The organism is Pseudomonas sp. MF6396, from assembly GCF_002018915.1.
Taxonomy (GTDB): Bacteria; Pseudomonadota; Gammaproteobacteria; order Pseudomonadales; family Pseudomonadaceae; genus Aquipseudomonas; species Aquipseudomonas palmensis.
Map to the genome: position 1 here is coordinate 1 of NZ_MVOK01000035.1, position 46,369 is coordinate 46,369.

At 66.1% G+C, this 46,369-nt stretch carries 38 protein-coding genes and 1 rRNA gene; 18 read left to right on the forward strand and 21 right to left on the reverse strand.

Annotation, left to right across the window (positions count from 1 at the left end):
- Nucleotides 1–505: GNAT family N-acetyltransferase (locus MF6396_RS25120; protein ID WP_238596475.1), on the reverse strand; the 505-nt coding region annotated here is incomplete at its 3' end.
- A 159-nt stretch (nt 506–664) separates the two neighbouring features.
- Between MF6396_RS25120 and MF6396_RS25125 the strand changes: the two genes are divergently transcribed.
- The gene (locus MF6396_RS25125; RefSeq protein WP_043860685.1) at nt 665–1,960 is read left to right on the forward strand and encodes an NCS2 family permease; all 1,296 of its coding nucleotides are present in this window, start codon (nt 665–667) and stop codon (nt 1,958–1,960) included.
- Nucleotides 1,957–3,042 carry a tRNA (uridine(54)-C5)-methyltransferase TrmA gene (trmA, locus tag MF6396_RS25130; protein WP_043860686.1) on the forward strand — a complete coding sequence of 362 codons (1,086 nt, stop codon included), beginning with the start codon at nt 1,957–1,959 and terminating at the stop codon, nt 3,040–3,042. Before MF6396_RS25125 ends, trmA begins: the two co-directional genes overlap by 4 nt.
- Nucleotides 3,043–3,150: 108 nt before the next feature.
- Here the strand turns inward: trmA and MF6396_RS25135 are convergent, their stop codons facing one another.
- Nucleotides 3,151–4,317, reverse strand: a complete 1,167-nt coding sequence (locus tag MF6396_RS25135; protein ID WP_078481784.1) for an alkaline phosphatase family protein — start codon at nt 4,315–4,317, stop codon at nt 3,151–3,153.
- A gap of 168 nt (nt 4,318–4,485) precedes the next feature.
- Here MF6396_RS25135 and MF6396_RS25140 point away from each other — a divergent pair, with 168 nt between their 5' ends.
- Complete coding sequence (locus MF6396_RS25140) at nt 4,486–5,346, forward strand: shikimate dehydrogenase (RefSeq protein WP_078481785.1); 861 nt, start codon at nt 4,486–4,488, stop codon at nt 5,344–5,346.
- A gap of 75 nt (nt 5,347–5,421) precedes the next feature.
- On the opposite strand, the gene MF6396_RS25145 is transcribed toward MF6396_RS25140, so the two are convergent.
- Together MF6396_RS25145 and quiC are read right to left on the reverse strand one after the other, a co-directional pair.
- On the reverse strand, nt 5,422–6,090 hold the full coding sequence (locus MF6396_RS25145) for a TetR/AcrR family transcriptional regulator (RefSeq protein ID WP_043860689.1): 669 nt from the start codon (nt 6,088–6,090) through the stop codon (nt 5,422–5,424).
- Between the two features lie 81 nt (nt 6,091–6,171).
- The gene (quiC, locus tag MF6396_RS25150; RefSeq protein ID WP_054916558.1) at nt 6,172–8,079 is read right to left on the reverse strand and encodes a 3-dehydroshikimate dehydratase QuiC; all 1,908 of its coding nucleotides are present in this window, start codon (nt 8,077–8,079) and stop codon (nt 6,172–6,174) included.
- 279 nt (nt 8,080–8,358) lie between these two features.
- Here quiC and MF6396_RS25155 point away from each other — a divergent pair, with 279 nt between their 5' ends.
- Nucleotides 8,359–9,699: an MFS transporter gene (locus MF6396_RS25155; RefSeq protein ID WP_043860691.1), complete on the forward strand. Its 1,341-nt coding sequence runs from the start codon at nt 8,359–8,361 to the stop codon at nt 9,697–9,699.
- 41 nt (nt 9,700–9,740) lie between these two features.
- Here the strand turns inward: MF6396_RS25155 and MF6396_RS25160 are convergent, their stop codons facing one another.
- Together MF6396_RS25160 and MF6396_RS25165 are read right to left on the reverse strand one after the other, a co-directional pair.
- Nucleotides 9,741–10,562 carry a sugar phosphate isomerase/epimerase family protein gene (locus MF6396_RS25160; protein ID WP_078481786.1) on the reverse strand — a complete coding sequence of 274 codons (822 nt, stop codon included), beginning with the start codon at nt 10,560–10,562 and terminating at the stop codon, nt 9,741–9,743.
- Between the two features lie 145 nt (nt 10,563–10,707).
- Complete coding sequence (locus tag MF6396_RS25165) at nt 10,708–11,484, reverse strand: IclR family transcriptional regulator (protein ID WP_043860693.1); 777 nt, start codon at nt 11,482–11,484, stop codon at nt 10,708–10,710.
- Between the two features lie 170 nt (nt 11,485–11,654).
- Between MF6396_RS25165 and MF6396_RS25170 the strand changes: the two genes are divergently transcribed.
- The 3 genes from MF6396_RS25170 to MF6396_RS25180 all read left to right on the forward strand — a co-directional run bounded on the left by MF6396_RS25170 (nt 11,655) and on the right by MF6396_RS25180 (nt 14,912).
- Nucleotides 11,655–13,373 carry an FAD-dependent oxidoreductase gene (locus tag MF6396_RS25170; RefSeq protein WP_078481787.1) on the forward strand — a complete coding sequence of 573 codons (1,719 nt, stop codon included), beginning with the start codon at nt 11,655–11,657 and terminating at the stop codon, nt 13,371–13,373.
- A 56-nt stretch (nt 13,374–13,429) separates the two neighbouring features.
- A complete protein-coding gene (locus tag MF6396_RS25175; protein WP_078481788.1) occupies nt 13,430–14,341 on the forward strand; it encodes a LysR family transcriptional regulator in 912 nt (303 codons plus the stop codon).
- 100 nt (nt 14,342–14,441) lie between these two features.
- Nucleotides 14,442–14,912, forward strand: a complete 471-nt coding sequence (locus tag MF6396_RS25180) for a hypothetical protein (RefSeq protein ID WP_078481789.1) — start codon at nt 14,442–14,444, stop codon at nt 14,910–14,912.
- A gap of 6 nt (nt 14,913–14,918) precedes the next feature.
- Here the strand turns inward: MF6396_RS25180 and pcaG are convergent, their stop codons facing one another.
- Nucleotides 14,919–15,524, reverse strand: a complete 606-nt coding sequence (pcaG, locus tag MF6396_RS25185; RefSeq protein WP_078481790.1) for a protocatechuate 3,4-dioxygenase subunit alpha — start codon at nt 15,522–15,524, stop codon at nt 14,919–14,921.
- A gap of 11 nt (nt 15,525–15,535) precedes the next feature.
- Nucleotides 15,536–16,255 carry a protocatechuate 3,4-dioxygenase subunit beta gene (pcaH, locus tag MF6396_RS25190; protein WP_043860698.1) on the reverse strand — a complete coding sequence of 240 codons (720 nt, stop codon included), beginning with the start codon at nt 16,253–16,255 and terminating at the stop codon, nt 15,536–15,538.
- 193 nt (nt 16,256–16,448) lie between these two features.
- Here pcaH and ypfJ point away from each other — a divergent pair, with 193 nt between their 5' ends.
- Both ypfJ and MF6396_RS25200 read left to right on the forward strand, forming a co-directional pair.
- Nucleotides 16,449–17,333: a KPN_02809 family neutral zinc metallopeptidase gene (ypfJ, locus tag MF6396_RS25195; protein WP_043860699.1), complete on the forward strand. Its 885-nt coding sequence runs from the start codon at nt 16,449–16,451 to the stop codon at nt 17,331–17,333.
- Between the two features lie 195 nt (nt 17,334–17,528).
- Entirely contained in the window at nt 17,529–19,436 is a 1,908-nt protein-coding gene (locus tag MF6396_RS25200) for a methyl-accepting chemotaxis protein (RefSeq protein WP_043860700.1), read from the forward strand.
- A 97-nt stretch (nt 19,437–19,533) separates the two neighbouring features.
- On the opposite strand, the gene ggt is transcribed toward MF6396_RS25200, so the two are convergent.
- From ggt to MF6396_RS25215, 3 genes are all read right to left on the reverse strand, one after another.
- Entirely contained in the window at nt 19,534–21,201 is a 1,668-nt protein-coding gene (ggt, locus tag MF6396_RS25205) for a gamma-glutamyltransferase (protein WP_043860701.1), read from the reverse strand.
- Nucleotides 21,202–21,281: 80 nt separating this feature from the next.
- Nucleotides 21,282–22,178, reverse strand: a complete 897-nt coding sequence (locus tag MF6396_RS25210; protein ID WP_054916552.1) for a LysR family transcriptional regulator — start codon at nt 22,176–22,178, stop codon at nt 21,282–21,284.
- 67 nt (nt 22,179–22,245) lie between these two features.
- Nucleotides 22,246–22,836, reverse strand: coding sequence for an NAD(P)H-dependent oxidoreductase (locus MF6396_RS25215; protein WP_078481791.1), 591 nt, complete (start codon nt 22,834–22,836; stop codon nt 22,246–22,248).
- A 186-nt stretch (nt 22,837–23,022) separates the two neighbouring features.
- Here MF6396_RS25215 and MF6396_RS25220 point away from each other — a divergent pair, with 186 nt between their 5' ends.
- Nucleotides 23,023–23,337: a putative quinol monooxygenase gene (locus tag MF6396_RS25220; protein ID WP_043860704.1), complete on the forward strand. Its 315-nt coding sequence runs from the start codon at nt 23,023–23,025 to the stop codon at nt 23,335–23,337.
- Here MF6396_RS25220 and MF6396_RS25225 read toward each other — a convergent pair.
- Nucleotides 23,327–24,091, reverse strand: coding sequence for a sulfite exporter TauE/SafE family protein (locus tag MF6396_RS25225; protein ID WP_078481792.1), 765 nt, complete (start codon nt 24,089–24,091; stop codon nt 23,327–23,329). The genes MF6396_RS25220 and MF6396_RS25225 overlap by 11 nt on opposite strands.
- Nucleotides 24,092–24,168: 77 nt before the next feature.
- Here MF6396_RS25225 and MF6396_RS25230 point away from each other — a divergent pair, with 77 nt between their 5' ends.
- Genes MF6396_RS25230 through MF6396_RS25260 form a run of 7 tightly spaced genes read left to right on the forward strand, consistent with a single transcriptional unit; the run spans nt 24,169 to nt 30,878 of the window.
- The gene (locus MF6396_RS25230; protein WP_078481793.1) at nt 24,169–25,107 is read left to right on the forward strand and encodes a LysR family transcriptional regulator; all 939 of its coding nucleotides are present in this window, start codon (nt 24,169–24,171) and stop codon (nt 25,105–25,107) included.
- Nucleotides 25,108–25,148: 41 nt separating this feature from the next.
- Nucleotides 25,149–25,754, forward strand: coding sequence for a CDP-alcohol phosphatidyltransferase family protein (locus MF6396_RS25235; protein ID WP_054916548.1), 606 nt, complete (start codon nt 25,149–25,151; stop codon nt 25,752–25,754).
- Nucleotides 25,755–25,784: 30 nt separating this feature from the next.
- On the forward strand, nt 25,785–27,542 hold the full coding sequence (locus MF6396_RS25240; protein ID WP_078481794.1) for a bifunctional alpha/beta hydrolase/class I SAM-dependent methyltransferase: 1,758 nt from the start codon (nt 25,785–25,787) through the stop codon (nt 27,540–27,542).
- On the forward strand, nt 27,539–28,858 hold the full coding sequence (locus MF6396_RS25245) for a phosphatase PAP2/dual specificity phosphatase family protein (RefSeq protein ID WP_078481795.1): 1,320 nt from the start codon (nt 27,539–27,541) through the stop codon (nt 28,856–28,858). Before MF6396_RS25240 ends, MF6396_RS25245 begins: the two co-directional genes overlap by 4 nt.
- Nucleotides 28,855–29,310, forward strand: coding sequence for a hypothetical protein (locus tag MF6396_RS25250; protein WP_078481796.1), 456 nt, complete (start codon nt 28,855–28,857; stop codon nt 29,308–29,310). The genes MF6396_RS25245 and MF6396_RS25250 overlap by 4 nt, the downstream gene beginning before the upstream one ends.
- A gap of 10 nt (nt 29,311–29,320) precedes the next feature.
- On the forward strand, nt 29,321–29,944 hold the full coding sequence (locus MF6396_RS25255; RefSeq protein WP_078481797.1) for a lysophospholipid acyltransferase family protein: 624 nt from the start codon (nt 29,321–29,323) through the stop codon (nt 29,942–29,944).
- Between the two features lies 1 nt (nt 29,945).
- Nucleotides 29,946–30,878, forward strand: a complete 933-nt coding sequence (locus MF6396_RS25260; RefSeq protein ID WP_043860712.1) for a phosphatidate cytidylyltransferase — start codon at nt 29,946–29,948, stop codon at nt 30,876–30,878.
- 78 nt (nt 30,879–30,956) lie between these two features.
- Here the strand turns inward: MF6396_RS25260 and mmsB are convergent, their stop codons facing one another.
- Both mmsB and MF6396_RS25270 read right to left on the reverse strand, forming a co-directional pair.
- Nucleotides 30,957–31,844 carry a 3-hydroxyisobutyrate dehydrogenase gene (gene mmsB / locus MF6396_RS25265; RefSeq protein WP_078481798.1) on the reverse strand — a complete coding sequence of 296 codons (888 nt, stop codon included), beginning with the start codon at nt 31,842–31,844 and terminating at the stop codon, nt 30,957–30,959.
- A gap of 10 nt (nt 31,845–31,854) precedes the next feature.
- Nucleotides 31,855–33,381: a CoA-acylating methylmalonate-semialdehyde dehydrogenase gene (locus tag MF6396_RS25270; protein WP_043860714.1), complete on the reverse strand. Its 1,527-nt coding sequence runs from the start codon at nt 33,379–33,381 to the stop codon at nt 31,855–31,857.
- 134 nt (nt 33,382–33,515) lie between these two features.
- On the opposite strand from MF6396_RS25270, the gene MF6396_RS25275 reads away from it, so the two are divergent.
- Entirely contained in the window at nt 33,516–34,463 is a 948-nt protein-coding gene (locus tag MF6396_RS25275; RefSeq protein ID WP_043860715.1) for a LysR family transcriptional regulator, read from the forward strand.
- On the opposite strand, the gene MF6396_RS25280 is transcribed toward MF6396_RS25275, so the two are convergent.
- From MF6396_RS25280 to rrf, 7 genes are all read right to left on the reverse strand, one after another.
- A complete protein-coding gene (locus MF6396_RS25280) occupies nt 34,460–34,951 on the reverse strand; it encodes an OmpA family protein (RefSeq protein WP_238596476.1) in 492 nt (163 codons plus the stop codon). The two genes, MF6396_RS25275 and MF6396_RS25280, sit on opposite strands and share 4 nt — an antisense overlap.
- Nucleotides 34,952–34,956: 5 nt before the next feature.
- Nucleotides 34,957–36,234 carry a diguanylate cyclase domain-containing protein gene (locus tag MF6396_RS25285; protein ID WP_043860716.1) on the reverse strand — a complete coding sequence of 426 codons (1,278 nt, stop codon included), beginning with the start codon at nt 36,232–36,234 and terminating at the stop codon, nt 34,957–34,959.
- Nucleotides 36,231–36,806, reverse strand: coding sequence for a YfiR family protein (locus MF6396_RS25290; RefSeq protein WP_043860717.1), 576 nt, complete (start codon nt 36,804–36,806; stop codon nt 36,231–36,233). Before MF6396_RS25290 ends, MF6396_RS25285 begins: the two co-directional genes overlap by 4 nt.
- Before the next feature lie 115 nt (nt 36,807–36,921).
- The gene (gene recD, locus MF6396_RS25295) at nt 36,922–39,000 is read right to left on the reverse strand and encodes an exodeoxyribonuclease V subunit alpha (protein WP_078481800.1); all 2,079 of its coding nucleotides are present in this window, start codon (nt 38,998–39,000) and stop codon (nt 36,922–36,924) included.
- Nucleotides 38,997–42,680 carry an exodeoxyribonuclease V subunit beta gene (recB, locus tag MF6396_RS25300; RefSeq protein ID WP_078481801.1) on the reverse strand — a complete coding sequence of 1,228 codons (3,684 nt, stop codon included), beginning with the start codon at nt 42,678–42,680 and terminating at the stop codon, nt 38,997–38,999. Before recB ends, recD begins: the two co-directional genes overlap by 4 nt.
- On the reverse strand, nt 42,677–46,156 hold the full coding sequence (gene recC / locus MF6396_RS25305; RefSeq protein ID WP_078481802.1) for an exodeoxyribonuclease V subunit gamma: 3,480 nt from the start codon (nt 46,154–46,156) through the stop codon (nt 42,677–42,679). The genes recB and recC overlap by 4 nt, the downstream gene beginning before the upstream one ends.
- Nucleotides 46,157–46,291: 135 nt before the next feature.
- A 5S ribosomal RNA gene (gene rrf, locus MF6396_RS29640) occupies nt 46,292–46,369 on the reverse strand; the annotation flags it as partial.

Sequence of the window (46,369 nt, forward strand, 5' to 3'; positions counted from 1 at the left end):
TAGTGTGTTGTCGCGTGTGTTGCTGAGTGTGTCGCGTACGTCGCGTGTCTACGCTGGCAGCTTCGTCGGCAGCTTCGAGTGTGTAGAAGAGCCGGGCGCGGTACAGCCTCAACGCCGCCTGATTGTCGGTATCCACCGACAGTTGCAGGCAACGCACCTGCGGCCACACTTCGCGCACCCGCGCCGGCAGCGCCGCCAGGCACCAGCGGCCAAGCCCCTGCCCCTGCGCCCGCCAGTCCACCTGCAGGGCATGCAAGGTGGCCGCATCATGGCGGGCCCACGGCGGCAGGTGTGCACCACGCTTGAGCAGCAGGAAGCCCTGCGGCACGCCCCCCACCAGCAGCGCCAGCCCGCGCACATCGTCGCCGGGCCGGTTCAGCAGGGTATGCAGCGCGCCCTCGATGTCACCGCAAAACGCCCGCTGCGCCGCCAGCACCTCGATGCCGGGCAGGCCTGCGCGCTGGGCCGGGGTCAGCGCATCGTAGTGAATCAGCTGCACGGTCATGGTCCTGGTCCAAAAGTGGCGGTCTTGCTGATATGATGCGCGGCTTTTTTGCGGCCCATTCAAAAATCACTCAGTCCGGCACCCCGTGTCCGGTACAGTCTGTGCTTTGCTGATGGGGTCGAACATTCAAGGCGCCGCAGTGCGCCACGGGGAGCTGGCATGCTGGAAAGGCTGTTTCAACTGAAAGCGCACAATACCAACGTGCGCACCGAAATCCTGGCGGGGGTCACCACCTTCCTGGCCATGGCCTACATCCTGTTCGTCAACCCGAGCATCCTCGGCGAGACCGGCATGGACAAGGGCGCGATCTTCGTCGCCACGTGCCTGGCTGCCGCCATCGGCTCGGCGGTGATGGGGCTGATCGCCAACTACCCGATCGCGCTGGCGCCGGGCATGGGCCTGAACGCCTTCTTCACCTACACCGTGGTGCTGCACATGGGCCACACCTGGCAGGTGGCACTGGGGGCGGTATTCATTTCGGCGGTGCTGTTCTTCCTGCTGTCGATCTTTCGCATCCGCGAATGGATCGTCAACAGCATTCCGCTGCCGCTGCGTTCGGCAATTGCCGCCGGCATCGGCCTGTTCCTGGCGCTGATCGCCCTGCACAACGCCGGCATCGTGGTCGACAACCCGGCCACCCTGGTGGGCCTGGGCGACCTGCGCAACCCGGCACCGGTACTGGCCACCCTGGGCTTCTTCCTGATCGTCGCGCTCGAGGCGATGAAGGTACGCGGCGCCGTGCTGATCGGCATCCTGGCGGTCACCGTCGCCTCCATCGGCCTGGGCTACACCCCGTTCAACGGCATCGTGTCGATGCCGCCCTCGCTGGCCCCGACCTTCCTGCAGCTGGACATCAAGGGCGCACTGGATGTCGGCCTGATCAGCGTGATCTTCGCCTTCCTGTTCGTCGACTTGTTCGACAACTCTGGCACCCTGATCGGCGTGGCCAAGCGCGCCGGGCTGATGGGCAAAGACGGCCACATGCCGAAGATGGGCCGCGCCCTGATCGCCGACAGCACCGCGGCCATGGCCGGCTCGCTGCTGGGCACCTCGACCACCACCAGCTATATCGAATCGGCGGCCGGCGTGAGTGCTGGCGGACGCACCGGGCTGACCGCCATCGTGGTGGCTGGGCTGTTCCTGCTGGCACTGTTCTTCGCCCCGCTGGCCGGCAGCGTTCCGGCCTTCGCAACCGCGCCTGCACTGCTGTTCGTCGCCGTGCTGATGGCCTCGGGCCTGGCGGAAATCAACTGGGACGACGTGACCGAGGCCGCCCCGGTGGTGGTCACCGCGCTGGCCATGCCGCTGACCTATTCGATTGCCAACGGCATCGCCTTCGGCTTCATCTCCTGGACCGTGATCAAGCTGATCTCGGGACGCCGGCATGAACTGAACTCGGCGCTGGTGGTGCTCTCCATCCTGTTCGTGATCAAGCTGGGCTGGTACGCCGCATGAGTTCCGTCTACGACCCGACTACCTACACCGCGCAGCTTGAGGCCAAGGTCGAGCGCCTGCGCGCACTGCTGGCGCCATTCGGCGCACCGGAGCCGGCGGTGTTCGACTCGCCGCGCGAGCATTACCGCCTGCGTGCCGAGTTTCGCCTGTGGCGCGAGAACGAGCAGCGTCACTACGCGATGTTCGCCCCGGGTGAAAAGCACCAGGCGATCCTGATCGACGACTTCCCCATCGCCAGCCAGCGCATCAACCAGTTGATGCCGCAGCTCAAGGCGGCGTGGCAGGCCAGTTCGGCGCTGAGCTTCAAGCTGTTCCAGGTGGAGTTCCTGACCACCCTGGCGGGCGACGCGATGATCACCCTGTGCTACCACCGTCCACTGGACGAGCATTGGGAAGCCGCTGCCCGGCAACTGGCGACCGACCTGGGCGTGAGCATCATCGGGCGCTCCAAGGGCAAGCGCGTGGTGATCGGCCGTGACTATGCGGTTGAAGAGCTGGCCGTGGGCGGGCGCACTTTCCGCTATCGCCAGCCAGAAGGCGCGTTCACCCAGCCCAACGGCACGGTGAACCAGAAGATGCTCAACTGGGCCTACGAGGCCCTGGGCGAGCGCGAGGACGACCTGCTGGAGCTGTACTGCGGCAACGGCAACTTCACCCTGCCGCTGGCCACGCGGGTGCGCAAGGTGCTGGCCACCGAGATCAGCAAGACCTCGGTGAACGCCGCGCTGCACAACCTGGACGACAACGGCGTGGATAACGTGCGCCTGGTGCGCCTGTCGGCCGAAGAGCTGACCGAGGCCCTGAACGAGGTGCGGCCGTTCCGGCGCCTGGAAGGCATCGACCTGAAAAGCTATGCCTTTGGCAGCGTGTTCGTCGACCCGCCGCGCGCGGGCATGGACCCGGACACCTGCGAGCTGACCCGGCGCTTCGATAACATCCTGTACATCTCGTGCAACCCCGAGACACTGGCGGCGAACATCGAGCAGTTGAGCGATACGCACCGTATCGAGCGGTGTGCGCTGTTTGACCAGTTCCCGTATACGCACCATATGGAAAGCGGGGTGCTGCTGGTTCGGCGCTAGGCCCGGATCGGCGGTGTTCTATCGCGGGTCAAGCCCGCTCCCACAGGAATGTCACGGCTCTGAAGGGCAGTGGGGTACCTGTGGGAGCGGGCTTGACCCGCGATGGCCCTAATCTGAGTACATCAACAGCGGCACCACCTGGTCCGCGTCCGTCAACGCCCCATGGTGCCCGCGCCACTGGCTGGGGTGCTTCTCCTCCACGCTGCGAATGATCCCGCCGGCCCCGGTCGGAACCACGATCAGGTCCCCGATACGCCCTTCGGCCTGGCTCAGCATCACGTCCCCGAACAACCCCGCGCCAATCGCCTGCGCCTTGCTCAACACCCGGTATTCATCCCCCAGGCGGTTCTGCCAGCGCTCGTGCACGCGGTCCTGCTGATGCTCGTGGGTGTACAGGTAGCGCGCCCGGATGTCCCCGGCCATCGCCCGCACCCCGTCCTGCAAGGCACTGTCGGTATCGAAGTCATGCACCTGGGCGCGGTCCAGGTCGAGCATGCCGTGGTCGGCAATCACGAGCATGCGCGCCGAGCGCGGCAGGCGCCCGGCAATGTCGCGGGCCAGCTGATCGGCAATCTCCAGTTGCCTGCACCAGTCGGGCGAGCCCGGCCCATACAGGTGCCCGGCAAAGTCCAGGTCACCGAAATAGGCAAAGCAGAAGGCTGGCGCCTCCACCTCCAGTGCGCTACGCACCAGCTCGGGATAGGCATCGTAGGCCGGCGCGGCAAGGATGCCGCCGGCCTTGTAGATGGCACGGGTGAAGTCCGAGTCGGCAAAGCGCCCGAGCATGACCGTGCTGATCTGTACGCCCTGGGCGGCCGCGTCTTCCCAGGCGGTCTGCGGCACGATGAAGGAGGCCGCGACAGGCGCCGCGGTCGGCACGCTGCCCGTCTGCGCGGCCGCAGTGGTCCATGACAGCGGCGAGAACACCGAATGTGCATCCAGGGCGAAATCGCAGCCCACGATGCCATGCGCACCGCTGCCCATGCCGGAGGTCACCGTGGCCAGGCTGGCGGCAGTGGTGGCCGGGAAGCCGACCTTGAAGTGGCTGTCGGGCTGCATCAGCGCGGCCAGGAACGGTGCATGCTCGGCGTGCGCCTTGAGCAGGTTCCAGCCCAAGCCGTCGATCAACAGCAGGCAGGTGGCTGTAGAGCGCTCGAGCCGGAACGGATTCCTGAAGCCCCTGGCGCCCAACCCGGCGAAAACCGACTGGGTCAGGCTGGCCAGGCCCGGCCAGGTGTCGTGAACGTCCCGCATCTCTTCGAACTGCGCCGCCATGTCGCCCTCCGTGGTGCCGTGCAAAACAACAGGTTTAGCACAGCTTGTTCGATCAGCGAACAGAAACGATCAATGCACGGCCCGTCCCGATTGACCCTATTAACCAGTCAGTACATTTTAGTCGTGACGCTCCCTCCCCCTGCCAAGAACAACAATGGAGTTTTACCGATGAGTTTGGCCCCCCCTTCCGGCATTCTCGCCGGCCTGATCGGCGCCGGTATCCAGGCCTCGCGTACCCCGGCCCTGCACGAGCACGAAGGCGCCGCCCAGGGCATCAACTACCTGTACCGGCTGATCGACCTGGACCAGCTGAAGCTGGACAGCAGCGCCCTCGAAGAACTGCTGACCGCGGCCGAGTACATGGGCTTTACCGGGCTCAACATCACCTTCCCGTGCAAGCAGGCGATCGTGCCCCTGCTCGATGAGCTGTCGCCCGAGGCGCGTGGTATCGGCGCGGTGAACACCGTGGTGCTCAAGGACGGTCGACGCATCGGCCACAACACCGACTGCCTGGGGTTTGCCGAGGGCTTCAGGCGTGGCCTGGGTGATGTTTCACGCCGTCATGTGGTGCAGATGGGGGCAGGCGGTGCGGGTGCCGCGGTGGCCCATGCGCTGCTCAGCGAAGGGGTGGCCCAGCTGACGCTCTTCGATGTGGAGCCCGCCCGGGCCCAGGCACTGGCAGACAACCTCAACCAGCATTTCGAGGGCAGCCCGGCACGCTGCGGGCATGACCTGCAAGCGGCCATGGGCCAGGCCTGCGGGCTGGTCAACACCACCCCCATGGGCATGGCCAAGCTGCCGGGCATGCCGGTGCCCAGGGCGCTGCTGCGCGCCGAAATGTGGGTGGCCGAGATCGTGTACTTCCCGCTGGAGACCCAATTGCTGCGCGAGGCGCGGGCACTGGGATGCCGCACGCTCAACGGGGCCAACATGGCGGTGTTTCAGGCGGTGAAGGCCTTCGAGCTGTTCAGCGGCGTGGTGCCGGATGCACAGCGCATGATCGGGCACTTCAACAGCCTGGGGGATTGAACGCTTAGCCGGCACCTGTACAGGGTGGTCAACCCGCAGGTGCCGGCCCTGCCGGCGACTGGAGGCTCCCCGGCATCACGCCTGCAGGTAGCGCAGCACCGACTCGCAGATCATCTCGCGGTGCTTGTCCTTGAGCGCCTTGTCCTCGAAATCCACCTGGAAGATCTCGCCAAAGGTGTGCCGGTTGGACACGCGATAGAAGCAGAACGAGCTGATCAGCAGGTGTACGTCCAGCGCCGTCAGGCCCTGGCGGAACACCCCCTCGGCAGCCCCGCGCTGGAGTATCTCGTCCAGCGCGGTGAGCACCGTCTTGTTCATCGAGCGGATCGCGGCCGACTGCTTGACGTACTCGCCGTGGTGCATGTTTTCGTTGCACACGATACGCACGAAGTCGACGTTGCGATCATGGTGATCGAAGGTGAATTCGATCAGCCGGCGAATGCCCTGGCGCGGCTCCAGTTCAGCCAGGTGCAGGTTGCTTTCGGTGCTGCGGATATCGCCGTAAAGCTTCTCCAGCACCTCCACATACAGCTGCTCCTTGCTGTTGAAGTAGTAGTAGATCATGCGCTTGGAGGTCTGGGTGCGCTCGGCGATCGCATCGACCCGGGCACCGGCCAGGCCTTGCTGCACGAACTCGCTGATGGCCGCCTGCAGAATGTTCTCGCGGGTTTTCTCAGGATTGTTCTTGCGGCTCTTGCGCGGCGCCTCGGCAGGTGCCGCCAAGGGTGCTGGAGTTGTCGTCATACGGGGCTCTTGACCAGTCGGTTAACCGCGCGATTATGGCCCCGGGGTGCGCCAGAAGAAAGCCTGACGGGCGCTGACACGTTACAGCTTGGCATGCCGCAGCCCGCCGCTGCGCGCCTTGGCCATCGCTGCCAGGCGCACCGCGACGTTGGCCGCGCCGTAACCGCTGTAGCCATTGCGCCGCTGCAGCACCTCGAAGAAGAAGCGCTCCTCGAACGGCTCGGTGTATACGTGGAACAGCTCGCCGCCCTGGGCATCACGGTCGTACAGCACGTTGTAGTAGGCCAGCTCGCTCAGGAACTGATCGTCGAAGTCGAACCGGGCCGCCAGGTCGTCGTAGTAGTTCAGCGGGATATCGAGCAGCGCCACGCCGGCTTCCTTGGCGCGCTTGACGGCGGCGAAGATGTCCTGGCAGTCGAAGGCGATGTGATGCACGCCCGAGCCGCGGTAGTTGGACAGCGCGTGGGCAATCGCAGTGTTGCGGTTTTCGGAGATGTTCAACGGCAGCCGGATCGAACTGCACTGGCTGCGCAGGGCGCGGCTCTTGACCAGGCCATAGGGATCGGGAAGCACCACCTCGTCATCGGCGCTGAAGTCGAGCAGGCTTTTGTAGAACAGCACCCAGCTGTCCAGGCTGTCGGCCGGCAGGGCCAGTGCCATGTGGTCGATGCGGGTCAGGCCCAGGCCATGGGCCGGTTGCTCGCTGAGGCTGAAGTCGGTGTCGTAGATGGTGCGTCCGTCCGCGCCCTGGTCCACCAGGTAGATCAGGCTGCCGTCGGGGGCGCGTACCGCTGCCAGCTCACGTTCGTTGGGCCCCACCAGGCCACGATAGGGCTGGCCGTGATAGGCCACCGCCCGGGCCAGCGCCTGGGCGCTGTGCCTGACCCGGATCGCCGTGGCGCACAGCGACGGGCCGTGGCTTTCGAAGAAGTTGTGCGCGAACGAATAGGGCTCGGCGTTGAGGATCAGGTTGATCTCGCCCTGGCGCAGCAGGCTCACATTCTTCGAACGATGCTTGCCGGCACGGGCAAAGCCCAGGCCTTCGAGCCAGTTGCCCAGCTTGGCGCCCGAGGCGTCGTCGACCGCAAACTCGAGAAACTCGATGCCATCGCAGCTGCTGGCCGGCGGCGGCGCGAACAGCAGCTCAGGGTCGGCCAGCGGTGCGGTGCGTTCGAGCAACTGACGGGTCTTTTCCTCCAGGTACAGCAGCGAACGCAGGCCGTCGGCGGCATTGGCCCGTGGCGGCGCGGCACGAAAACCGTCGTTGAAGATCTCCAGCGACAGCGGCCCGCGATAGCCGGCCTGCAGAATCGGCGCCAGAAACCCCGGCAGGTCGAACTCGCCCTGCCCCGGGAAGCAGCGAAAATGCCGGCTCCACTCCAGCACATCCATGGCCAGGATCGGCGCATCGGCCATCTGCACGAAGAAGATCTTGTCCCCCGGCACCTGCGCGATGGCGCTGGGGTCGCCCTTGAGCGACAGGGTGTGGAAGCTGTCGAGGATCATGCCCAGGTTGGCGTGATCGGCCTGGCGCACGATGTCCCACACCTGCTGCCAGGTGTTCACGTGCCGCCCCCAGGCCAGCGCCTCGTAGCCGATGCGCACACCGTGGGCGGCGGCCCGCTCGGCCAGCAGGCTCAGGTCGTCGACCAGCAGTTGCTGGCCGCCCAGCGCGTCGGCCGACACGTTGCTGCACACCAGCACCAGGTCGGTGCCCAGTTCCTGCATCAGTTCGAACTTGCGCTCGGCGCGCTCCAGGTTGCGCGCCAGGCGCCCGCGCGGGCAGCCCTCGAAATCGCGAAACGGCTGGAAAAGGGTGATGTCCAGCCCCAGGTCGGTGCAGCGCTGGCGAATCTCGCGGGGGCTGCCGTCGTAGTAGAGAAGGTCGTTTTCGAAGATCTCCACGCCGTCGAATCCGGCGGCGGCAATGGCTTCGAGTTTTTCCGGCAAGGTGCCGCTCAGGGACACGGTGGCAATCGAACGCTGCATCTTCAGGCTCCAACGGGCAGGCAGTGCCCAGCTGCACGAATTATTGGCTGGGGTTTATCCTAGCTCAATCAAAAGGTACGAACTGGTTAGTTTTGTGTGCGATTATCGCCCAGTACCCGCCCAGATCAATTGACCCTTTTTTGACCAATGCGCACCATTTCTTACCACCAGGCAGATGAGCATCTTGCCAAAAGCACCGACGAACCTGCCGTAGTCGACTGGTGTACCGCGTGTCATCCTGGCTTGACCCATAAACATAAAAATACGGGTAATCACCACATGATCCACAGCCAAAGCACTCCCCTGGCCCAGCCATCGGCCAGTACCCCGCACGCCGGTATCGGCGACAAGATCCGTGGCGCCATGGGCGTCGGCAAGACCCGCTGGGTGATGCTGGCGCTGGTATTCTTCGCCACCACCCTGAACTACATCGACCGCGCCGCACTGGGCGTGATGCAGCCGATCCTGGCCAAGGAAATGAGCTGGACGGCGATGGACTACGCCAACATCAACTTCTGGTTCCAGGTGGGCTACGCCATCGGCTTCGTGCTGCAGGGCCGGCTGATCGACCGCATCGGCGTCAAGCGCGTGTTCTTCTGCGCGGTGCTGCTGTGGAGCCTGGCCACTGGCGCCCACGGCCTGGCCACCTCGGCGGTGGGCTTCATGGTCTGTCGCTTCATCCTCGGCCTGACCGAAGCGGCCAACTACCCGGCCTGCGTGAAGACCACCCGGCTGTGGTTCCCGGCGGGCGAGCGGGCGGTGGCCACCGGCATCTTCAACGCCGGCACCAACGTCGGCGCCATGTTCACCCCGATGCTGCTGCCGCTGATCCTCACTGTGTGGGGCTGGCAGGCGGCGTTCATGGCCATGGGCGCGCTGGGCCTGGTGTGGGCCACGTTCTGGGGCCTGAAGTACTTCAACCCGGAAAACCACCCGAGCGTGAGCAAGGCGGAACTGGCGTACATCCAGAGCGAGGTCGAGCCTGAACAGGCGGCCGTGCCGTTCACCCGTATCCTGCGCATGCGTGGCACCTGGGCCTTTGCCCTGGCCTACTCGATCACCGCGCCGGTGTTCTGGTTCTACCTGTACTGGCTGCCGCCGTTTCTGAACCAGCAGTACAACCTGGGCATCAGCGTCACGCAGATGGGCATCCCGCTGATCGTGATCTACCTCAGTGCCGACTTCGGCAGCGTGGGTGGCGGGATCCTGTCCTCGTTCATGATCGGCCGCGGCATGGCGCCGGTGAAGGCGCGGCTGCTGTCGATGCTGCTGTTCGCCACCACCATCGTCGGGGTGATCTTCGCCGCAGGCGCCAGCAGCCTGTGGGTGGCGGTACTGGCCATCTCCCTGGCGATTGCCGCGCACCAGGCCTGGACCGCCAACATCTGGAGCCTGGTGATGGACTACACGCCCAAGCACATGATGAGCACCGTGTTCGGCTTTGGCGGCATGTGCGCGGCCACCGGGGGGATGTTCATGACCCAGATCGTGGGGCATGTGCTGACCAGCACCAACAACAACTACACCGTGCTGTTCACCATGATTCCGGCGATGTATTTCATCGCGCTGCTGTGGATGTATTTCATGGCACCGCGCAGGATCCCGACAGTCGAGGCGTAAGCCCGGGCTGCAATGCAGCCCTTCGCCAGCAACGCTGGCTCCTACAGGGAGCCGGCGTTCATTACCTTGCGGGCCTTCTCCAGCGCCCACTGCGCGCGCTGCAGCGCACTCACCCCCTGCTCCAGCAACTGGCGCGTGGGGATCTCCAGGCTCAGCGGCAGGTCGGCCGGCAAGCTGTGCAGCAACCCGTTCAGGTCGCACTCCCCATCCCCTGGAAAACGTCGCTCGTTACGCGCCTGACGCAGGATCTCGGCCATGTCGTCGGGGCGCGGGCCCGCCACGTCGCACAGTTGCGCGTAGCGGATGCGCGAGACCGGCAGGCGGCGCAGGTCTTCCAGGCGCGACGCCGAGCGATCGAAGTGGAAGGCATCGACCAGCACGCAGCCGTTGGCGCGCCCGGCGTTTTCGACGATGCGGGTGGCCTGGGTCAGGTCCTTGGCATCGGTCCACGGCATGAACTCCAGGTGCGGGTGCAGGCCATACGGCGCGGCCAGGTCGCACAGCGCCGCGAAGTTGTCGGTCAGGCGCTGTTCATCCGGGTCGTTGCCGGCAACCAGCAGCTCACTGGCACCGAAGTCGGCGCCCACCGCGAGCAGGGCCTCGAAGTTGGCGACCAGGGTGTCGGGCTTGAGCCGCAGAATCTCCACATCGAGCACCCGGATGCCGGTGTCGCGCAGGCGCTCGGCTGTCTGCCGGCGCAGGCCGGCGTCGCTTGCCAGCGGGAAGTGGTGTTCTTCGGGGGTGGCCGGCTCGAGGCGCAGGCCGACATGGCTGTAGCCGGCCCGGGCGGCGACTTCGACCATCCGGGGTGGGGACAGCTCAAGGACAGTGAGGGCGGCCAGGGACATGACACGTGGGTTCATGGAGGAGTCTCGGGTGCGTTGTTGTATTTGCATTATTTAGAACTTAGTTCCAATTTCAATGCAAGTACAAAAAAAACAGCTTTGCGCTCCACAAAACTGCCTTGGTTTACCTGAGGGCCGCTTCGCTGGCTTGCCAGCGAAGCGTCTAGACAAACAGCTCCGACGCCGGGCTGGCCGCCGACAGCTCGGCCGCCGCCGCCAGCAACGCCGGCGCCAGCTCGTGCAGGCGCGCCTCGTTCAGGCGCGCGGTCGGCCCGGCCACGCTCAACACCCCGACCACATGCCCATCCTGCGGGTGTCGCACCACCGCCGCCAACGCCGACGTACCCAGCGCCGAACTCTCCACCACCCACGCATAGCCCAGTTCCCGCGCCATGCGCAGGCGTTCCAGCAGCTGGGCATTGGAAGCTGGCGCGTTCGGCCCGAAGTCCTCGCGCCGGCCCACGCCCTGGCGCTCCACCAGCAGCAACGCCTGGGCATCGCTCAGGCTGGCCAGCCAGGCATGCCCCGACGCGCTGTAGAACAGCGGCGCCTCACGCCCCATGTCCGGGTCGTAGCGCAGGCCGGAGCGGGCGCCCTGGGCCTTGGCGATCCACACCTGGCGCTCGCCGTCGATGATCCCCAGTCGCACCAGCTCGCCGGTCTGCGCGGCCAACTGGTCGAGAATCGGCTGGACGATGTCGGCACCGCTCTGGGCCAGGTAGCGAAAACCCATGCCCACCAGCTTGGTGCTCAGCAGGTACCGGCTGTTTTCCGGGTTCTGGCGCACGTAGCCCAGGCGCATGAGCTCGGCGAGCATGCGATGGGTCGCGCTCTTGGGGATGTCCAGCTGCTCGGCCAGGGTCTGCATCGGCAGCCCGCGCGGCTCGCTGGTGAGGCTTTCGAGAAGGCTGAAAGCACGTTCGATCTGACTGCCGGCCATGGTCACGGTCCCTGAAAATTTCGCCGATTCTAAAGAGCGCCGGGCAAAGCGCAAACCACTGTTCGATCTTCGCCCAACTTTGCAGGCGACGGCCTTGGCAGCCGACGTGCAATCATAGAATATGGAACTTCGTTCCAAAATAATAATTGCGCGCACTGCGAGGACCCAGCATGACTGCCCACACCCCTACCTCCCGCCCGGTGGACTGCGATGTCCTGGTCATCGGCTCCGGCGCTGCCGGCCTGAGCGCCGCGGTGACCGCCGCCTTTCACGGGCAGAAGGTCATCGTGGTCGAAAAGGACCCGGTGTTCGGCGGCGCCACGGCCTGGTCCGGCGGTTGGATGTGGGTACCGTGCAACCCGCTGGCACAGCGCGCCGGCATCGTCGAGGACCGTTCGCTGCCGCGCACCTACCTGCAACACGAACTGGGCGAACGCTTCGAACCGGCGATGATCGATGCGTTCCTGGAGGCGGCGCCCCACATGGTGTCGTTCTTCGAACGCCATACCGCCCTGCAGTTCGCCGACGGCAACGGCATTGCCGATATCCACGGCGACACGCCCGGGGCCGGCACGGGCGGGCGCTCGGTGATCGCCGCCCCGTATGACGGGCGCAAGGTCGGCAAGCTGCTCAGGCAGCTGCGCCGCACGATGCGCGAAACCTCATTCATGGGCATGCCGATCATGGCCGGCAAGGACCTTACCGCCTTTCTCACCCTGACCAGTTCGTGGCGCTCGCTGCTGCATGTGGGCAAGCGCCTGGCACGCCATCTGCTCGACCTCGCACGCTACGGCCGGGCGATGCAGCTGGTCAACGGCGTGGCCCTGATCGCGCGCCTGGCCAAGTCGGCCGAAGACCTCGGCGTGCTGCTGTGGGCATCGGCCCCGGCGCAGCGCCTGCTGCACAACGCTGGCCGGGTGACGGGGGCGGTGGTGCAGACGGCCAACGGCGACGTGAGCATTCATGCGCGCAAGGCCGTGGTGCTGGCAGCCGGCGGCTTCCCCAACGATATCGAGCGGCGCAAGGCGCTGTTCCCGCGTACCCCCACCGGGCATGAGCACCTGGCCTTGCCGCCGCTGGGCGCCAGCGGCGATGGCCTGCGCCTGGGCGAGAGCGTGGGCGCACACGTGGTCGACGACCTGGCAAGCCCGGTGGCCTGGGCCCCGGTGTCGAAAGTGCCGTACAAGGACGGCACCTTCGGCCATTTCCCGCACATCATCGAACGTGCCAAGCCCGGCATCATCGGTGTGCTGGCCAACGGCAAGCGCTTCGTCAACGAAGCCAACGGCTATTACGACTACGTGAGCGCAATGGTCGCCAGCGCGCCCGGCGAGCAGGTGGCCTCGTGGCTGATCTGCAGCCACGCCTTCCAGCGCCGCTACGGCCTGGGCATCTCCCGGCCCTTCCCACTGCCGGTGGCGCCCTTCATTCGCAGCGGCTACCTCAAGTGCGGCGACAGCATCGAGGCGCTGGCCATCGCCTGCGGCATCGACCCCCAGGGCCTGAGTACCACGCTCAGCGACTACAACCGCCATGCGCGCCACGGCGAAGACCCGCAGTTCGGCCGTGGCAGCACGCCCTACAACCGCAAGCAGGGCGATGCGCTACACCGGCCCAACCCGTGCGTGGCGCCCATCGAGCAGGGGCCGTTCTATGCGGTGAAGGTGGAGCCGGGCTGCTTCGGCACCTTTGCCGGGCTCAGGACCAATGCCCACGCCCAGGTACTGGATGCACAGCAGCAGCCGATTGCCGGCCTGTATGCCGCCGGCAGCGACATGCTCAGCATCATGGGCGGGCATTACCCGGCGGGCGGGATCAATCTGGGGCCGGCGACCACCTTCGGCTACATCGCCGGGCGGCACATTGCCGGGGTCAGTGCCTACGAGTAGGCGCGCCGGCTGCTGCTAGACTGGCGACCCGACTCCTTCATGAAAGCCAGCCGACCATGGACCAGATCAGCGCGATGCAGGCGTTTCGCCGCGTGGTAGAGAGTGGTGGTTTCAGCGCCGCTGCGGCCCTGACCGGGCAATCGCACACCGTGCTGTCGCGCCAGGTCAAGAACCTGGAGCGCCACCTCGGCACCCAGTTGCTCAGCCGCACCACGCGGCGCCTGCACGTCACCGAAGCCGGCGCACTGTGCTACCGCCATTGCGTGCAGGTGCTGGAGCAGCTCGAAGCCATGAGCCTGGAGATTTCCGAACACCAGCAGCAACCCACAGGCACCCTGCGCCTGAGCGTGGCCACGGCATTCGGTGAACTGGAGCTGGGGCGCTGGCTACCGGACTTCGTCGAGCGCTTCGACCAGTTGCAGGTGGAGCTCATCTGCACCGACCGCTTTGTGGACATGCTCGAAGAAGGGGTCGATGTGTGCCTGCGGGTGACCACCCACCTGCCCGACTCCAACCTGGTGGCCCGGCAACTGGCCGTCAGCGAAGTCGTGCTGGTAGCCGCCCCCGCGTACCTGCAGCGCTGGCCGGCCCCCATCGAACCGCACACCCTGGGCGAGCATGCGTTGCTCGGCTACAACCGCCTGGCCCAGCCGCAACGGCTGAGCCTGCAGGGGCCCGACGGGCAGCGCCTGGACGTGGCAATGCCCAGCCGGCTGAGCGCCAACTCGCCGATGGCGTTGCGTGCGGCGGCCATTGCCGGCCTGGGTATCGCCAGCTTCGACCGCTTCATCGTGCATGACGCCCTGCTCGACGGGCGCCTGGTACAGGTGCTGCCCGAATGGCAGCAGCCCTCCCGGCACGTGTACGCGATGTTCCCCCAAAGCCGCTATCTGGCGCCCAAGGTTCGGGCATTGGTCGAGTATGCGCGGGCGTACTACGCTGAACCACGATGGGAAATCAAGATGTGATCTGTGCAAGAAGCACACAGGTTCTGGGCTGCTTCTGCCGTATTTGTGCGTTCGTTGTTTGATTAACCTTCTTTCGATTGTTCATCAGAGGGTTTCAACCATGAAAGCACTTCGAGTTACCGCCGCCGGCTTGCTGTTGGCAGCTTGCGCCACTACCGCCGTGGCTGCGGTCTGCTACTGCACCGCCCCACTCATCTCCCTGCCGAAAAATGCGCTGACCTGGAAAGTGGTACCGGGCACCAACAACAACGTCACCTACGCTAACGTGCAGGGCGACATCCTGGGCAATGGTGCCTACGAGGCCTTCGTCAGTTTCCGTCCCGGTGTGGACAATGGCTACCACACCCACACCGAGACGTTGCCGACCGTGGTGATGAGCGGCGTGTTCTACGCCCGCATCAAGGACAAGAACGGCAAGCTGGTCGAGACCGAGTACCCGGCCGGTTCGTACTACCAGTTGCCGGCCGGGCTGGAACATGAGAGCGGTTGCAAGATGACCGCCAAGAAGGAGCCTTGCCTGCTGTTCCAGTACCAGCGCAACCACTTCGACCTGAACCCGGTGCCCCGCTAGGCGGCCTCAGAAATCGAAGAACACCGTTTCGCCTTCACCCTGGATGCGGATATCGAAACGGTAGGCCAGCTTGCCATCCACTTCGCAGCGCCGCGCGACCAAGGTCTCGCGGCGTTGTGGCTGTTCGATCAGGTTGAGCACCGGGCACTTGGCATTGGCCTGGCCCTCGTCGTCGAAGTACAGCCGCGTGTGCAGATGGATGTTGATGCCGCGGGCGAACAGGCTGACATTGATATGCGGTGCCATCGGCACGCCGGCGGCATTGGCGACCACACCGGGCTTGACCGTATGCAGCGTCCATTCACCGGCATCGAAGGTGGTGGCGGTGCGTCCGAAGCTGTTGAACGGTTGTTCCAGGTTGAATTCGCTGTGGTACTGCCCGGCCGCGTCGGCCTGCCAGAACTCCAGGAACGAGTCGCGCACCAGGTGGCCGTTGCCGTCGTAGACGTGACCGATCAGCAGGATGTGCTCGCCGGGCGCATCGCTGCGCGCCATGCGGTTCCAGATTTCCTGGTCACGGGTCGGGTTGCCGGCCGCTTCCAGGGCCAGGCCGATGTGCACGTAGGGGCCGGCGGTCTGCGATGGGGTTTCCGGCAGCAGTTCGATAGGCATGGCGGGGCTCCTCAGCGGTTTTCGAAGTGGGTCTTGCGCTGGCCGCGCAGAACGATGTCGAAGCGGTAGGCCAGGCAGTCCATGGGGTTGGCATTGGCCATGTCGAGCCGGGCGATCAGGCTCTGTACCGCGTCCGGGTTGGCGATCGACTTGACGATCGGGCACATCGGGATCAGAGGGTCGCCTTCGAAGTACAGCTGGGTGATCAGACGCGTGGCAATCGACGGGCCGCTGATCGACACGTGGATATGCGCCGGGCGCCAGTCGTTGGGGCCGTTGCGCCACGGGTACGGGCCCGGCTTGATGGTACGGAAACTGTAGTAGCCCTCGCTGTCGGTCAGCGCGCGCCCCACACCCCCGAAGTTGGGGTCCAGCGGCGCCAGATAGCGATCGTTCTTGTGGCGATAGCGGCCGCCGGCATTGGCCTGCCACATTTCGACCAGGGTGTGCGGGATCGGCTTGCCATACTGGTCGCACACGCGCCCGGCCACGATGATGCGCTCGCCGATGGGCAGGCCGCCGTGGTTGAAGTTCAGCAGCAGGTCATTGTCGTGCTCGGCAAATTTCAGGTGGGAGAAATCCGGCCCAGTGCTTTCGCTGACGGACTGTGGAATGCTCACCAGCGCCTGGCGAGGCGAGCGCGCGACGGAGGTCTTGTAGTCGGGGGTAAGGGCTTTCGGATGCCAGTTCCGATCACGGATAACGAAACGACTGGTGTCTTGTGCAGACATGCCGTTCTCCTCTTATTGGATTTTTGGAGGCCTGTACGGGCAGGAGTGATGGGCAGTGTGGCCGAGGCATGCACCGGCGAACATTGAAAAGAATCCTTGAACCCATAACCGTATGGTTATGTCCAAAGCGCTAACGCCGCCGGGCCGGGTGGACTAATCTTTATCTTCATATTTCAAGCTTGGGAGAACGCTCATGCTCTGGCGAAAAGGCAGGCGCAGCGACAACGTGGTCGACGCTCGCGGTGAAGGCGGCGGTGGTGGTGGCATGCGCCTGGGCGGCAAGGGCCTGAGCCTGACGGCGGTGGTACTGATCGTGGGGATCGGCCTGCTGACCGGGCAGGACCCGATGCAGATCCTTGGCCAGCTGAGCGGGCAGATGAGCGAACAGAGCGCGCCGGCAAGCACCGGCGAGCGCAAGGCACCACCGGCCGGCGACGAACAGGCCGAGTTCGTCGCCAGCATCCTGGGCGACACCGAGGACACCTGGCGCGCCCTGTTTGCCCAGGCCGGGCGCCAGTACAAGGACCCGACCCTCAAGCTGTTCAGCGGTCAGGTCAACTCCGCCTGTGGCTTTGCCTCGTCGGCGACCGGCCCGTTCTATTGCCCGGCCGACCAGCAGGTGTACCTGGACATGAGCTTCTTCAAGGAGATGGAAACCCGCTTCGCGGCAGCGGGCGACTTTGCCCAGGCCTACGTGATCGCCCACGAGGTCGGCCACCATGTGCAGACCCTGCTGGGGGTGTCAGCCAGGATCGACCAGGCCCGTCGCAGCGGCCAGCGCCTGCAAGGCGACAACGGCCTGCTGGTACGTCAGGAACTGCAGGCCGACTGCCTGGCAGGCGTGTGGGCCTACCAGGCACAGCAACGCCATAACTGGCTGGAGCCGGGCGATATCGAAGAGGCCCTGAACGCCGCCAACGCGATCGGCGATGACCGCCTGCAGCAGCAGAGCAAAGGCCGCGTGGTGCCCGACTCGTTCACCCACGGCACTTCCGCGCAGCGCGTGCGCTGGTTCAAGACCGGCTTCGCCAAGGGCGACCTCAACCAGTGCGACACCTTTGGCGCCAGCAGACTCTGACGCCTGTAATGGGGTGTTTGCGGCCTGGCGCAAACACCCTAAACATTTTGTTGATGGTTTTCGTCGGAATTGGAGAAAAAGCGTTTCAGCTCTGCAACATCCCGCCGATAAAGGCAGCTCACGTCAGCTGGCCTCCAAGAAAAACAACCTCCAGCGATTTAGATCAAAGAGCGCACAGAATCCTGGAGGGATCGCATGAACAGCTGGTTTGCCAATATCAGCGTCAACCTGAAACTCGCCCTGGGCTTCGGCCTGGTGCTGCTGCTGACCGGCCTGTTGGCCCTGACCGGCTGGACCAGCCTGGGCGGTCTGATCGACCGCAGCAACTGGATGAGCGACATCACCCAGCTCAACAACGAGCTCACCGAACTGCGCATCGCCCGCCTGCAGTACATGATTGCCGACGGTGACGACAAGCTCGCGCAGAATGTCCAGGCCAAGCTGGATACCTTCAAGGCCCGCCAGCAGAACCTGCTGAACACCTTCAAGAGCCCGGAGAACGTCAAGCTGCTGCGCGAACAGGCGCAGGTGGTCGCCGCCTACGAGGTGTCCCTGGCCAAGATGCGCAGCGCCTACAAGCAGGGTGGCGAAGCGCGCCGTAGCATGGGCGTTACCGCCAATGAGGCCGGTGCCCTGATGGAAACCCTGCTGGCCGACAGCCTGTCCTCTGGCCAGAGTGACAGCGAGCGCCTGGAACATCTCAAGCGCCTGACCACCGTACGCCAGCACCTGCTGCTGGCCCGCTTCGAGGTGCGCGGCTACATCGCCGACCTCACCCCGGAAACCGAACAGGTCGCCGCCCGCCAGCTCGACGCCACCCTGGCCGAAACCCGCCAGCTGGCCGCCACCGATGCTCGTGCCCGACCGCTCGAGGCCGCCACCCTGCACTACGCCGAAGCGGTGCGCAGCTTCAAGGCCGCCAACACGGCGATCGGCGAGGCGCGCAAGGAAATGACCACCCAGGGCTACGATATCGTGCGCCTGAGCGATGAGCTGTACGCCATCCAGCTGCAACGTCGCGACCTCGAAAGTGCCCAGGCGCGTACCTGGCAACTGGCAAGCACCCTGGCGGCGCTGCTGTTCGGCGTGCTGGCGGCGATCATCATCACCCGCCAGATCACCCGCCCGCTGCGCGAAACCCTGGAAGTGGTGGAGAAGATCGCCACCGGCGACCTAACCCACACCCTGCGCGTCACCCGCCGTGACGAACTGGGCGTGCTGCAACAAGGCATCCAGCGCATGGGCGAAACCCTGCGCGACCTGATCGGCGGCATCCGTGACGGCGTGACCCAGATCGCCAGTGCGGCCGAAGAGCTGTCGGCGGTCACCGAGCAGACCAACGCCGGGGTCAACAGCCAGAAGGTCGAGACCGACCAGGTGGCCACCGCCATGCACGAAATGGCGGCCACCGTGCAGGAAGTGGCGCGCAATGCCGAGCAGGCGTCCGAGGCCGCCACCGACGCCGACGGCCAGGCCCGCGCCGGTGACCAGGTGGTGGCCCAGGCCATCGCGCAGATCGAGCGCCTGGCGGTCGAGGTCAACCGCTCCACCGAGGCCATGGGCCAGTTGCAGCAGGAAAGCCAGAAGATCGGCAGCGTGATGGACGTGATCAAGTCGGTGGCCGAACAGACCAACCTGCTGGCGCTCAACGCCGCGATCGAAGCGGCACGGGCGGGTGAAGCCGGGCGTGGTTTTGCCGTGGTGGCCGATGAAGTGCGCGGCCTGGCGCAGCGCACCCAGAAGTCCACCGAGGAAATCGAGGTGCTGGTGGCGGGCCTGCAAAGCGGCACCCAGCAGGTGGCCAACGTGATGCATGGCAGCCGCAGCCTGACCGACAGCAGCGTGGAGCTGACGCGCAAGGCGGGTGCCTCGCTGGAGAACATCACCCGCGTGGTGTCGAACATCCAGTCGATGAACCAGCAGATCGCCGCGGCGGCCGAGCAGCAGAGCGCGGTGGCCGAAGAGATCAGCCGCAGCATCCTGAACGTGCGTGATGTGTCGGAGCAGACGGCGGCGGCGAGCCAGGAGACGGCGGCATCCAGCGTCGAGCTGGCGCGCCTGGGCAATCAGTTGCAGATGCTGGTCAGCCACTTCCGCGTCTGACCGCATCGGACGGCGTAGCCATCGCGGGTCAAGCCCGCTCCCACCAGGTTCAGCGAAACCTTGTGGGAGCGGACTTGGCCCGCGATGCTGTCAGCCCTTACTTGACGACCTGCCCCACCCCGCGTCCACGCGGGTCAGACGCGGTTTCCAGCGCCGAACCCGTCACCCGGATCGCCTGGATATCGCCCATCTCCCAGCCCTGGTCCTCCAGGGTGTAGCCCATCTTCTTCAGTTCCTCGGCCACCTTGCCATCGAGCGGCGCATAGGCGTCGTAGTAGATAGTGTCCTTGGGCAGCAACTGGTGATGCACACGCTGCGCCGCCACCGCCTTCTCCAGCGGCAGGTTGTAGTCGTACAGGTTGTTGAGCACCTGGAAGATCGAGGTGAAGATCCGCGAGCCACCCGGCGTACCCAGCACCAGCGTGACCTTGCCATCGCGGGTCACCAGGCTCGGGGCCATCGACGACAGCATGCGCTTGCCCGGCTCGATGGCATTGGCATCGCCACCGACCACACCGAAGGCGTTCGCCACACCCGGCTTGGCACTGAAGTCGTCCATCTCGTCATTGAGCAGGAAGCCCGCGCCCTTCACCACCACGCCGCTGCCGTAGTCCCAGTTCAGGGTGTAGGTGTTGCTGACCGCGTTGCCCTGCTTGTCGACGATGGAGAAGTGCGTGGTCTGGTGCGGCTCCAGCCCCGGGCGCACCTTGGCGGTGTCGGAGATGGCGGTCGGGTTGACCTCTTGCGCGCGCTTGGCCAGGTAGTCCTTGGCAATCAGCTGCGCCACCGGCACCTTGGAGAACGCCGGGTCGCCCAGGTAGTCGGCACGGTCGGCGAACACACGCTTCTCGATTTCCGAAAGCAGGTGGATATAGCGCGCCGAGTTCAGCTCGACACCCTTGAAGTCGGCTGCGCGGTTTTCCTTGATGCCCAGCAACTGCGCCAGCGCGATGCCGCCCGAGCTGGGCAGCGGCGCGGTGTAGACCACGTTGCCACGCCATTCGATGCCCATCGGCTCACGCCACACGGCCTTGTAGTCCTTGAGGTCTTCCTTGCTGACCAGGCCCTTGTCGGCCTGCATCTGCGCCACCAGCAGGTCGGCGGTCTTGCCCTGGTAGAACTCGCTCACACCCTTGTCGGCAATGCGCTCCAGGGTCTGCGCCAGCTCGGGCTGCCTGAAGGTCTCGCCCACCTTCATGCTGCCGAAATAGTCGTTGAAGTTGGTGCTGTCCTTGAACAGCCCCTGGGCATCTTCGCGGTACTGGTACTGCTTGGCGGCGATCTTGAAGCCGTTCTTCGCGTAGCCCACCGCCGGGGTCAGCAGCTCGGCCCAGGGCAGCTTGCCGAACTTCTGGTGCGCCTCCCACAGGCCCATCACCGTGCCCGGCACCCCGGCGGCGCGGGCGCCCACCAGGCTGAGGTTCTCGATGATCTCGCCTTTGTCGTCCAGGTACATGTTGCGGCTGGCCGCCTTGGGCGCCACTTCACGGTAGTCGAGGAAGTAGGGTTTGCCATCCATGTACAGGGTCATGAAACCGCCGCCGCCGATGTTGCCGGCCTCAGGGTAGGTAACGGCCAGGGTGAAGGCAGTGGCCACCGCGGCGTCCACTGCGTTGCCGCCCTTCTTGAGGATGTCGGCGGCGACCTGTGCACCATATTGATCGGGCGCGGCCACCGCGCCGCCGTCCAGCGTCACGGCATAGGCTGATGAGCTGGCGACGATCGCAGCGCTCAAGGTCAGCGTTCGAAACATCAGAGTGCGCATGCGGGTTTCCTTGGTGTTGTTTTTATCGAACAACCATTAAGGCGCATGCCCAGGGATTTTTCAAATGCCGCCTGCGGTTTTCAGCAGGCGTAGATCGACAGCTTGTGCTGGATGAAATCCAGAAAGCACTGGATACGCAGCGCCAGTTGCGAGTTGCGGTAGTACACCGCGTTGATCGGCTGGCGATAGCCGCTGTTGGCCTCGGCCAGCACCAGTTGCAGGCGGCCGGCCTGGAGGTCTTCGTGGGTCATGAAGTGCGACAGGCAGGCGATGCCTTCGCCGGCCAGCGCCAGGTGGCGCAGGGTTTCGCCGCTGGAGGCGCACAGGTCGGGGCGGATCGCCAGGCGGTCGCCTTCGGTGTGGCGCAGCGGCCAGTGATTGAGGGTTTCGGTCTGGGTGAAGCCCAGCAGCGAATGCCCGGCCAGTTCCTCCACATGCCGTGGCGTACCGCGCCGCGCAAGGTACGCGGGGCTGGCCAGCACATGCAGCGGGCTGCACCCCAGCGAGCGGGCGTGCAGGCTGGAGTCGGCCAGCTCGCCGATGCGGATGGCGATATCGGTGCTCTGTTCGAGCAGGTCGATGATCAGGTCGTCGGTGTTGAGCTCCAGCTGGATATCCGGGTACAGCTGGCGGAACTCCCCCACCCAGGGCACGATGGCATGCAGCATGAACGGCGCCGCCGCATTGATGCGCAAGCGCCCGGACGGGGTCTGGCGGTGCAGGCTCAGGCGCTCTTCGAGTTCGTCCATCTGTTGCAGGATGGCCTTGGCACGCTCGAAGAAAAACCGCCCCTCTTCGGTGAGGTCCATGCGCCGCGTGGTGCGGTTGATCAGCGTGGTGCCCAGCTTGGCCTCCAGCCGCGACAGGCTGCGGCTGATGGCCGACGGGGTCTGCCCGCCCTGTTCGGCGGCGGCGGAAATAGAGCCGCACTCGATGACCGAGACGAACATCTGCAATTCATCGGACCTGGCTTTCACGGCTGTTCCCTGGTGTGGCGTTCAGCCGTGATAGATAGCCGCTTGGCGTTGCCCGCGCAACCCTTCATCAGGCGCCAGTGTGGAAAACCCGGGCCAGGTGCTGCTCGTAGCCGGCCACGGCAGCCTCGACGTTGGGGTTCTTCATCACGTCGGTGGCCAGGTAGGTCGGCAGATCGCTCATGCCCAGGAACTGGTTGGCCTTGTGGAACGGGAAGTACACCGCGTCCACGCCCTTGCCTTCGAAAAACTGCGCCGGATCGTCGAACGCTTCCTGCGGTGCGTTCCAGGTCAGCGACAGCATGTACTGCTTGCCCTGGATCAGGCCGCCGCTGCCGTACTTGCTCGACGCATCGGAGCGGGTGCGCCCGTCGCTGGCGTAGAGGCTGCCGTGGCCGGCGGTGAACACTTCGTCCAGGTACTGCTTGACGGTCCACGGCGCGCCCATCCACCAACCGGGCATCTGGTAGATGACCACGTCGGCCCAGAGGTACTTCTGCACTTCTTCGGCAACGTCGTAGCCGCCATCGATGTAGGTGCTCCTGACGTCGAAACCGGCGCGGTCGAGAAACGCCAGCGCGGCCTCGTGCAGGGTCTCGTTCAGGCGGCCATCGGAGTGGGCGAACTGCTTGCCGCCGTTGAGCAACAGGATCTTCTTCATCATCTGCCTCATGTGTGTTCGGGGCGGCCAACAGAAGGGGCGGCCCGGTGAATGTGATGGCGGCAGATTAATCAGTTCAGCGCAGCGCAAATACCCTCGCGCGGGCAAAACGCTTTTGACCAAAAAGCACGAATTCAGCGCTTATTGTTGAAATAAGATTGGCTCACTTTTTACAGGAGCCTCCCCATGAGCGAACCCTACGGTTTCATCCTCAAAGCCAAGACCCGCCCCGAAAAGGCCGAGGAGTTCGAGGCGCTGTTTCGCAGCTATGTAGAACCCAGCCGTGCCGAGCCCGGCTGCATCGAGTACCACATGCTGCGCGACCGGCAGGACCCGAGCCTGTTCGTGTTCTACGAAATCTGGGCCAGCAAGGCCGCACTGGATGTGCATTCGGCGCTGCCGCACATGCAACAGTTTGCCGAGCGGCGCATGGAGTACCTTGAGCGCGACTTCGACATCCAGTTGATCGAGATGCTCAGCCCGTCCTCGGCTAGCCGTTGAGCGCCAGATGGGCGCCCAGCAGCGCCAGGCCGATGAAAAAGCAGCGTTTGAACAGCACGGCACTGATGCGCTGACGCAGGCACTGGCCCAGCCACATGCCCAGCAATGCCGGTATCAGCACCACCAGCGAGGCCCCCAGCGCCTCGCCGCCCAGTGCGCCCTGCCCGGCAAGGCCCACGGCCAGCGCCAGGGTCGAGACGGTGAACGACAGGCCCAGCGCCTGCACCATCTGTTCACGGTGCAGGCCCAGGGCCTGCAGGTACGGTACGGCCGGTATCACGAACACCCCGGTGGCGGCGGTGATGATGCCTGTCACCAACCCGCACAGCGGGCCCAGCCAGCGCTCGTGGCGGGGGGCCAGGTGCAGGCCTGGGTGGCACAGGCCGTACAGTGCATACACCAGCAACGCGGCGCCCAATGCGTGCGCCGCCCACGCGCCACTGTCAATGCCCAGCCAGACACTGCCCAGCAAGGTACCGATGAAGATCATCAATTGCATCGGCCAGAGCCTGCGCAGCAACGCACGCAAGTGGCCACCCGCCGCCAGCTGCCAAAGGTTGGTGACCGTCGACGGCACGATCAGCAGCGCGGCAGCCTGCGCCGGTGACATAGCCAGCCCCAGCAAGCCCATGGCCACGGTGGGCAGGCCCAGGCCGATCACGCCCTTGACCGTGCCTGCCAGCACGAAGGTAAGCACAACCAGCAGCGATAGCGCCGGGCCGATAGCCTGATAGAAGCCGAACAAAGTAGTCATGGGCCCATGCTGCCCTGCCCGCACGTCCCTGAACAGTTGCCATATACTGAGCCAGACTATTGCCCAGGCAGAGGCTCATGCATTTCGATCTGATTGACCTACGACTGTTTCTGCACACCGTGGAGTGCGGCAACATCACCGCCGGCGCCCAGCGCAGCCACCTGTCGCTGCCGGCGGCCAGCGCGCGCATTCGCGCCATGGAAAGCTCGCTGGGCGTACCGCTGCTGCAGCGCAACCGGCGCGGCGTGCAACCCACGGCCGCCGGCCAGGCCCTGGTCAACCATGCGCGCCAGATCGGCCAGCAGGTGCAGCGGCTGCAATTCGACCTGGGCCAGTATGCCCAGGGGGTGCAGGGCCAGGTGCGGCTGCTGTGCAACACCGCGGCGCTGACCGAGTACCTGCCCGAACTGCTGGCGACGTTTCTGGCCCGCCACCCGGCCATCGACGTGGACGTGGTCGAATTGCCCAGCCTGCGTATCGTGCAGGCGATCACCCGGGGCGAGGCCGACCTGGGCATCATCTCCAATGCCGTGGCCAGCGAGCACCTACAGAGCGTGGCGTTTCGCGACGACCCGCTGGTGCTGATCATGGCGCCGGATCACCCGCTGGCCAGCCACCCGCACCTGCGCTTTGCCGACACCCTTGAACATGGCCATGTCGGCTTGCAGGCAGACAGCGCCCTGGCCCTGTACCTGGAGGAACAGGCCCTGCACCTGGGGCGCCGGCTGCAGGTGCGGGTACGTGCCGAAGGCTTCGACGGGGTGATACGCATGGTGGCCCATGGCGCAGGCCTGGGCATCGTGCCGCAGGCTGCCGTGCAACGCTGGCAAGGGGTGCTGGTGCTGCACAGCCTGGCGCTGGACGAACCCTGGGCACAACGCCAGCTGCGCCTGTGCAGCCGCAATTTTTCGGCGCTTCCCGGGCACACGCGCACACTTCTGCAAAGCTTGTGGGCAGGCGCTATTGCCCCGGCAGGGACAATCCACCCACAATCGCCTTCGCGCACCGCTATGTAACAAGACAATGCCGTGCCTACGAGCCGTAAAGGGAGTTTTCCGTGCCGTCGATCTACCAGTTGAAACCGCGCTTCCAGGCGCTGCTGCGCCCTATGGTCAAGCGTCTGTACGAGCGCGGCATAACTGCCAACCAGGTGACGGTCGCCGCCGCGGCGGTCAGTGTGGCGCTCGGCCTGCTGCTGGCCGCCGCACCGCACATCACCTGGCTGTTCGCCCTGGTGCCGGCCTGGATGCTGCTGCGCATGGCGCTCAACGCCATCGACGGCATGCTCGCCCGGGAATTCGGCCAGCAGTCACGCCTGGGCGCCTACCTCAACGAGCTGTGCGACGTGGTCGCCGACAGCGCACTGTACCTGCCCTTCGCCCTGCTGCCGGGCGTGTCGCCGGCGCTGGTGGTGATTGTGGTGCTGGCCGCGCTGGTGAGCGAATACGCCGGGGTGATGGGCCCCCTGGTAGGCGCCGAACGCCGTTATGACGGCCCGATGGGCAAGAGCGACCGTGCCTTCGTGTTCGGTGTGCTCGGTGCCGGCGTGGCCACCGGCCTGCTGAGCGCAGCGTGGCTCAACGGCGTGTTGCTGGTGGTGCTGCTGCTGTCGCTTCATACCCTCTACAACCGGGTGAGCCGAGGCCTGGCGCAACCCCGCTGAAGCCCTCCGAGCCAGATAAGGATATTTGCCATGCGCACCGCGCAATCCCTGCATTTCACCACCCATGACGGCGTAGAGCTGCATTACCGCCACTGGCCGGCCAACCGCCAGCCAGGCCAGCCGCGCCGCGCCGTGGTGCTGTTCCACCGTGGCCACGAACACGGCGGGCGCATGGCCCACCTGGTGGATGAACTCGACCTGCCCGGCCATGACTTCTTCGCCTGGGACGCCCGTGGCCATGGCGAGTCGCCCGGGGCCCGTGGCGACAGCCCGAGCTTCGCGTGCAGCGTGCGCGATGTGCAGACCTTCATCGAGCACATCGCCCGCGAGCATGCCATCGACGAACAGGACATGGCGGTGCTGGCGCAAAGTGTCGGCGCCGTGCTGATCGCAACCTGGGCGCATGACTATGCGCCGAAGGTGCGCTGCCTGGTGCTCGCCTCGCCGGCCTTCAAGGTCAAGCTGTACGTGCCGTTCGCCCGCCCGGGGCTCAAGCTGATGCGCGCCTGGCGCGGCAACTTCTTCGTCAACAGCTACGTCAAGCCGCGCCTGCTCAGCCACGACCCCGAGCGCATCGCCTCGTATGAAAACGACCCGCTGATCAGCCGGCCGATTTCGGTGAACATGCTGCTGGGGCTGTACGAAGCTGCCGATCGCGTGGTGGCCGATGCCCAGGCGATCCAGGTGCCGACCCAATTGCTGATTTCCGGCGCCGACTTCGTGGTCAAGCGCCAGCCGCAGGAGCAGTTCTTCGAGCGCCTGGGCAGCGTACACAAGGAAAAGCACGTGCTGCCCGGCTTCTTCCACGACACCCTCGGCGAGCGTGATCGCGGGCATGCGCTGGCGCGTATCCGGCGCTTCGTGGAGCACTGCTTCAGCGTGGCGCCCCAGCGCCCGTCGCTGCTCGATGCCGACCAGCTCGGCGCCGCCTGCGCCGAGGCCGAAAGCCTGGCCGCGCCGCTGCCGCGCAACTCGCCGGCCGACCTGTACTGGCGCGCAACCCGCGCCGGCCTGCGCCTGGGCAAGGGCCTGTCGAGTGGGGTCAAGCTGGGCTTCGACACCGGTTTCGATTCGGGCAGCACGCTGGACTACGTCTACCGCAACCAGGCCACCGGCAAGGGCAAGCTGGGCCGCATGATCGACCGCAACTACCTCGACGCCATCGGCTGGAAGGGCATCCGCCAGCGCAAGCTGCATGTGGAAGAGCTGTTGCGCCTGGCCATCGAGCGCCTGCGCGAACAAGGCGCACCGGTGCATATCGTCGACATCGCCGCCGGCCATGGCCGCTACATTCTCGAAGCCCTGCAGGGCCTGGAGCAGCGCCCGGATTCGATCCTGCTGCGCGACTACAGCGAGCTCAACGTGCGCGAAGGCACGGCGCTGATCGAACACAAAGGCCTGGCCGACATCGCCCGCTTCGTGCAGGGCGATGCCTTCGATGCGCAGAGCCTGGCCACCCTTGAACCGCGTCCGAGCCTGGCGGTGGTATCGGGGCTGTATGAACTGTTCGCCAGCAACCAGATGGTCGGCGACTCGCTGGGTGGCCTGGCCCAGGCCGTGGCGCCGGGCGGCTACCTGGTGTACACCGGCCAGCCGTGGCACCCGCAGCTGGAGATGATCGCCCGCGCCCTGACCAGCCACCGCGCCGGTCAGGCCTGGGTGATGCGTCGGCGCAGCCAGGTGGAGATGGACCAGCTGGTGGAAGCGGCAGGCTTTCGCAAGGTGTGCCAGCGCATCGACGAGTGGGGCATCTTCAGCGTCAGCCTGGCCCAGCGAGTTGCTGAATGAGCACAGTGCGCGAGCCGGGCCTGATCCGGCGCGGCGTGCTCTGGCTGCTGTTGCTCGGGCCGCTGTTCTTCTTGAGCTATGGCCTGAGCAACACCTTCACCGCCGGGCGCAGCGACGTCGGCAGCCTGGTGTTCGCCTGGGAAAGCAGCATCCCGCTGTGGCCGTGGACCATCCTGCCGTACTGGTCCATCGACCTGCTGTACGGGTTGTCCTTCCTGCTGCCGCTCAGCCGCCTGGAGATGGACCGGCATGCCTTGCGCCTGCTGAGCGCACAGTTGATCTGCATCGCCGGCTTTCTGCTGTGGCCGCTGCGCTTCACCTTCGAGCGCCCTGAACTGCAGGGTGTGTTCGGCTGGCTGTTCGATGTGCTGATGGGCTTCGACAAGCCGTTCAACCAGGCCCCTTCGCTGCACATCGCGCTGTTGGTGATCATCTGGGCGATGTTCGCCCGGCACACCCGTGGGCGGCTGATGCGCTGGCTGCTGCATGGCTGGATGGGGTTGATCGGTTTGTCGGTGCTGACCACCTGGCAGCACCACTTCATCGACGTGCCCAGTGGCGCAGTGGCAGGCGCGCTGTGTGTATGGCTGTGGCCCGTGGAGGGCCGGCCGGTACTGGGCAGCCTGCAGCCGACCCGTGACCGCCGGCGCTGGCGCCTGGCCGCGTACTACGCGCTGGGCAGCGCCGTGCTGGGTGGGCTGGCGCTGTATGCCGGCGGTATCGCCCTGTTGCTGTTGTGGCCCGCCCTCGCACTGCTGATGGTGGCGCTCAACTATGCCGTGTTGGGCGCCGAGGGGTTTCAGAAAGGCCAGAGCGGCCAGTTGTCGTATGCCGCGCGCTGGCTGCTGGCGCCGTACCTGATCGGCGCCTGGCTCAATTCGCGTTGGTGGACGCGCCGCCATCCACAGGCCGACGAGGTGTGCGAGGGGGTGTACCTGGGGCGGGTGCCTGCACGAGGTCAGGCGGCATCGTTTGCCGCGGTGGTCGACCTGTGTGCAGAACTGCCGGCGGCACACACGCCGGGCCAGGCCTATTGCAGCCTGCCCTGCCTGGACCTGGTGGTGCCCAGTGCCGAACGTTGCCGCGAGGCGGCCCAGGCCATCGAGCGACTGCGCCAGCAGGGCCCGCTACTGGTGTGCTGCGCCCTGGGTTACTCGCGCAGTGCCTGCGCCGTGGCCGCCTGGCTGGTACTCGGCGGGCGCTGCCAGAACGCGCAGCAGGCCCAGCAACTGATCGCCCAGGCCCGCCCCGGGGTCGTGCTGCACCCGGCGCACCGCGAGGTGATCGACAGCCTGCCGGCGGGGGGCGGCCTGTGAGTAGCCAGACCCACCTGGCGCTGGTGGCCAGCCTGTTGCGGCGCGGGCGCCAGGTGGAACGCCTGTCGGACGGCATCAGCCTGCTGGCGCTGGCCTATGGCCTGGCGCCACTTGCCGGCGCGCCGGCCCCTGTGATCGGCGCCCTGTTGTGCGTACTGCTGCTGGCAGCCGGCCTGCTGCAAAAATACTGGGGCATGCGGGTTGCGCTGGACGCCGAGCTGTTCGCGCACCTGGCCACCCAGGCCGCAACCTTGTCGCCAACTACCCGCGCGCTGGACCAGGCGCTGTTCGACCTGGGCCTCAAGCCCGCCCCGGTCGACGACCGCGACTGGCAGGCGCGCAGCCGGGCCGCACTGCGCCTGATGCGCCAGCAACTGCTGTGCCTTGGCGTGCAGGTACTGCTGGCGATTGCCGGCATCCTGTGCCTGCCCTGGCTTTCTCTCGTCGGATAAGGACCTCGTCATGCTAGCCGCCCTCACCGTCTTCGGCATCACCTCGGTGGCCCGCCTGATCACGGGCGCCCGCGCCCTGTGGCTGGGCTGTACACCGCAGCCGGTGCAACGCCTGTACTACGCCAACCACAGCAGCCACGGGGACTTCGTGCTGATCTGGGCCTCGCTGCCCCAGGAACTGCGCCGGCACACCCGCCCGGTGGCCGGGGCCGATTACTGGCAAAAACCGGGCATTCGCCAATTTCTGATCAACCGGGTGTTCAACGGCGTGCTGATCGACCGCCAGCACAGCGAGGCTCAGAGCGACCCCTTGCAGCCGATCCATGCGGCGCTGGAGCAGGGCGACTCGCTGATCTTCTTCCCCGAAGGCACGCGCAACCTGGGCGACGAGCCCTTGCTGGCGTTCAAGAGCGGGCTGTTCCATCTGGCCAGTGCCCACCCCGAGGTGGAGCTGATCCCGGTGTGGATCGCCAACCTCAACCGGGTGATGCCCAAGGGCCGTGCCCTGCCCCTGCCGCTGCTGTGCACCCTGAGCTTCGGCGAGCCGCTGCAACGCTTGCCCGATGACAGCAAGCACGCGTTTCTGGAACGGGCACGCCTTGCCCTGCTGGCCCTGGCCCCCAAGGAATCCTGAGATGGACCACAACACACTTCTGCTGTTTGCCGGTATCGGTGGCCTGCTGCTGCTCGCCAGCCTGATCGGGCGCCTGCTCAAATGGCGCGCGGGCCCGGCCCCGCACGCGGTCATCGACAACCTCAATGCGCGCATCAATGCCTGGTGGGTGATGGTGCTGGTGATCGGCCTGGCCTTCGTGTTCGGCAAGCTGGGGGTCATCCTGCTGTTCTATTGCGTGTCGTTCTATGCGCTGCGCGAGTTCCTCACCCTCACGCCCACCCGGCGTGGCGACTACCCGGCACTGGTGGCGGCGTTCTATGTGGCGCTGCCGGTGCAGTACCTGCTGATCGCGATGGACTGGTACGGGTTGTTCAGTATCTTCATCCCGGTGTACCTGTTCTTGCTGCTGCCGATCCTGGCCAGTTTCGGCGGCGATACCACGCGCTTTCTGGAGCGGGCCTCGAAGGTGCAGTGGGGGCTGATGATCGCGGTGTACTGCCTGTCGTCGGTACCGGCCCTGATGACGCTGGATATCCCCGGGTTCGAGGGGCGCAACCTGCTGTTGATCGCCTGGCTGATTCTGGTGGTGCAGATTTCCGATGTATTGCAGTACGTGTGCGGCAAGCTGTTCGGCAAGCGCAAGGTGGCGCCGCGGCTGTCGCCGTCCAAGACGCTGGAGGGGTTGCTGGGCGGTGTGGCGCTGGCCACGCTGATCGGCGCGACGCTGTTCTGGATCACCCCGTTCACCTTCTGGCAGGCGGCGCTGATGGCGCTGACCGTGAACGTCATGGGCTTCTTCGGCGGGCTGGTGATGTCGGCGATCAAGCGTGACCGCGGGGTGAAGGACTGGGGGCACATGATCGAGGGGCACGGCGGCATGCTGGACCGCATGGATTCGGTGTGTTTCGCGGCGCCGGTGTTCTTTCACTTTGTACGTTACTGGTGGGCTTGAGGGCCCTTTCGCCGGCAAGGCCGGCTCCTACAGGCAACACGTTCACCTGTAGGAGCCAGCCTTGCTGGCGAAGCTTTTCTACTCGGGCTTGCGGTAGCCCTCGATGATCGCCGAGAAGTCCTTGCCACCCTCCCCGCGCAGGCTCATCGCCTGGTACAGCTGCTGCGCCACCGCGCCCAGAATCACCGGCTGGTGCGCCTGACGCGCCGCCTCGGTGGCCAGCCCCAGGTCCTTGAGCATCAGCTCCGCACCAAAGCCACCGGTGTACCCGCGTGATGCCGGCGCCGTCTCGACGATGCCCGGCCACGGGTTGTAGGTGTCCGAACTCCAGCAACGCCCGGTGGAGCTGTTGATGATGCCGGCCAGCACCTTGGTGTCGATGCCCAGGGCATTGCCCAGGGCCATGGCCTCGGACACGCCGATCATCGAGATGCCCAGCAGCAGGTTGTTGCAGATCTTGGCGATCTGCCCGGTACCCACCTCGCCGCAGTGCACGATGTTGCGCCCCATCTGCGCCAGCACCGGCTGCAGGGTGGCGAACAGCGCCTCACTGGCGCCGACCATGAAGGTCAGGGTACCCGCCGCCGCGCCGCCGGTGCCGCCCGACACCGGTGCATCGGCCAGGTCCACACCCTGCCTGGCCGCCGCTGCATGCACCGCACGCACGGTCTGCGGGTCGATGGTGCTGCAGTCCACTACCGGGGTACCGGCGCGCACGCCGGCCAGCACGCCGTCTTCGTTGAGGTAAACGCTGCGCACATGGGCAGCGGCCGGCAGCATGGTGATGACCAGCTCGCTGGCGCTCGCCGCGTCCTTGGGCGAGGCACTGATCTGCCCGCCGAGTTCGGCCAGTTCTGCCAGTACGTCCTTGTTCAGGTCGAACAGACTGAGCTGATGGCCGGCCTTGATCAGGTTGCGCGCCATCGGCGCGCCCATGTTGCCCAGCCCGATGAATGCAATACGCATGGTCGACTCCTTAACGCAGGCTGATGGTGGTGTTCACGCCATCGTTGACGCTGTCGTCGTCGAACCAGCGCGCGGTGACGGTCTTGGTCTGGGTATAGAACTGCACCACTTGCTTGCCGTAGGGGCCCAGGTCACCCAGCTTGGAGCCGCGCGAACCGGTGAAACTGAAGAACGGTACCGGCACCGGGATCGGAATGTTGATGCCCACCTGGCCCACGTCGATCTCGCTCTGGAACTTGCGCGCCGCGGCGCCGCTCTGGGTGAACAGGCCGGTGCCGTTGCCGAACGGGTTGCGGTTGACCAGGGCGATGGCCTCGTCGAGGGTGTCGACCTCCAGCACCACAAGCACCGGGCCGAAGATTTCCTGGGTGTAGATCTGCATGTCGGTGGTCACGCCGGAGAACAGCGTGGGGCCGACGAAGTTGCCCTGCTCGTAGCCGGGCACCTGCACGTCGCGGCCATCGAGTTCGAGGGTGGCGCCTTCCTTGATGCCGCTTTCGATCAGGCCCAGCACACGCTCCTTGGCGCGCTTGGAGATCAGCGGGCCCACATCGGTGCCAGGCTCGCTGCCGGCGTTGACCTTGAGCTTGGCGGCCAGGGCCTTGAGCTCCGGCAGCCATTCGCGGGCCTTGCCCACCAGCACCGCCACCGAGGTGGCCATGCAGCGTTGGCCGGCAGCGCCGAAACCGGCACCTACCAGGGCATTGAGGGTTTGCGTGCGGTTGGCGTCGGGCAGCACCACGGCGTGGTTCTTGGCGCCCATCATCGACTGCACGCGCTTGCCGTGCTGGCCGGCCAGGTTGTACACGTGGGTACCGACCTCGGTGGAGCCGACGAACGAGATCGCCTTGATGTCGGTATGGGTGCACAGCGCATCCACCACCTGCTTGCCGCCGTGCACCACGTTGAGCACGCCGGCCGGCACACCGGCTTCCAGCGCCAGCTCCACCAGCATCATGGTCGACAGCGGGTCCTGCTCGGACGGCTTGAGCACGAAGGTGTTGCCGCACACGATGGCCATCGGGAACATCCACAGCGGAATCATTGCCGGGAAGTTGAACGGGGTTATGCCGGCGCACACGCCGATGGGCTGGCGCAGGGTGTAGGTATCGACGCCGCCGGCCACGTTCTCGGCGAACTCGCCCATCTGCAGGGTGCCGATGGAGCAGGCATGCTCGACCACTTCAAGGCCGCGGAAGATGTCGCCTTCTGCGTCGGCGATGGTCTTGCCCTGCTCGGCGCTCAGGGTCACGGCGATGCGCTTGGAGTGTTCGCGGATCAGCGCCTGCAGCTTGAGCATGATGCGCATGCGCGCGCCGATCGGAGTGTCGCGCCAGGTCTTGAACGCACGCTGGCCGGCAGCGATGGCGGCATCGACTTCTTCGGCGGTGGCAAAGGGTACGCGGGCCAGCACCTGCTGGGTGGCCGGGTTGACCACGTCGCGCCATTCGGTGGTTTTCGACTCGACCCACTGGCCGTCGATCAGCAGCTTGACGCTGTCGACCTTGGTCTGGCCGGGCGTGAGGGATGCGTTCATGAGGGGTTCTCCTGGATTTATTGTTAGGGAGAGAAACGCCGACGCGGCAGCCGCGACGGTGCTTGGGTCCTGGGCTGAATTGGAGTATAGATGTGCAAACTTCTAATAAGAACGCACATAAAAGCCGGACCAACATGCAAAAAAACATCACATCCCTGGGGTCGCTGAACTGGGACGACCTCAAGTTCTTCCTCGAAGTGGCGCGCACGCGCAAGGCCAGCAGCGCCGCCAAGCGCCTGGGCGTGGACTACACCACGGTGTCGCGGCGCATCAGTTCGCTGGAGGTGGCGCTGGGCACGTTGCTGTTCGAAAAGTCGCGCACCAGCGGCTTCGTGCTCACCGCCGAGGGGCAGCGCCTGCTCAGCTATGCCGAGGCCATCGAGAGCACCCTGCACATGGCCTGCGAGCAGGTGTCCGGCTCGGGCGTGGCGCTGTCGGGGCATGTGCGCATGGGCTGCACCGAAGGCTTTGGCAGCTTCTTCATCACCCCGCAGTTGAGCCACTTCGTCGATGCCTACCCGGCGATCTCGGTGGATATCCTGCCGCTGCCGCACTTCATCAGCCTGTCCAAACGCGAGGCCGACATCGTGATCGCGCTGGAGCGCCCGGAACACGGGCCCTATGTGTGCTGCAAGCTGTGCGACTACCGCCTGCGCCTGTACGCCACCCGCGACTACCTGGACAACCACGAGCCGATCCTGCGCAGCAGCGACCTGGCCCGGCACCCGTTCATCAGCTACGTGGACGACCTGGCGTTCAGCTCCGAGCTGCTGTACCTGGCCAACCTGCTGCCCACCGCCACCGCACACCTGCGCAGCACCAGCGTGATCGCCCAGTACGTGGCGGCCCAGCAGGGTCGCGGGCTGGCCATCCTGCCGTGTTTTCTGGCCGCACAGGACCCGCGGCTGGTGCCGGTGCTGCCGGGGGAAGTGGAGATTACCCGGCAGTTCTGGATGTACTGCCGGGAAGACTTGCGCAAGCTCAAGCGCATCACGCTGCTGTGGGACTACATCCGCGACGTGACCGAGCGCAACGCGCCCCTGCTGATGGGCGAGTCGCACACGATGAGTTTTGCCGACTAGTCGGAGGCGACCACGATCGCCACGCGGCGGTTTTCGGTGCGGCCGGCGGCGGTGTCGTTGCTGGCCACCGGCTCGCGGCTGCCAAGGCCGCGGGTCTCGACGTTCTCCGGGCGCATGCCCACGCCCACCAGCACCCTGGCCACACTGGCCGCCCTGCGCGCCGACAGCTGTTCGTTGTAGCTGGCCTTGCCGGACGAATCGGTATGGCCATCCACCCGCACCCGCTCGATGTGCACCGACAGCAGCGCCTTGCCGATACGCTCGACGATCTCGCGGCTCTGGGTGTTGAGTGCATCCAGGTCGCTGCCGAACAGCACCTTGCCGGACAGGCCGAAGGTCCAGCCCTCGTCGGTGGGGGTGAACCCCTCCTGTTTGAGCACGGCTATCTGCTCGGGGGTCAGGCCCTTGGGCGGCGGGGTCTGGCAGCCGCCGAGGGCGAAAAAGGCCAGGGCCAGAAAGGCCAGGTGCAAGCGAAGGTATCGAGTCAGGTGAATCACGGTTCAGCTCCTGTTTTTGCGCTGGACGCAGAGAACTCCGCCTCTGCCGACTGGGGCCCGTCACGGGTGTGACGCTTGGCCTGGTACATCGCCGCATCGGCGGCATTGAGCAACTCGGCCGGGGTACGGCCGTCATCGGGAAACACTGCGATGCCTACGCTCAACGAGGTAACGACGCACTGGCCGTCCGGCAGGCGGATAGGCAGGCTCATGCTGGCGGCTATCTTGTCGGCGATACGCTGGGCATCCTCGAAGCGATGCAGAGGGGTAAGCAGCACCGCAAATTCGTCCCCCCCCAGACGCGCCACCAGGTCGTGCTCGCGCAGCTGCGCACGCACCCGGCTGGCCACGGCGACCAGCACCTCGTCGCCTGCGGCATGGCCGTAGCTGTCGTTGATTTCCTTGAAGCGGTCGCTGTCCAGAAACAGCAACGCCAGCCCGTCGCCATGCTTGATCGCGTTGCGCAGGCTGCGGCTCAGGCGGCCCTCGAAGAACGCCCGGTTGGGCAGGCCGGTCAGGCTGTCGTGGCTGGCCTGGTGGGCCAGGGTCTCGTTCTCGCTCTGCAGGTGGTTTTGCCAGGCTTCCATTTCGTCGAGCAGGGCATTGAAGTCGTTGCCCAGCTCGTTGAGTTCGGCGATCTGGGTGGAGGGCACGCGCCGGTCGAAGCTGCGTTCGCGCCGCGCCGCATGGGCCACGCTGGCCAACCCGCGCAGGGGCCCCACGATATCGGCGAACAGCCGGCGCGACAGGTACAGGGCACTTACCGCGCTGAGCGCCGTGCACAGCAGAATGCCCGCCAGACCACTGAGCAGAAAGCGCATCAGGCTGCCGCCCTGGCCAACCAGCTCGATGCGCCCCACCTGCTGGCCCTGGTGCACCACCGGCAGCCGGATCGGCTCTTCGAGCAGGGTCCGGGCGATCTTGAGCTCCAGCTGGTCGAGCATGCCGCCTTCACTGCGCTCCCAACTGGCCAGCAACTGGTCCGCATCGTCGAAGACCTTGACGTTGGCCACTTCCTCGGCCGCAGCAATCAGCGCCAGGGCTTCGTTGGCGGCGCTGCTGTCGTTGAACACCACCGCGGCCTCGACGGTGTAGTTGATCGAACGGGCAATCAGGTGAAGGTTGTGGTTGGCATAGACGCGCAATGCCAGCACCCCCAGCACGGTCAGCGAGATGCCGGCCAGCCCGATGGCCAGCAACGCCACGCCCAGGTGCCCGCGGCTGAGCACCGCGCGCAACGTGGTCCGTTCGCGTGTCTTGAGCCAGCCGATCATGGCTGCAGCGCTCGGCGCCGCGACAATTGCAGCACGCTGGGATGGATGCGCACGCCGCTGCGCGCCACCGAGTCGAGGTTCACGTCAAAGGCCACCTGGGTGTCCTTGACCCGCAGGCAGAACAGGCTGCCGACCGTACAGGGGTCATCCGCTTCGCTGATGCTCAGCACCGGCTTGCCATTGATCGCGCTGATGAGCTGGCTGCGCGCCTCGCCACTGAGCTTGCCGATGTACACCGCATCGCACTGGGTGAGGATGCGCGGATCCCCCGCCAGCAGGCGACGTACGGTCAGCGGCCGGCCGGTGGCCTGGGTGGTCCCCTTGACCAGGTCGTCGGCATATTCGGTAGGGCCGATCAGGCACAGGCGCAGCTGTTCGGGTTCCACCGGCCAGCGCGCGTAACTGAGGATACCCAGTACCACCTGGGTCACTGCCTTGGCCCGCTGCTCGGCCAGTGTGGCGGCCGCGGCGCCCTGGGCCATGCCGTGCAGCGGAAGTACCAGCACCAACGCCGCCAGCAGCATGAGCCTCCAGCGTTTTACACGTCCCGGTGTAAGGGCGGCGACCTTCATATAGGAAATCTCTTAAGACCATGCCTTGCGTGGGGGCAAGATAGCATAACGCCTGCTTTTCCCGCGAGGTCGCCTCCAAAGGCGGATCAGCCGAATCGTCGGCTGCGCCGGCGCCTTACACCTGTTCCAGCATCAGCCCGGAAATACGCTTGACCTTGCGCCGCACCGCCTCCTCGAAAATGCCCTGGCGCGGCTCTATCAGGCTGAAGCAGTCCTTGGCGCGGGTGATGCCGGTGTAGATCAGTTCCTTGGTCAACACCGGGTTCAAGGCGTCGGGAAGCACCAGAACCGTGTGGGAGAACTCCGAGCCCTGGGACTTGTGCACCGTCATGGCGTACACGGTTTCAACCTCACTTAACCGGCTGGGCAGGACGAATCTGACGCCGCCCTGGCCATCGTTCCGAGGAAACGCCACCCGCAGCAACGGTGTGGAGGCCTGGGCGTCCGGCAGGCGCAAGGCAATGCCGATATCGCCGTTCATCAGGCCCAGACCATAGTCGTTGCGCGTCATCAGCACCGGGCGACCTTCGTGCCAGGGCTGTTCGCCATCGATCAGACCGGCCGCCGTCAGCACCTTGCCGACCCGCTGGTTCAGGCCCTCGACACCCCAGGGGCCCTTGCGCACCGCGCACAGCAGCTGGAAGCGCTCGAAGGCGCGCAGCACCTTCAGTGCCCACGCCTCCCAGCGTGGATCGTCAGCGGCGGTATCCGGCGCCGGGCGGGTCTGGCGAATCAGGTGCAGGTACTCACGATAGCCCTGCGGGCTGTCGCCACCGCGGCCCAGCCCCTGCAGCAGCAGGGTATCGAGCTTGCGGTCGTGCTCGCCACTCAGGCGCAGGCTGTGCACGTCGGCAAGACCTTGCTCGAGCAGCGCACGGGCCTGCTCCGGCTGCTGGCCGTTGACCTGGCGCGCCAGCTGGCCGATACCGCTGCCCTCACCAAAGCGGCGCGAATGGCGCAACATCACCACTTGCTGGGGCAAGGGGTCGCGCTGGGCATCGCCCTCGACCAGGCCGCTGCCGGCCAGCGACTCGCCACTGACCTGCTCCAGCCAGCTGCGGGTGGCAGCGCTGTAGCGCCCGGCCTCGGCATCGCGGCACAGGTCGCCCAGCACTGCGCCGGCCTCGACCGACGCCAGCTGGTCCTTGTCCCCGAGCAGAATCAGGCGCGCATGCCCCGGCATCGCCGCCAGCAGGTTGGCCATCATTTCCAGGTCGATCATCGAGGCCTCGTCGACCACCAGCACGTCCAGTGGCAACGGGTTGCCGGCATGGTGACGAAAATGTCGCGAGCCCGGGCGGCTGCCCAGCAGGCGGTGCACGGTGGAGACATCGCTGGGGATGTTGCTGCGCACGGCGTCACTGACGGCCAGCCGCTCCACCTGCTGGCCGATGGATTCGGTAAGACGCGCCGCTGCCTTGCCGGTCGGTGCGGCCAGGCGGATACGCAACGGGCGCCCGACCTCCACGGCCGGGGCCTGCAACAGGGCCAGCAGACGCACCACGGTGGTGGTCTTGCCGGTGCCGGGGCCGCCGGTGATGATGCTGAACGCACTGCGGGTGGCCAGCGCGCAGGCGAGCTTCTGCCAGTCGACCTGACCGGCCAGCGCCGAGCCTTCGAACAGCGCATCCAGGCGGGCGCGCAAATCGGCGGGCGTGGGTTCGGCCTGTTCCAGGCGTTCGCGCAGGGCACTGTCGATGCGCCGTTCATAGGCCCAGTAGCGGCGCAGGTACAGGCGCTGCCCACTCAACACCAGGGGGCGCGAGGCCTGCGCTTCGCTGCTGCCCAGGGCAACCAGCGCGCTGCCTTGCAGGCGCTGGCACCAGGTGGCCAGATCGAGGCGCTCCAGCAGTTGCGAAGGCAGCAGCAAGGGGCCGGCCAGGGCATCGCCCTCGGGTGGCAACGACAGGGCAAAGTCAGGCTCGGCCAGGGTTTCGGCCAGGTCCAGGCACACGTGCCCGTGCCCCAACTGGTGGCTGGCCAGTGCGGCGGCCAGCAGCACCAGCGGGTCGGCCTGCGGGTCGCGTTCGCCGAGGAAAGCCACGAAGGCGCGGTCCAGTGCTCGCAGCCAGCCGCGCTCGACCCATCGATCGAGCAGCGCCAGCAGGTCGGCGCCCACCGTCAACGGCGCCAGGGCCGCCAGATGCCCGGCATCCAGAGGGGTGGGCAACAGGTCGTCGAACGTGCGGCTCATGCGCTGTCTCCGGAAAACAGATCAGGTTGCTGCGGTGCGCTTGCGCCGCTGAACAGGGCATCGAGCCGCTCGATCAGCACGCGCGGCGGCTTGATGAAGTACAAGCCCTGGCTGGCCGCGTGCACCCCACGCAGGAACAGGAACACCGCGCCGCCCACATGCCGGTCGTAGTCGTAGTCGGGCAGGCGGGCACGCAGCTGACGGTGCAGGGCCAGCAGGTACAGCACGTACTGCAGGTCGTAGCGATGCTCGAGGATCGCGCCCTCCATCGCCAGCTCGCTGTAGGCCTGGTCGTCGGTGCCCAGCCAGTTGGACTTGTAGTCGGCCACGTAGTAGCGCCCGTCGTGCTCGAATGCCAGGTCGATGAAGCCCTTGAACATGCCATTGAGCAGCGCCGACTGCGCGGCCGGTCGGGCCGCGCCGTCATGGGTGTGGGTGCATACCAGGCGGTCGAGGGCCAGCACGTCGACCTGATGGCTGGCGAACCAGAACTCCATCTCGATCTGGTACTGGCTCAACTGGCCCAGGGCAACCGGCGCACTGTCCGGTGCCAGGTGCAGCGGTGCGTTCAGCAGGTGTTCGAGCCAGTTGCCGAGGGTGTTGATCCAGCCGGTCCAGTCGCGCCGGTTGCAGCGCTGGGCCACGGTCTTGTGCAGTTGCTCGGGCGCCGCGACCACCTGGTCGAAGCCTTCGTGACCGGCCCATTCGAGCAGCCCGTGGAGGAAGGTGCCGGGGTTGGGGCCACGCGGGAAGCGGTGGATGTCGCCGCCCGTCGCCACGACTTCGCGCAGGGCCTGCGGATCGGCCGGTTCATCATCGAGCAGTTGCTGGGCCTGGGAGCTGCCGGCGGTGAGCAGCTCCTCGCCGATGCGCAGTGCACTGTAGGAGGCGATCCACCAGTTCTCTGCGGCGCGGCGGCGCGGCTGGCGGGCCGGCAGCAGCTCGGCGGTGTTGCGCGGGGCCTGGTAGCGCTGGGTGTCGGCAATCGGCAATACCTGGCTGTGGATGGTCGCGCAACCTTCCTGCAATGCCTGCAGCCAGCCCTCAAGGGCGGTGGAAGCCGGCAGTACAGCGCCGCCGCCCAGCAGGTAGCCGAGCGCGCAGCGGTGCAGCAGCGACTCCTTGCCGGTGCCGCGCTTGAGGTCCGCCACCCCCAGCCAGCACGCGTGCTGGGCACGGGTCAGGGCCACGTAGAGCAGACGCAGGTCTTCGGCCAGGCGCTCGTCATCGGCCAGGGCGATCTGCTCGGCATCAGGGGTCAGGGTCAGCTGGGCATTGCCCTGGGCGTCGTGCCAGCCCAGGGGCAGGCGCTTTCCGTCCACCGGCTTGGCGGTGCTGATGAAGGGCAGGAACACCAGCGGGTATTCCAGCCCCTTGGATTTGTGGATGGTCACCACCTTGACCAGTTGCTCGTCGCTTTCCAGGCGCAGGATCTGTTCTTCACCGGCCTGGCCGGAGCTGGCCAGGTGTTCGCTCAGGTGGCGGATCAGCGCCTGCTCGCCGTCCAGCTCGGTGGCCGCCTGCTGCAGCAGCTCGGCCAGGTGCAGCAGGTTGGTCAGCACCCGTTCGCCATCGCTGCGGCGCATCAGTACCTGGGGCAGGTCGAAGTCGTGCAGCAGGTGACGCAGCATCGGCAGCACGCCCTGGGTGCGCCAGAGGTGGCGATAGTCGCGGAACTTCATGACCCAGTGTTCCCACACCCGCTCGTCCTGGTTGAGCTGGGCCAGCCGGGTCAGCGGCAGGTCGAGGGTGACGCTGGCCAGCGCCGCCTTGAGCAGGCGCTCGCTGTCGGGTTCGGCGCAGGCCTTGAGCCACGCCAGCAGGTCGTGTGCCTCCTGGGCGGCGAACACCGAGTCCTTGTCCGACAGGTAGACGCTGCGTACGTCGCGGGCGGCCAGTTCGGCGCGGATCAGCTGGGCCTCGCGACCGTCGCGAACCAGGATCGCAATGTCCGATGGCAAACAGCCACGCAACGCCTGGCCTGGCTGGACAAAGCCGCTGGTGCCCAGCTGGCCGCCATTGAGCAGGCTGACGATCTGGGTGGCGCAGCTGGCGGCTACCTGTTGGCGATAGACCGCGCCGGACAGCGGCTCGTCGCTTGCCAGGTGCCACAGGTTGAGCGCTGCCAGGGGCTGCCCGTCGACCTGCAGGTGCTCCTTGCGCCCCTGCGCCCTGACCGCCACGAAGGGGACGGGGTTGTCGTCGCCGTCGCGGAACAGGAACGCCCCGCGACCGGCCTCGCGCTGTTCGGCGCGCATGAATACATGGTTGACCGCATCGACCATCGGCTGGCTTGAGCGGTAGTTGGTGTCCAGGCTGTGCAGCCGGCCGTGGGTGGCGCGCCGGGCGCCCAGGTAGGTGAAGATGTCGGCGCCGCGGAAGGCATAGATGGCCTGCTTGGGGTCGCCGATCATGAACAGCCCGGTTTCGCGCACGTCCTCCTCGATGCGATAGATACGCTGGAAGATGCGGTACTGCACCGGGTCGGTGTCCTGGAATTCATCGATCAGGGCCACCGGGAACTGTTCGCGGATCAGCCCGGCCAGGCGCTCGCCGGCCGTCCCGCCCAAGGCCGAGTCGAGACGCAGCAGCATGTCGTCGAAGCCCATTTCGGCGCGGCGGCGCTTTTCCTGCTCGAAGCGTTTCGACACCCAGTTGGCGGCGTGTTCGAGCAGGCGGGCGTCCGGGGTCGGCAACGCCTGCAGCTCCAGGCGCAGGCCGGGCATGGCATCCAGCGCCGGGTGGCTGGGCGGCTCGCCCTTCCAGGCTTCGGCCATGCCTTGCGGGGTGAAGCGGGTGAACCCGGTGCCAATATCCAGCTCCACCGCCTGCTCGTCCTGGGCCCAGGCCGCGATCTTTTCGCACCAGGGTTCGAAATAGCGCGGCTGCATCTTGCGCCCGTCCACCTGCTTGGCGGCATGTGCGGCATGGCACAGTTGCAGCAGTTCCTGGGCCCACTGTGCCCAGGGCGCCTTGAGCTGGCGCAGCCGTTCGGCACGTTGCTGCACCACCGCTTCGATCAGCGCCTGTGGGTCGGCGCTGTCTTCCTCGCTCCGCGTGCGGCCGAACAGCGCGCGCACCCTGGGCAGCAATGCCTCGGGGCTGCTCCAGTGGCTGCGCACCCAGGCCAGGGCCTCGCCGTGCATGGGGTAGCAGAAGCGCCGCCAGTAGTCGCGCATGACCTGGCCGAGCAGCTCGCTGTGGTCGGTCTCCAGGGTCTGGGTGAACAGGCTGCCGCTGTCGAACGCGTGCTCGCGCAGCATCCGCTGGCACCAGCTGTGGATGGTCGAGACGGCGGCTTCGTCCATCCACTGCGCGGCAACGTCCAGGCGGTTGGCGCAGGCGGGCCAGGTGTCCGGGGCGTAGTGCTCGCGCAGTTGCACCAGCAAGGGGTCGGCTTCGGGCAGTTCGCCACGGAAGAACCGCGCCGCTTCGGCCAGGCGGGTGCGAATGCGCTCACGCAGCTCTTTGGTGGCCGCATCGGTGAAGGTCACCACCAGGATCTGTGGCGGCAGCAGCTCGCGCCCGAAGCCCTGCTCGCCGCCATGGCCGAGCACCAGGCGCAGGTACAAGGCAGAGATGGTGAAGGTCTTGCCGGTACCGGCACTGGCTTCGATCAGTTGGCTGCCGTGCAGCGGGAAGGTCAGTGCCAGCGGCGGCTGGTGTGCGTGGGCAGTCATGGATGCGCCTCTTCACTGCCCAGGCGTTGCCAGGCGGCTTCGAACATCGGCCGGTACAGTGCCTCGCACCAGCCCTCGAATTCTTCACTCGCGGTCAGCGCCGCGAAATCACTGAACTGCCGGGCCAGTGCGGTGCTTTCGCTGCGCTCGCCGCGGGTGTTCTGGCCGTCGCCGTCGTAGGCCTTGGCTGCGGCCGTCAGGGCTTTTTCAGGGTCACTCTGGCCGAGCCAGGTGAAGGCGGTCTTGATCGCCACCGGCAGCGGCGCATTCATGCCGGCCTGCCGGGCCACCAGCAGGTCGCCAAGCAGTTCCGCGGCACGCGGTTGCTCCAGCGGGTCGAGCAACAGGGTCACGTCGGTGGCGACCACTGCGCTGCTCAACCGGTGCCCCACGGCACACGCTGCCAGGTGCATGACCCAGGTCGCCACCAGTCGGTGCCACTTGAGTGATTTGCCGCTGCTGATGCCGTTGGGCAAGGTGGTGATGCTCAGCAGCGCCTGGTCGTCACGCTGGTACACCCGCCCCAGCCAGCCTTCGAGCCGCAGCTGGCGATACTCGAAGCTGATCGGCAGCGCACTGTCGATCAGGGTTGGCCATTGGCCGAGCAGTTGAGCGTGTCGCAACAGCAGGTCGGGCAATGGCTCGATCAATTCGGCCTGCAGGCATTCTCCGAAGCCGGCCAGCGGCAGCATGCCGCTGCGTTGCAGGCGACGGGCCTGGGCCTGCAGGGCGTCGGTGCTGTTGGTGGGGTCGGCCAGGGCTGCGCCCAGCAAGCTTTCGCTCAGGCTGTAGCGCTGCAGGGCGTCGAGCACGAAGGGCTCTTCGTCGGCCAGGGGGGCTTCGGCGGCTTCGAAGAACACCTTCAGGCGCTGGCTGAAGAAGTGCCGAACGGGGTGGCGCATGAAGTCCTGGAGCAAGGTCAGGCTCAGGGGTTCTTCGGGCACGAAAGGCTCCAGTTGGTCGGCCTCGGTCGGCAACTGCGTTGGCGGCAGGTGCAGGGCGCGCCATTCGCTGGCATAGCTGAACAGGTTGCTGTGCTTGTGGAAGTAGCGGGCGCTGAACGGTTGCAGGGGGTGTTCCTGCGTCAAGGCGTGCAACAGTTGCAGACCGCCCTCCACTGGGTCGTCGGCCTTGGCCTTGGGGCTGCGCCAGCCGGCGGCGAGGTGATCGCGCAACTGGCCGATGAGCACCGACGCCGGCCGCTCGCTGTTGTCGCGAATGCTGCGGCCCACCCAGCTGACGTACAGTTGCTCACGCGCCGACAGCAACGCTTCGAGCAGCAGGTAACGGTCGTCCTCGCGTCGAGAGCGGTCGCCGGGGCGGTAGTCGCTGCCCATCAGGTCGAAGTCCAGCGGCGGCTGCGCACGCGGGTAGTCACCATCGTTCATGCCCAGCAGGCACACCACCTTGAAGGGGATGGCACGCATGGGCATCAGGGTGCAGAAGTTCACCGAGCCGGCCAGAAAGCGCTGGGACAAGCGCCCCTGGTCCAGGCCGGCGAGCCAGGCTTCGCGCACCACCGTCAACGGCAAGGCGTCCTCGAGCCCGACCGACTCGCAGGTTTGCAGCCAGGTTTCGCACAGGCCCTGCAGTTGCACCAGCAGGTAGTCATCGTGTTCGGTTTCGGCCAGGAAGAACACCTGCAGCAGGGCATGCAGGCGCGTGCCCCATTGCGCCGCCGGTGCCGGCTGCGAGAGCTCGGCATGGGCCACCTCGAGCGCATCGAGCAGGGCCACCAGCGGGCCGATCAGGGCAGCATCGAGGCCGCCGATTTCATCATAGGGTTCGATGTCGTCGCAGCTGTCGCCCGTGCCCACCGCATAGCCCAGCAGCATGCGACGCAGGCCGAATCGCCAGCTGTTCTGCTCGAGGTCATCGGGCAGGCCCAGGCCGGCACGCTGCTGTGCATTGAGGCCCCAGCGCACGCCGGCCCCTTCGATCCAGCGGTGCAACGTGGGCAGGTCGCTTTCCTTGATCGCGAAGCGGGCACGCAGGGCGGGAACATCCAGCAGATCGAGAATCTCGCTCACCGGGAAGCGGCTGTCCGGCAACTTGAGCAGGTGCTCCAGGGCAATCAGCAGCGGGTCGCGGCCGCGCTGGCCCTGGTCGGTCAGGGTGAAGGGAATGTAGCGCGGGTCGTTGCGCCCAAGCTGGCCGAACACGGCGCGGATGTGGGGCGCATAGGTGTTGATGTCCGGCAGCATCACGATCACGTCGCGCGGGCGCAGACCGGGATCGGCGCTGAAGCGGGCGAGCAACTGGTCGTGCAGGATCTCGACCTCGCGCTGCGCGCTGTGGGCCACATGAAAACGCACCGAGCGGTCCTTGGCCGGGTCGACGGCGGGCCACAAGGCGCGGGTCTCGACCAATGGGCGCAGTTCGAGAATGTCGTCCTGCAACTGGTTGAGCAGAGTGGCCTGCCCGTTTTCGGTGAACAGGTCGATGCGCCCGTCACTGAACACATTGCGATAGCTGCCCGGGTCATCGTAGCTGTCGAGCAGGTTGATGTAGTCCCGGCCCTGCTTGCCCCAGGCCGCAAGCAGCGGATGGGCATGCTGGTGCAGGGTGTCGGCGTCGATCAGGCTGGGCATGCCTTGCTTGCGCTGCTGGCGCTTGTACTGATGGCGCAGCAGGTCCTTGTCGGCGACGATATCGGCCCAGTGGTGACGGCAGGGGTTGTGCACGCATAGCAGCACCTGGCTGAAACGTGCCAGGCCTGCCAGCGCTTCAAGGGCCTGGGCCGGCAACGAAGAAATGCCGAACACGATGACACGCGATGGCAGGCCCTTGGGGGCTTGTTCCAGTGCATTGATGCGCTCGACGAAACGCTGGTGCACGCCGGCACGGCTCTGAGCCATGCCTTCCTCTCCCACATCGAGCAGCAAGGCACGCCACAGCTCTGCCTGCCAGCAGTTGGCGGGGGCCAGCGTACGGGAGTCGCCGCGAGCGTTGCTCAGCACGTGACGTCCGGCTGCCCAGTCCTTCAGCCAATCGGCACGGTACACCTGGTATTGGTCGAACAGGTCGGCAAGGCGCTCGGCCAGCTGGTAGCGCTTGCGCAGGTCGCTGTCATCGGTAAGAAAGCGCTGCAACGGCTCGAAATGCGGCTGGTTGATCACTTCCGGCAGCAGGCGCATCAGGCGCCAGGTCAAGGGCGCCTTGTCGAGCGGGGAGGTTTCAGGAATCTCTTCGCGGCCAAGTACCCGGCGGTACAGCTGCCACATGAAGCTACCAGGCAATTGCACATCGATGGCGGCCGCGATGCCGCAACCGCCCTGGTCATCGTCCTGCGGGTCTTCGGCCAGGGCCAGCTTGAGCCACTGGGCGATACCGTTGCTCTGCACCAGCACCATCTCGTTTTCCAGGGGTGCCAGCGGATAACGCCGCATCAGGCTCACCACCAGGCCACGCAGTTCATCCAGGTGGTTGCCGTGAACGACCATGAATCCCGGTTGAAGCGTGCTTGCATGCGGCATGGGGCATCCCTTGGGCTGTGCGGATTTTGGGGGGAACCTTATCACGGTCTGCGTACAGACCGAGGGCCTGCAGCTTTTCGGCCCACAAAGACAAAACCCCTACCTGCAGATGCAGATAGGGGTTTCGGAATTTAATCTTGACGATGACCTACTCTCACATGGGGAAACCCCACACTACCATCGGCGATGCATCGTTTCACTACTGAGTTCGGG

What these genes read in the sequence shown, in the direction of transcription:
- MF6396_RS25125 (WP_043860685.1), top strand. Translation starts at nt 665, where the DNA reads ATGCTGGAAAGGCTGTTTCAACTGAAAGCGCACAATACCAACGTGCGC.
- trmA (WP_043860686.1), top strand. Translation starts at nt 1,957, where the DNA reads ATGAGTTCCGTCTACGACCCGACTACCTACACCGCGCAGCTTGAGGCC.
- MF6396_RS25135 (WP_078481784.1), bottom strand. Translation starts at nt 4,317, where the DNA reads ATGGCGGCGCAGTTCGAAGAGATGCGGGACGTTCACGACACCTGGCCG.
- MF6396_RS25140 (WP_078481785.1), top strand. Translation starts at nt 4,486, where the DNA reads ATGAGTTTGGCCCCCCCTTCCGGCATTCTCGCCGGCCTGATCGGCGCC.
- MF6396_RS25145 (WP_043860689.1), bottom strand. Translation starts at nt 6,090, where the DNA reads ATGACGACAACTCCAGCACCCTTGGCGGCACCTGCCGAGGCGCCGCGC.
- quiC (WP_054916558.1), bottom strand. Translation starts at nt 8,079, where the DNA reads ATGCAGCGTTCGATTGCCACCGTGTCCCTGAGCGGCACCTTGCCGGAA.
- MF6396_RS25155 (WP_043860691.1), top strand. Translation starts at nt 8,359, where the DNA reads ATGATCCACAGCCAAAGCACTCCCCTGGCCCAGCCATCGGCCAGTACC.
- MF6396_RS25160 (WP_078481786.1), bottom strand. Translation starts at nt 10,562, where the DNA reads ATGAACCCACGTGTCATGTCCCTGGCCGCCCTCACTGTCCTTGAGCTG.
- MF6396_RS25165 (WP_043860693.1), bottom strand. Translation starts at nt 11,484, where the DNA reads ATGGCCGGCAGTCAGATCGAACGTGCTTTCAGCCTTCTCGAAAGCCTC.
- MF6396_RS25170 (WP_078481787.1), top strand. Translation starts at nt 11,655, where the DNA reads ATGACTGCCCACACCCCTACCTCCCGCCCGGTGGACTGCGATGTCCTG.
- MF6396_RS25175 (WP_078481788.1), top strand. Translation starts at nt 13,430, where the DNA reads ATGGACCAGATCAGCGCGATGCAGGCGTTTCGCCGCGTGGTAGAGAGT.
- MF6396_RS25180 (WP_078481789.1), top strand. Translation starts at nt 14,442, where the DNA reads ATGAAAGCACTTCGAGTTACCGCCGCCGGCTTGCTGTTGGCAGCTTGC.
- pcaG (WP_078481790.1), bottom strand. Translation starts at nt 15,524, where the DNA reads ATGCCTATCGAACTGCTGCCGGAAACCCCATCGCAGACCGCCGGCCCC.
- pcaH (WP_043860698.1), bottom strand. Translation starts at nt 16,255, where the DNA reads ATGTCTGCACAAGACACCAGTCGTTTCGTTATCCGTGATCGGAACTGG.
- ypfJ (WP_043860699.1), top strand. Translation starts at nt 16,449, where the DNA reads ATGCTCTGGCGAAAAGGCAGGCGCAGCGACAACGTGGTCGACGCTCGC.
- MF6396_RS25200 (WP_043860700.1), top strand. Translation starts at nt 17,529, where the DNA reads ATGAACAGCTGGTTTGCCAATATCAGCGTCAACCTGAAACTCGCCCTG.
- ggt (WP_043860701.1), bottom strand. Translation starts at nt 21,201, where the DNA reads ATGCGCACTCTGATGTTTCGAACGCTGACCTTGAGCGCTGCGATCGTC.
- MF6396_RS25215 (WP_078481791.1), bottom strand. Translation starts at nt 22,836, where the DNA reads ATGAAGAAGATCCTGTTGCTCAACGGCGGCAAGCAGTTCGCCCACTCC.
- MF6396_RS25220 (WP_043860704.1), top strand. Translation starts at nt 23,023, where the DNA reads ATGAGCGAACCCTACGGTTTCATCCTCAAAGCCAAGACCCGCCCCGAA.
- MF6396_RS25225 (WP_078481792.1), bottom strand. Translation starts at nt 24,091, where the DNA reads ATGACTACTTTGTTCGGCTTCTATCAGGCTATCGGCCCGGCGCTATCG.
- MF6396_RS25230 (WP_078481793.1), top strand. Translation starts at nt 24,169, where the DNA reads ATGCATTTCGATCTGATTGACCTACGACTGTTTCTGCACACCGTGGAG.
- MF6396_RS25240 (WP_078481794.1), top strand. Translation starts at nt 25,785, where the DNA reads ATGCGCACCGCGCAATCCCTGCATTTCACCACCCATGACGGCGTAGAG.
- MF6396_RS25245 (WP_078481795.1), top strand. Translation starts at nt 27,539, where the DNA reads ATGAGCACAGTGCGCGAGCCGGGCCTGATCCGGCGCGGCGTGCTCTGG.
- MF6396_RS25255 (WP_078481797.1), top strand. Translation starts at nt 29,321, where the DNA reads ATGCTAGCCGCCCTCACCGTCTTCGGCATCACCTCGGTGGCCCGCCTG.
- MF6396_RS25260 (WP_043860712.1), top strand. Translation starts at nt 29,946, where the DNA reads ATGGACCACAACACACTTCTGCTGTTTGCCGGTATCGGTGGCCTGCTG.
- mmsB (WP_078481798.1), bottom strand. Translation starts at nt 31,844, where the DNA reads ATGCGTATTGCATTCATCGGGCTGGGCAACATGGGCGCGCCGATGGCG.
- MF6396_RS25270 (WP_043860714.1), bottom strand. Translation starts at nt 33,381, where the DNA reads ATGAACGCATCCCTCACGCCCGGCCAGACCAAGGTCGACAGCGTCAAG.
- MF6396_RS25275 (WP_043860715.1), top strand. Translation starts at nt 33,516, where the DNA reads ATGCAAAAAAACATCACATCCCTGGGGTCGCTGAACTGGGACGACCTC.
- MF6396_RS25285 (WP_043860716.1), bottom strand. Translation starts at nt 36,234, where the DNA reads ATGATCGGCTGGCTCAAGACACGCGAACGGACCACGTTGCGCGCGGTG.
- MF6396_RS25290 (WP_043860717.1), bottom strand. Translation starts at nt 36,806, where the DNA reads ATGAAGGTCGCCGCCCTTACACCGGGACGTGTAAAACGCTGGAGGCTC.
- recD (WP_078481800.1), bottom strand. Translation starts at nt 39,000, where the DNA reads ATGAGCCGCACGTTCGACGACCTGTTGCCCACCCCTCTGGATGCCGGG.
- recB (WP_078481801.1), bottom strand. Translation starts at nt 42,680, where the DNA reads ATGACTGCCCACGCACACCAGCCGCCGCTGGCACTGACCTTCCCGCTG.
- recC (WP_078481802.1), bottom strand. Translation starts at nt 46,156, where the DNA reads ATGCCGCATGCAAGCACGCTTCAACCGGGATTCATGGTCGTTCACGGC.